This window comes from Kutzneria viridogrisea DSM 43870 (assembly GCF_000525635.1).
Lineage (GTDB): Bacteria > Actinomycetota > Actinomycetes > Mycobacteriales > Pseudonocardiaceae > Kutzneria > Kutzneria viridogrisea.
This window is the reverse complement of record NZ_CP007155.1, coordinates 5,546,093-5,603,763: the sequence shown is the minus strand read 5'-3', so window position 1 is coordinate 5,603,763 and position 57,671 is coordinate 5,546,093. Positions and strand designations below refer to the sequence as shown.

General features: G+C 71.1%; 39 protein-coding genes and 1 pseudogene (2 of these 40 running past the window's edge). 21 read left to right on the top strand and 19 right to left on the bottom strand.

The annotated features are described in order from the left end of the window. From KALB_RS24940 to KALB_RS24925, 4 genes are all read right to left on the bottom strand, one after another. Positions 1–155, bottom strand: partial view of a sensor histidine kinase gene (locus tag KALB_RS24940; protein WP_025358433.1) — the 5' end (the start) only. Its footprint begins 1,009 nt before the window's first position; only the first 155 of its 1,164 coding nucleotides appear in the window; its start codon is at positions 153–155; its stop codon lies off the left edge, out of view. Positions 156–172: 17 nt separating this feature from the next. Further along, positions 173–805 (bottom strand): DUF1453 family protein, encoded by a 633-nt coding sequence (locus KALB_RS24935; RefSeq protein WP_025358432.1) that lies wholly within the window; start codon positions 803–805, stop codon positions 173–175. Positions 806–936: 131 nt separating this feature from the next. Then, entirely contained in the window at positions 937–1,860 is a 924-nt protein-coding gene (locus KALB_RS24930) for a serine hydrolase (RefSeq protein ID WP_025358431.1), read from the bottom strand. Beyond that, positions 1,857–2,810, bottom strand: a complete 954-nt coding sequence (locus tag KALB_RS24925) for a LysR family transcriptional regulator (protein ID WP_025358430.1) — start codon at positions 2,808–2,810, stop codon at positions 1,857–1,859. Before KALB_RS24925 ends, KALB_RS24930 begins: the two co-directional genes overlap by 4 nt. 110 nt (positions 2,811–2,920) lie before the next feature. On the opposite strand from KALB_RS24925, the gene bla reads away from it, so the two are divergent. Beyond that, complete coding sequence (gene bla / locus KALB_RS24920) at positions 2,921–3,898, top strand: class A beta-lactamase (protein ID WP_042220775.1); 978 nt, start codon at positions 2,921–2,923, stop codon at positions 3,896–3,898. A gap of 73 nt (positions 3,899–3,971) precedes the next feature. Here the strand turns inward: bla and KALB_RS24915 are convergent, their stop codons facing one another. The 6 genes from KALB_RS24915 to KALB_RS24890 form a co-directional block, all read right to left on the bottom strand. Beyond that, positions 3,972–5,603, bottom strand: a complete 1,632-nt coding sequence (locus KALB_RS24915; protein ID WP_148309616.1) for a PLL family lectin — start codon at positions 5,601–5,603, stop codon at positions 3,972–3,974. Between the two features lie 45 nt (positions 5,604–5,648). Then, the gene (locus KALB_RS44215; RefSeq protein WP_025358427.1) at positions 5,649–7,214 is read right to left on the bottom strand and encodes a PLL family lectin; all 1,566 of its coding nucleotides are present in this window, start codon (positions 7,212–7,214) and stop codon (positions 5,649–5,651) included. A 105-nt stretch (positions 7,215–7,319) separates the two neighbouring features. Next, entirely contained in the window at positions 7,320–8,975 is a 1,656-nt protein-coding gene (locus KALB_RS24905; protein WP_025358426.1) for an FAD-binding dehydrogenase, read from the bottom strand. Next, positions 8,965–10,752 carry a cellulase family glycosylhydrolase gene (locus tag KALB_RS24900; protein ID WP_025358425.1) on the bottom strand — a complete coding sequence of 596 codons (1,788 nt, stop codon included), beginning with the start codon at positions 10,750–10,752 and terminating at the stop codon, positions 8,965–8,967. Before KALB_RS24900 ends, KALB_RS24905 begins: the two co-directional genes overlap by 11 nt. Before the next feature lie 72 nt (positions 10,753–10,824). Next, positions 10,825–12,051: a PucR-like N-terminal domain-containing protein gene (locus KALB_RS24895; RefSeq protein ID WP_042220772.1), complete on the bottom strand. Its 1,227-nt coding sequence runs from the start codon at positions 12,049–12,051 to the stop codon at positions 10,825–10,827. A gap of 262 nt (positions 12,052–12,313) precedes the next feature. Then, complete coding sequence (locus tag KALB_RS24890) at positions 12,314–14,254, bottom strand: putative Ig domain-containing protein (protein ID WP_042220770.1); 1,941 nt, start codon at positions 14,252–14,254, stop codon at positions 12,314–12,316. Between the two features lie 131 nt (positions 14,255–14,385). Here KALB_RS24890 and KALB_RS24885 point away from each other — a divergent pair, with 131 nt between their 5' ends. Further along, positions 14,386–15,366, top strand: coding sequence for a helix-turn-helix domain-containing protein (locus KALB_RS24885; protein ID WP_025358422.1), 981 nt, complete (start codon positions 14,386–14,388; stop codon positions 15,364–15,366). A 142-nt stretch (positions 15,367–15,508) separates the two neighbouring features. Here KALB_RS24885 and KALB_RS24880 read toward each other — a convergent pair whose 3' ends face one another. Further along, positions 15,509–16,927, bottom strand: coding sequence for an aminotransferase-like domain-containing protein (locus tag KALB_RS24880; protein ID WP_025358421.1), 1,419 nt, complete (start codon positions 16,925–16,927; stop codon positions 15,509–15,511). Positions 16,928–16,979: 52 nt separating this feature from the next. Here KALB_RS24880 and KALB_RS24875 point away from each other — a divergent pair, with 52 nt between their 5' ends. From KALB_RS24875 to KALB_RS24865, 3 genes are all read left to right on the top strand, one after another. Beyond that, positions 16,980–17,837 carry an SCO6745 family protein gene (locus tag KALB_RS24875; RefSeq protein WP_025358420.1) on the top strand — a complete coding sequence of 286 codons (858 nt, stop codon included), beginning with the start codon at positions 16,980–16,982 and terminating at the stop codon, positions 17,835–17,837. 19 nt (positions 17,838–17,856) lie between these two features. Further along, the gene (locus tag KALB_RS24870; RefSeq protein WP_025358419.1) at positions 17,857–18,312 is read left to right on the top strand and encodes an SRPBCC family protein; all 456 of its coding nucleotides are present in this window, start codon (positions 17,857–17,859) and stop codon (positions 18,310–18,312) included. A 91-nt stretch (positions 18,313–18,403) separates the two neighbouring features. Continuing rightward, the gene (locus KALB_RS24865; protein WP_025358418.1) at positions 18,404–19,129 is read left to right on the top strand and encodes a hypothetical protein; all 726 of its coding nucleotides are present in this window, start codon (positions 18,404–18,406) and stop codon (positions 19,127–19,129) included. A 99-nt stretch (positions 19,130–19,228) separates the two neighbouring features. Here KALB_RS24865 and KALB_RS24860 read toward each other — a convergent pair whose 3' ends face one another. Together KALB_RS24860 and recQ are read right to left on the bottom strand one after the other, a co-directional pair. After that, the gene (locus KALB_RS24860; RefSeq protein WP_025358417.1) at positions 19,229–20,551 is read right to left on the bottom strand and encodes a dicarboxylate/amino acid:cation symporter; all 1,323 of its coding nucleotides are present in this window, start codon (positions 20,549–20,551) and stop codon (positions 19,229–19,231) included. Between the two features lie 112 nt (positions 20,552–20,663). Beyond that, a complete protein-coding gene (gene recQ, locus KALB_RS24855; RefSeq protein WP_025358416.1) occupies positions 20,664–22,496 on the bottom strand; it encodes a DNA helicase RecQ in 1,833 nt (610 codons plus the stop codon). A 175-nt stretch (positions 22,497–22,671) separates the two neighbouring features. On the opposite strand from recQ, the gene KALB_RS24850 reads away from it, so the two are divergent. The 3 genes from KALB_RS24850 (at position 22,672) to KALB_RS24840 (ending at position 25,085) form a co-directional block, all read left to right on the top strand. Then, on the top strand, positions 22,672–23,475 hold the full coding sequence (locus KALB_RS24850) for a hypothetical protein (RefSeq protein WP_025358415.1): 804 nt from the start codon (positions 22,672–22,674) through the stop codon (positions 23,473–23,475). Between the two features lie 93 nt (positions 23,476–23,568). Continuing rightward, entirely contained in the window at positions 23,569–24,180 is a 612-nt protein-coding gene (locus KALB_RS24845) for an MSMEG_1061 family FMN-dependent PPOX-type flavoprotein (RefSeq protein ID WP_030107658.1), read from the top strand. Positions 24,181–24,191: 11 nt separating this feature from the next. Beyond that, positions 24,192–25,085 carry a PDR/VanB family oxidoreductase gene (locus tag KALB_RS24840; protein WP_025358413.1) on the top strand — a complete coding sequence of 298 codons (894 nt, stop codon included), beginning with the start codon at positions 24,192–24,194 and terminating at the stop codon, positions 25,083–25,085. A gap of 4 nt (positions 25,086–25,089) precedes the next feature. Here the strand turns inward: KALB_RS24840 and KALB_RS24835 are convergent, their stop codons facing one another. Then, complete coding sequence (locus KALB_RS24835) at positions 25,090–26,139, bottom strand: zinc-binding dehydrogenase (protein WP_025358412.1); 1,050 nt, start codon at positions 26,137–26,139, stop codon at positions 25,090–25,092. 218 nt (positions 26,140–26,357) lie between these two features. Between KALB_RS24835 and KALB_RS24830 the strand changes: the two genes are divergently transcribed. From KALB_RS24830 to KALB_RS24810, 5 genes and pseudogenes are all read left to right on the top strand, one after another. Next, the gene (locus KALB_RS24830) at positions 26,358–27,899 is read left to right on the top strand and encodes an MFS transporter (protein WP_025358411.1); all 1,542 of its coding nucleotides are present in this window, start codon (positions 26,358–26,360) and stop codon (positions 27,897–27,899) included. Between the two features lie 153 nt (positions 27,900–28,052). Then, on the top strand, positions 28,053–30,110 hold the full coding sequence (locus tag KALB_RS24825) for a DNA gyrase/topoisomerase IV subunit B (protein ID WP_025358410.1): 2,058 nt from the start codon (positions 28,053–28,055) through the stop codon (positions 30,108–30,110). 136 nt (positions 30,111–30,246) lie between these two features. Further along, positions 30,247–35,226 (top strand): annotated as a pseudogene (locus KALB_RS45605) (DNA gyrase subunit A); the annotation flags it as partial. A 58-nt stretch (positions 35,227–35,284) separates the two neighbouring features. Beyond that, on the top strand, positions 35,285–36,535 hold the full coding sequence (locus KALB_RS24815) for a chymotrypsin family serine protease (protein WP_201771805.1): 1,251 nt from the start codon (positions 35,285–35,287) through the stop codon (positions 36,533–36,535). A 1-nt stretch (position 36,536) separates the two neighbouring features. Continuing rightward, complete coding sequence (locus KALB_RS24810; protein ID WP_081789480.1) at positions 36,537–37,400, top strand: alpha/beta fold hydrolase; 864 nt, start codon at positions 36,537–36,539, stop codon at positions 37,398–37,400. Here the strand turns inward: KALB_RS24810 and KALB_RS24805 are convergent. The 5 genes from KALB_RS24805 to KALB_RS24785 form a co-directional block, all read right to left on the bottom strand. Next, complete coding sequence (locus tag KALB_RS24805; RefSeq protein ID WP_025358406.1) at positions 37,382–38,302, bottom strand: Leg1-related protein; 921 nt, start codon at positions 38,300–38,302, stop codon at positions 37,382–37,384. The two genes, KALB_RS24810 and KALB_RS24805, sit on opposite strands and share 19 nt — an antisense overlap. Continuing rightward, positions 38,299–38,676, bottom strand: a complete 378-nt coding sequence (locus KALB_RS24800) for a YchJ family protein (RefSeq protein ID WP_025358405.1) — start codon at positions 38,674–38,676, stop codon at positions 38,299–38,301. The genes KALB_RS24805 and KALB_RS24800 overlap by 4 nt, the downstream gene beginning before the upstream one ends. Before the next feature lie 14 nt (positions 38,677–38,690). Continuing rightward, complete coding sequence (locus KALB_RS24795; RefSeq protein WP_025358404.1) at positions 38,691–38,903, bottom strand: DUF2277 domain-containing protein; 213 nt, start codon at positions 38,901–38,903, stop codon at positions 38,691–38,693. A 471-nt stretch (positions 38,904–39,374) separates the two neighbouring features. Next, positions 39,375–39,827, bottom strand: a complete 453-nt coding sequence (locus KALB_RS24790; protein ID WP_025358403.1) for a MarR family winged helix-turn-helix transcriptional regulator — start codon at positions 39,825–39,827, stop codon at positions 39,375–39,377. Between the two features lie 551 nt (positions 39,828–40,378). Continuing rightward, positions 40,379–41,809 carry a carotenoid oxygenase family protein gene (locus KALB_RS24785; protein WP_025358402.1) on the bottom strand — a complete coding sequence of 477 codons (1,431 nt, stop codon included), beginning with the start codon at positions 41,807–41,809 and terminating at the stop codon, positions 40,379–40,381. 65 nt (positions 41,810–41,874) lie between these two features. Between KALB_RS24785 and KALB_RS24780 the strand changes: the two genes are divergently transcribed. From KALB_RS24780 to KALB_RS49340, 8 genes are all read left to right on the top strand, one after another. Next, complete coding sequence (locus KALB_RS24780) at positions 41,875–42,483, top strand: TetR/AcrR family transcriptional regulator (protein WP_025358401.1); 609 nt, start codon at positions 41,875–41,877, stop codon at positions 42,481–42,483. A 499-nt stretch (positions 42,484–42,982) separates the two neighbouring features. Then, positions 42,983–43,930 (top strand): DUF1996 domain-containing protein, encoded by a 948-nt coding sequence (locus tag KALB_RS24775; protein WP_051912839.1) that lies wholly within the window; start codon positions 42,983–42,985, stop codon positions 43,928–43,930. A 12-nt stretch (positions 43,931–43,942) separates the two neighbouring features. Further along, positions 43,943–45,232, top strand: coding sequence for an NAD(P)/FAD-dependent oxidoreductase (locus KALB_RS24770; RefSeq protein ID WP_030107651.1), 1,290 nt, complete (start codon positions 43,943–43,945; stop codon positions 45,230–45,232). 26 nt (positions 45,233–45,258) lie between these two features. Further along, positions 45,259–45,540, top strand: a complete 282-nt coding sequence (locus KALB_RS24765; RefSeq protein ID WP_025358400.1) for an acyl carrier protein — start codon at positions 45,259–45,261, stop codon at positions 45,538–45,540. Then, complete coding sequence (locus KALB_RS24760) at positions 45,537–46,388, top strand: thioesterase domain-containing protein (RefSeq protein ID WP_025358399.1); 852 nt, start codon at positions 45,537–45,539, stop codon at positions 46,386–46,388. The genes KALB_RS24765 and KALB_RS24760 overlap by 4 nt, the downstream gene beginning before the upstream one ends. Positions 46,389–46,400: 12 nt before the next feature. Further along, positions 46,401–49,877, top strand: coding sequence for a type I polyketide synthase (locus KALB_RS24755; RefSeq protein WP_025358398.1), 3,477 nt, complete (start codon positions 46,401–46,403; stop codon positions 49,875–49,877). A 47-nt stretch (positions 49,878–49,924) separates the two neighbouring features. Further along, positions 49,925–52,027 (top strand): SDR family NAD(P)-dependent oxidoreductase, encoded by a 2,103-nt coding sequence (locus tag KALB_RS24750; protein ID WP_236650003.1) that lies wholly within the window; start codon positions 49,925–49,927, stop codon positions 52,025–52,027. Continuing rightward, positions 52,024–57,671: the 5' portion of a beta-ketoacyl synthase N-terminal-like domain-containing protein gene (locus KALB_RS49340; protein ID WP_025358396.1), read on the top strand. 691 nt of this gene lie beyond the right edge of the window; only the first 5,648 of its 6,339 coding nucleotides appear in the window; it begins with the start codon at positions 52,024–52,026; the stop codon falls past the right edge of the window. The genes KALB_RS24750 and KALB_RS49340 overlap by 4 nt, the downstream gene beginning before the upstream one ends.

Below are 57,671 nucleotides of genomic sequence, written 5' to 3'. Positions count from 1 at the left end.
AACAGCGACAGTGCCAGGACCGGGGCGATGAGCTGTGCGCCCGGCAGTTCCACCGCGGTCACGATGATCACGGTGACGGTGGCGAAGGGGCGGATCAGCGCGTCGTGGAACCGGTCCAGCCGCGGTTGAGCCGGACTCGGTTCGCGCGAGGTCACGGTCCGGGCTCCTTCGCTCACCGACGGAACTGCTGCTGGGTACCGGTACTCGGGGTGGGCCCGGTGTCCGAACCGTACTCGGCGTGCGGCGTGCCCGCCGGTGCGGTCCGCCCGTTCCTGTTCTGTTGCAGGCTGTCCAGCCAGGGGGACAGCTGGTGCGGTGCGCCGTCCTTGCCCTTGGCCCACAGGATGCGGCCTTCGCCGCGCACTGCCTTGGCCAGGACCACGAGGCCCTCCACGAGCATGCCCGCGCCCAGGGTCAGCAGCAGGCTGTTGCCCAGCGCGGCGGCATCCTGCGGGTCGATGGCCCGCAGCACGAAGTTCGCCCCGAACTTGACCGCCAGGTTCGCCACCCACAGCGCCACGGTGACGCCGGTGTACTGGACGAACGCGAGACCGTCCCGTGCCGAGACGCGCACGCTCGCACCCCGCAGGGCCCCGATCACCACACTGATCCCGGCCGTCAGCACCAGGAACAGGATCGACAGCGGGGACTTGAGGTCGGCGGAGACCTGCGACAGGCCGATCGCCCCCAGCACGGCGGGCAGGACCAGCATCCGCTTGGCCTCTGCCGGTTCCCCCATCATCCGGCGGACCAGCACGTAACACACGGCGGCCAGCACCAGAACGATTTGGACGGGACTGCTCATCGCGTTGCCTCCTGGCTGTTCGGACTGCGCATCGCAGTGATCCGAACGCTAGGCACCGGCGGCCGGGAAGTCCTGGGACCAGCGCCGTATTCCCGGGTGGAGAAACGCCTCCACCCGGGACCGCGCGGGCCTCAGGCGCGCAGGGCCTCGAACGCGGACCTGGCCGCCGAGCCGATGGCCAGGTCGATGTCCTGGGCGACGGTGGCCCGGCGGGTGGACCTGGTGAGCGCGGCGATCGCGACCCGGTCGCCGGAGTCGGCCTCGACCACGCCGATCTCGTGGCGCAGGTGCAGGAACGTGCCGGTCTTGCCGCTGACCCGCACCGTGTCGGTGCGCAGGTCGCTGGCGAGCCGGTGGGTGAAGACCTGCAAGGACATCAGACGCCGCAGTTCCGCCGTCGCCGCGGGCTCGCTGATCCGGTCCAGCCAGACGCGGTGCAGCAGGTCGACCAGCGCCGCGGCGCTCGCGGAGTTGGCGTGCGCGGGGTCGAGCGTCTCGATCGTGTGCTGCCCGGAGCGGTCCGACTGGATCGCGAGCTCCAGTGCCAGCCCGAAGTCGTTGCCCGCCACCCCGGCCGCGCACTCGTACATCCGGTGCAGCCGGTGCCTGACGTGGATGTCCGCGCAGCCCCAGGCGCGCAGGCTGCCGGTGAGCCCGTCGATGCCGATCAGGTCGAGCAGCACGTCCGAGCTGGCGTTGTCGCTGACGGTCAGCATCATGTGCACCAGGTCGCCGACCGCCAGCGTCGCCGGGTACCGGAAGGCCGAGACCCCGGTGGAGCCCAGGCTGCTCGTCGCGGGATCGACGGTGATCTGGCGTGCCGGGTCGAGCGCCCCGGACGCCACGCGTTCCAGCACGGCCAGCGCGAGCGGTACCTTCACCACCGAGGCCAGTGGGATGGCAACGTCCACGTCGAACCCGAACTGCTCGCCGGTGTCGAGGTTGCGGGCGAGCAGGTGCCCGCGGACACCGGCCCGTGCCCACTGCTCGGCGATCGACTCCGCGAGCGGCAGCAGGTCGGGTGTGCTGGCGAGGTACGCCGGGTGGGCCGTCATCCGCGCATCGCCAGCCGGGCACGCGCGTCCGTGCCCTCAGGACGTGCGCCCAGCGCGCTGCCCACCGCCGCGCCGAGCAACGGCATCAGCCAACTGGCCGTCCCCGCCGCGCTCGCTTTGCCGGACCGTCCGGGGGCATGGCTGAGTTCGTAGCTCCTGCGGATCGCGGTGTCGGCCAGCGGGGCCCAGGACACCTGGTGCCGCCGTGCGAACTGCTCGGTGCACAGCAGCAGACCGTCACCGGCGAGGGTCTGGGCGAGCGCGGTGGACGCGGCCGAGGTGACGCGGATCCACGCCTCGGGCAGACCGGATCGGGCCGCCGCCTTGCGCAGGTGCTCGGTGAGGTGCGAGACATCGTCCTCGGGGGTGACCAGCAGGGTCGGCCAGGCGGTGCGGTCGGCGCCTCGCCGGGGCCGGAGGCTGTCCAGGTGCACCGGCCGCCCACCGCGGGCAACCTCGCCCGGTGCGGCCGAGGACAGCCCGAGCGGCACGTCGAGGGCGCCCGTGCCCGGTGGGACGCGCACCAGGGCGAAGGTGAGCGAGCCTTCGGCCAGCGCCGTCGCCCGTGCCCCGGCTGGCAGTTCGTGCACGTTGATCGCGATGCCGCGCTCGGCGGCGGTGCGGATGACCCGAGCCAGGGCCGGTGGGTCGCAGTCCGGCGGGACGCCGAGCGTGCGCACCGCGGAGGTCCGCGCGGACTGCGCCACGGCACGCAGCCGCTCCGTCCTGCGCAGCACGTCCTGGGCGTACGGCAACAGGACGGCGCCGAAGTCGGTGACCTCGATCTGGCGGCGGGACCGGTCGAACAGGTCGCCGCCCAGGTGGTCCTCCAGGGTCTTGATGCGGCGGCTCAGCAGCGGCTGCGCGATGGCGAGCTGCTCGGCGGCGCGGGAGAAGCTCAGCTCTTCGGCCGTGGCGACGAAGGTCTCGAGGTGCACGAGCAGGTCCACCACCGACTCATATCAGAAAGGCATGGGTCGTTCAACTTTGTCTCTTGGACATGTGATCAGGTGGGCTGGTTGGCTCGATGGCACAGCGACCCCGACCACTGGAGTGACAGATGCTGTGCACCAAGGCAGGCGCGCCCGTCCCGGCCTTGCGCGGTTCCCGCTGGAAGCGGCTCGGCGTGACCGTGCTGGCGGCCTCGGCGCTGCTGGCCTCGACGGCCTGCGGCACGGGAACGGCCTCGGCGGGCCAGGATCCTCCCCAGAGCAGCGGGACCCCAGCCGCGCCGAGCGGCCTGGAGCGGCAACTGAAGGAGCTGGAAGCCTCCTCCCACAAGCACATCGGCGCGTTCGCACTGGACACCGGTACGGGTAGGACCGTCGGTTACCGGACGGACGAACGCTTCCCGTCCCTGTCGACGTTCAAGGCGGTGGAGGCCGCCGCCATCCTGGACAAGGCACGCCGGTCCGACCCCGGACTGCTGGAGCGGACGCTGCACTGGACCCCGGACAAGGAGGTGCCGCTCGACGGCTCCACGGTCAACGGGCACGGTGCCGCGGGCATGACCGTGTCCGAGCTGGCCTCGGCGGCGGTGACCGCCAGCGACAACACCGCGGCCAACCTCCTGATCGAGCAGATCGGCGGCCCGGCGGGCCTGACCCGGTACTACCGCTCGCTCAACGACCCGGTCTCCCGGCTGGACCACACCGAGCCCGCGCTCAACCTCTGGCAGCCCGGGGAGGAGCAGGACACCACGACCCCCGCGGCCATGGGCCGCGACCTGAACCAGATCAGCCTGGGCAGCGCGCTGACCGCCCAGGACCGCGAGATCCTCAACGGCTGGCTGCGCTCCTCGAAGACCGGGGGCGAGCGCATCCGCGCGGGCCTGCCCAAGGACTGGGTGGTCGGCGACAAGACCGGCACCATCAACGCCTACGCGGGCGCCAACGACATCGCGGTCGCCTGGCCGCCCTCGCACGCCCCGCTGGTGTTCACGGTCTACACCTACGGGCAGCAGGGTTCGACCATCGACAACAAGGTCCTCGCGACCGTCGCCTCCGCGCTCGCGCGCGAACTGGGCGTCACCTCCTGACCGCGGCCTCCCACCGCTGACGCCAACACGTGCCGTCCGGGAGCAATCCCGGACGGCACGCGGGGTGCGGGGGTCAGCCGGCGAGCTTGCCGCCGAGGCTGGCCCACGCGGAGTAGTTGCCCTGGGCGTCGTTCTGCCAGCTGGCGACCACGTCGCCGTTCTTGCCGTGGGCGAACAGGACGCGGGCCCCGGCCGGGCCGGTGGCCGAGACGTTGCCGGTGATGTTGCCGCCCAGCGAAACCCACGGCGAGTAGTCGCCGAGCGCGGTGTTCTGCCAGCTCGTCACGACGTCGCCGCCGGTGCCCCGGGCGTACAGGATCCGCGCGCCGGGGTCGCCGAGCACGGTGACGTCACTGGTGATGTTGCCGCCCAAGGAGGTCCAGGGGGAGTAGTTTCCCTGGGCGTCGTTCTGCCAGCTGGCGACGACGTCCCCGTTGGTGCCTCGGGCGTAGAGCACGCGGGCGCCCGGGTCGCCGACGACCGTGACGTTGCCGGTGATCGAGCCGCCGAGGGAGGTCCAGGGGGTGTAGTCGCCGAGGTTGCCGGTCTGCCAGCTGGTGACGACATCGCCGCCTGCGCCCCGGGCGTAGAGCACCCGTGAGCCCGCGTCGCCGACGACCGTCACGTCACTGGTGATGTTGCCGCCCAAGGAGGTCCAGGGCGAGTAGTCGCCCAGCGCGGTGTTCTGCCAGCTGGCGACCACGTCACCGCCGGTGCCGCGAGCGAACAGGACGCGGCCACCGGGCGGGCCGGTGACGGTGATGTCACCGGTGATGTGCCCGCCGAGGGAGGTCCAGGGGGAGTAGTCGCCGAGTGCGGTGTTCTGCCAGCTGGTGACGACGTCCCCGTTGGCCCCGCGGGCGAACAGGATCCGCGAGCCGGGGTCGCCGACGACGGTGACGTCGCTGGTGATCGAGCCGCCGAGGCTGGTCCAGGGGGTGTAGTCGCCGAGGTTGCCGGTCTGCCAACTGGAGATGACGTCCCCGCCGGTGCCCCGGGCGAACAGGACACGTGAGCCACCCTCGCCCGCGACGGCCACCGGCACGTGCACGGTGGACGTGCCCGCGGCAGTGCCCTGGGCGAGGACCGCGTTGACGATGGTCTGCGCGTCCTCGGCGTTGGGCTGGTAGCGGTCGGGGTAGGCGGAGCGCTCCACGCCTTGGGCGACCTCGCCGACGGGCTTGGTCTGCCAGGTGTTGTTGGGGTAGGTGCGGGACATGGTGCTGAGGAACCAGCGGACTTCGTAGTTCACGTCGGTGCGCTGCGCGAAGGTCCCCTTGTCGGCGAGCATCTGGAACAGGCCGACGCTGGTGGCGTCGCCCCCGTTGAGGTTGAGGATGCTGGTCTCCACGATGGTCGCGGCGACCTCGATCACGGCGGCGTGGCTGTTGTACCCGGCGTTGAGCGTGTTGGTCACGATCGCTCTGGCGCAGGAGGCCTGTTCGGCGGACAGGCCGCCGGACATCTTGGCGTGCAGCCTGCCGCGCAACGAGTTGGCCAGCGCGCCGTCCTGGGCGGTCGGGCCGCCAGCGTGGCACGCGGTGTAGCCGATGTCGGCCAGGGCACGCTGGTGCTGGGCGTAGGCGCTGTCCTGGCTGGCTGCGCTGGGTGCGGCGGCGGCGACCCCGTTCAGGCCCACCACCCCGGCCAGGGCCAGACCGGCTGCCACGGCACCGCGGAACTTGGCATTTCCTTGCGTAGACACAGTTGTCCCCTCTGTGGAATTCGGAATTGCTTGCTGTGGAGCGGATCAGCCCGCGAGCTTGCCGCCGAGGCTGGTCCAGGGCGTGTAGTCGCCGAGCGCGCCGGTCTGCCAGCTGGCGACGGCATCGCCGTTGACCCCGCGGGCGTAGAGGATGCGAGAGCCCGCGTCGCCGACCACGGTCACGTCGCCGGTGATGTTGCCGCCCAAGGAGGTCCAGGGCGAGTAGTCGCCGAGCGCGGTGTTCTGCCAGCTGGCGACGACGTCGCCGTTCTTGCCGCGGGCGAACATCACGCGGGCTCCGGCCGGGCCGGTGACGGTGACGTTGCCGGTGATCGAGCCGCCGAGCGAGGTCCAGGGCGTGTAGTCGCCGAGGTTGCCGGTCTGCCAGCTCGTGACGACGTCGCCGCCTGCGCCCCGGGCGTAGAGAGTGCGGGAACCGCCCTCGCCGACCACGGTGACGTCACTGGTGATGTTGCCGCCCAAGGAGGTCCACGCGGAGTAGTTGCCCTGGGCATCGTTCTGCCAGCTGGCGACGACGTCGCCGTTCTTGCCGCGGGCGAACATCACGCGGGCTCCGGCCGGGCCGGTGACGGTGACGTTGCCGACGATGTTGCCGCCGAGCGAGGTCCACGGGGTGTAGTCACCGAGGTTGCCGGTCTGCCAGCTGGTCACCACATCGCCGTTGACCCCGCGGGCGTAGAGGATGCGCGAACCCGCCTCACCCACGACGGTGACGTCACTGGTGATGTTGCCGCCCAGGGAGGTCCACGCGGAGTAGTTGCCCTGGGCATCGTTCTGCCAGCTGGCGACGACGTCCCCGCCGGTGCCCCGGGCGAACAGGACGCGGGCTCCGGCCGGGCCGGTCACCGTGACCTGCCCGGCGATCTTGCCGCCGAGGCTGGCCCAGGGGGAGTAGTCGCCCAGTTCGGTGTTCTGCCAGCTGGCGACCACGTCCCCGCCGACCCCGCGCGCGAACATCGTCCGCGAGCCCGCGCCCCCGGTGACCGACACCGTGGAACGCGCGGTGGTCTGCTCGCGCTGTACCGGGTCGTCGACGATGCGGTTGTACCGCTTGGGGGCGAAGGAGTTCGCGTAGTTGGCCGCCCAGGTGCGCTGCTCGGCGTTGTGCCCGTAGTCGTACTCCTCCAGTACCACCGGCTGGGTGTGCGCGGAGTCGTTCCAGCGCAGGAACAGCGCCACGTGCTGCTGGGTGGAGTCGTGCCGGAACAGCACGTCCCCGGCCTTGAGGTCGGACCGGGCGACGTCGTGCATGACCTCACCGAGATTGCCGGTCCAACGGGAGGTTCCCAGGTGCCAGGCCATCGAGACGTAACCCGAACAGTCCTGGCGGTAGGTGCCGTACTGGTTGGTGTGCGAGTCGTTCTGGCTGTAGGGGACGTGCTCGTCGATCCAGGACTGGGCGCGGGTCAGCACCTCGCTCCTGGTGATCTGTCCGTCCACTGTGGAGTTCGCGACCGCCGGTCTGGCCGTGGCGGCCAGTGCCGGGCTCGCGGTGAGCACGCTCGTCGCGGCCAGCCCGGACAGGACCACCGCGGTGGCGGCCAGGGCGGTGACGGTGCGGACGAGGGTGCGGGCAGGTGTGGTGTGCACGGTGGTGCCCTTCGTGGGAGTGATCTCCGCTGACGGGCAAAGGCTGCGTGCCGGTCATCAAAGAAAACTCAAAACCCACGTCAGAGCACCCCCGTGCGGGGTGGCTCAGCCCACGGCCCTGGCCACCGCCCGGCCCGCGGTGCGGCCGGAGAACAGGCAGCCGCCGAGGAAGGTGCCCTCCAGGGCGCGGTAGCCGTGCACCCCGCCGCCGCCGAACCCGGAGACCTCGCCCGCGGCGTACACCCCGGCCAGCGGCTCGCCCCCGGCGCGCAGCACGCGGCCGGACAGGTCGGTCTCCAGCCCGCCGAGCGTCTTGCGGGTCAGGATCGACAGCCGCACGGCGATCATCGGCCCGGCCTTGGGGTCGGCCAGCCGGTGCGGCTTGACCGCGCGCATGACCCGGTCGGTGAAGAACCGGCGCGCCGAGTGGATCGCGTTGACCTGCATGTCCTTGCCCAGCCCGGTGCTGACCTCGCGGTCGCGCTCCACCACGGTGCGCTCCAGTTCGGCCACGTCCACCAGGTCCGAGCCGGTCAGCGCGTTCATGCCCTTGGCCAGTTCGGCCACGGTCCGGCCGGTGATGAACTCGGGCGAGCGCCGGGCGAACTGTTCCACGGGGCCGACCGCCCCGGGCAGCGCGCGCTTGAGCAGCAGCGGCACGTCCTTGCCGGTCAGGTCCGGGTTCTGCTCGGAGCCCGACAGCGCGAACTCCTGGCCGATGATGCGCTGGTTGAGCAGGAACCAGGAGTGGTCGTGGCCGCCCTTGACGATGTGCTCCAGCGCGCCGAGCGCGTCGAAGCCGGGGAACAGCGGGATGGGCAGCCGCCTGCCGGTGGCGTCCAGCCACAGCGGGGAGGGGCCGGACAGGATGCGGATGCCGTGTTTGCCCCAGATGGGCGCGAAGTTGTCGATGCCCTCCGGGTAGTGCCACATCCGGTCCTCGTTGATGACGTTGGCCCCGGCCGCCGCCGTGACGCCGATCATCTTGCCGTCCACGAAGTCCGGCACGCCCGCGAGCATGTGCTTGGGCGGGGTGCCCATGGACTTGGGCCAGTTGCGGCGGACCAGGTCGTGGTTGCCGCCGATGCCGCCACTGGTGACGATCACCGCCTGGGCACGCAGCTCGAAGTCCCCGACCACGGTGCGCGAGCTGGGCGCGGCGCGCTCCACGGTGCTGGGTTCGAGCACGTCCCCGCGTACCCCGTCCACCACCCCGCCGGACTGGGTGAGCTCGGTGACGCGGTGGCGGAACTTGAAGGTCACCAGCCCGCGCTCGGCGGCCTCGCGGACCTTGCGCACGAACGGGTCGATGATGCCCGGGCCGGTGCCCCAGGTGACGTGGAAGCGCGGCACCGAGTTGCCGTGCCCGTCGGCGAGGTAGCCGCCGCGCTCGGCCCACTGCACGAGCGGGAACCAGCGCACGCCCATCGCGTGCAGCCAGGCCCGCTTCTCCCCGCTGGCGAAGTCCACGTAGGCGTGCGCCCACTGCCTGGGCCAGTGGTCGCACTCGCGGTCGAAGGCGGCCGAACCGAGCCAGTCCTGCAGGGCCAGCTCGTGTGAGTCGCGCACGCCAAGACGGCGCTGCTCGGGGGAGTTGACCAGGAACAGCCCGCCGAAGGACCAGAACGCCTGCCCGCCCAGTGACGCCTCGGGTTCCTGGTCGAGCAGCAGCACTTTGCGCCCCGCGGCGGCGAGTTCTGCGGTGGCGACCAGTCCGGCGAGACCGGCGCCTACGACGATCACATCAGCGTCATGGGCCATGGGGCGATCCTAGTGCGCTGTCCTGCACCCGACGCGGTTCTTGGACACCGCACTGGGACTTTCCACTCAGGACGGAGGCCACCCAGCGGACCAACTCCGCCCGGGCCGCCCCGTCGGGTGCGGGGGAACGGTCGAGGACCAGCGCCCAGTGCGTGCCGGGGGAGGAGTCGAGCAGCAACTCGTCCCCGGCCTGGTGCCAGGGCACGTCGGACACGACCTGCGGGGCGAAACCCGCTGGTAGGTGCAGTGCGGTGGGGGCCGAACCGGTGCTGCCCCGCCAGAGCAGCACGCCGTACCGGCCCTCGCCGACCAGCGCCTTGGTCGCGGGCAGGGAGTCCGGCACGGGGGCGAAGGTCAGTGCCTGCTCGCCGTCACGTGACCGGTCCTCGTAGCTGAAGCCGAGCAGGTGCCCGGCCACCGCCTTCGGGTACAACCGGTCCAGCAGCCGCTGGTCCTGCCGCAGCAGCACCGTGCCGTCCTCCGCCGTGCGCACGGCGGAGAAGTCCTCACCATTCCACGCGTCGGCGGCGGTGATCACCTTGTCCGGGTTGTCGTTCATCAGCTCGTGGTGCCGCCCGCTGGCGGTGTCCCAGTGCCACTGGGTACCCGACAGCACGGCGCCCACGGGATGCGCCCACCAGTGGCTGCCCGCCGCCGTGGAGTCCAGGGCCTGGTACAGCGCCTTGTCCACGGTCGGCGCCTTGTCGGAGGTGAACCCGGTCAGCGGGTGGCCGAACTCGGTCAGCACGGCCGCGGTGCCCAGCGCCTCGGCCCGGCCGCGCACCGCGTTCAGGTCGGCGGTGTACTGCCCGTCCCCGGCCTTGCCGGGCATCAGCACCCCGGACTGCGCGCGCGTGTCGTAGAAGTGCGAGTTGAACACGTAGCGCGGGCCGGGCACCCCGGCGTCCAGCAGGCCGCCGGTCTGCCTGACCAGGCCGATGGTGGAGTTCCAGAACAGGTTCGGCTCCACGAACGCCGGTTTGTCCTGCCAGCCCGCCGCGTCCATGCGCGCCCGGAACCGCTGGTAGAACGGCCACAGCAGGTCGCGCTCCCAGGACCGGCTGTCCTGGCCCTGGTCGTAGCGCCCGGCGTAGGGCTCGTTCCACGGGTCCATGCCCACGATCCCGGCGAACTCGGCCGCCGACAGGTGCGTGCGCAGGTACTCCATGGTGCGGCCCGCCTGTGCCAGGAACTCCTCCCGCACCCCGTCGCGGTTGTGCCAGAAGTCGGCGTTGGCTTGCTGCACAACGGAGTTCTGGGTGATGTTCTGTCCCCAGTGGACGCAGATCCCGCAGGACTCGTGCGGGTGCGGGGCCAGCGCCCAGGCCGGTGCCCCGTCGCCGGTGTACCAGCTGTCCCTGGCGAACAGCGCCCGGGAGACCAGGTCCTGGTGCCAGTCGGTGATCACCGCGAAGCCCTGGTCCAGGAACGCCCTGAGCTGTTCGGTGAGCCGGGCGTGGTAGTCCGGGTCGCTCTGCCCGCGCACCGGTTCGGCGGCGGCCCAGTTCAGCAGGAACCGGACCGCGTTGGCCCCGGTGAGCCGCCGCATCTCGGTGGCCGCCTGGCGGGCCTGTTCGGCCTCGGCGAAGGGCAGGCCGCCGTGCTCGCCGAGCTTGACCCCGCCGGAGACGTTGAAGCCGCGCAGCACCACCTCACGGCCCGCGCCGTCCACGAAGGTGTTGCCGCGCACGGTGATCGCGCTGGTCGGCGGCGGTGGGTCGGCCGGTGCCGGGACCACGGCGAGGCTCGCCACCAGTACCGCTGCGACCGCCCGCATCCACGCCCCCAGGCTAGAACGTGAAAAAAATTCTTACCGGACGGTAGCCAGGGGGTGCCGCGGCGTCAAGGCTCAGCCCGCGCGCTCCTCGCCGGGCTCCTGGGGCGCGGTGGTCAGCGAGGCCGCGCGCAGCGCCACCTCCAGCTCGAACCGGCTGTCCGGGTCGCGCAGCTGGTCGCCGAACAGGCCCTCCACCTGGCGCATGCGGTAGCGCACGGTCTGCGGGTGCACGCGCAGCCGGGCCGCGATCTCCGGCGCCCCGCCGCGGGTCTCCAGCCAGGCCAGCAGGGTCTCACCCAGCCGCTTGTGCTGCTTGTCGGTCAGCGGCTGCAACGGGGCCAGGCGCTTGCGGATCAGCTGCTCGACCAGGAACTCGTCGGTGAGCAGCCACAGCGTGGACAGGTGGTCGGAGCAGTGCACCGGGGAGCTGGCCTCGATGGCGTTGCGCTGCACCAGTTCCCTGGCGACCTGGGCCTGCCGGTGCGACTTCGCCGCGTCCGAGGTGGGCACCACGGGGCCGATCACCAGCCGCCAGCCGGGCAGCGCGTGTTCGACCGGGGTCCACCAGTGCTGCCCGCTCGGCTCGGGCACGATCAGGCAGGGGTCCCCGCCCTCCAGGTCGATCAGCACCTCCTCGGGCAGGGCCGGGCTGATCGCGGGCTCCACCTCGGGCAGCCGGTCCAGCACGATCACGCAGACCTGCTCGGGCAGCGGCCAGCGGGCCGGTCCGGCCAGCTCGGCGATCTCCTGCCGGGAGGTGCCGGTGGGCGCCAGCAGCAGCCGCAGCAGCCTGCGCCGCCTGCGCTCCACCGTGCTGGCGGTGCGCGCCTGCATGTCGGCGTAGCCCTCCACCGACAGCGCCGCCAGCTCGTCGGCGTAGGCCAGCGCGGCCTCGCCCAGCGCCCACATCAGCTGGGTGGGCAGGCCGCTGCGCTGCCGGAAACGGATCATGTGCCGCCAGGCCACCCGGGTGCCGATCCGGTACGCGGCCTGCAACAGGTCCAGGCTGCGGCCCTCGCTGGCCTCCAGCCTGCCCAGCTGCCGGTACACCTCGGCCGAGGCGTCCCGCGGGGTGTTCGGGTCGGCGATGCGGTCCACGAACTGGGCGAGCGCCTGGTTGACGCCCAGCTTGATGGCCTGGCCGTAGCAGCCGTCCATCGGCCGGGCGTACTCCGGGATGGCGGCCCGGATGGTGTGGATGATGTCCTCGGCCAGCGCGGGCAGCTGCGGCCGGATCAGCGTAGCCAGCTCCTTGGGCAGTGCCTCGCCGAGAGGGCGGACCGTGCTCACTTGTCTCATCCCGGTGCTCCTTCCGGTGCGGACCCGCCCGGATCGACTGGCGGTTCGATCGACATCGGGCGACACCGTGCCCCCACAGGCGATGGGCCGTGCACGAAGCCGAATTCTGCCACAGTCCGCAAGAGGCCGAATCCGCTCAGTAACCATCGGCAACTCTCGGCACAGGTGACAACTGCCGGAACCGCCGTGCGCACGGCGGTGACAAAACGTGCGCAGGGGCGGGACGCCGGTCGGCGCCCCGCCCCTGCTGGTGTGCGTGCTGCTAGCTCAGGGTCAGCGCGGTGTCGTCGATCACGAACGAGGTCTGCAGCGAGGAGTCCTCCACCCCGCTGAAGGACACCGAAACCGTCTGCCCGGCAAGGGCGGACAGGTCGAAGCTCTTCTGCGCGTAGCCGGAGTTCTTGTCCAGGTTCGAGTAACTGGCCAAGGTGGTCGACCCGGCCTTGACGGTCAGCTTGTCGTAGGCCGTCGAGCTGCTCGTCTCGGCCGTGTCGATGTGCAGCCAGAACGACAGGGTTGTGTGGCAACCCGCGGGGATGCTCACCGACTGTGACAGCGAGTCCGTGTGAGCCGTGCCATAACCGTTGAGCCAGGCCAGGTAGGTGCCGCTGTGCGCTGCCTCACCGGAGGAGGAGTCACTCACCACCCCGGAGGATGCCGTCCACGGGGAGGTGCCGCTCTCGAAGCCGGGGTTGCCCAGTCGCTGGCCCGAGCAGCCACCGCCGGTGGGGTTGATCGTCCAGCCGAAGGTGGCGCTGCCGGTCTTGCCCGCGCTGTCGGTCACCGTGGCGGTCACCGAGTAGCTGCCCGCGGTGCCCGGCGTGCCGGACACCAGCCCGCCCGAGGAGATCGACAGCCCGGCGGGCAGGCCGCTGGCCGTCCAGGTGTACGGGCTCGTGCCGCCGGTCGCCGCCAGTTGCAGGCTCACCGCGGTGCCGACGGTGCCGGTCTGGCCGCCCGGGTTGGTGACCGAGGGCGAGCCGGGCGGCGGCGGGGTGCCGCCCGCGGTGAAGGCCGCCGTGCCGTTGGGGGTGCCCAGCCCGGTGGGGCCGTCCCAGCCGGTACCGGCGGTGCACTGCACGGTGGCCGAGCAGCTGCCGTTGGAGCCGGTGGTCACGTCGTAGAGGTTCGTGGCGTGCGAGTACGGGTAGGCCGCCGGGCGGTCCGCGGAACCCGGGGTGCCCGCCAGCGCGTAGACCGAGGCGATGATCGGCGAGGAGGCGCTGGTGCCGCCGTAGACCGCCCAGCCGCTGCCGCCGTAGGTCTGGTACACCGCCACGCCGGTCTGCGGGTCGGCCACGGCGGACACGTCCGCGTTGGCCCGGTTGGCGCAGCTGGTCGTCACGTTCTGGAACGAGGGCTTGGCCACCGAGGAGGAACAGCCGCTGCCCGCACCGCTCCAGGCGCTCTCCGACCAGCCGCGCGCGTTGCTCGCCCTGGACAGCGAGGTGCCGCCCACGGCCGTGACGTAGGCGGAGGAGGCCGGGTAGCTGATGCCGTAGCCGCTGTCCCCGGTGCTGGCCGTGATCGCGACCCCGGCGTGGTTGAAGTAGCTGGAGTCGGAGGTGTTCTCGGTGCCGTCCTCACTGCCGCCGTAGCTGTTGGACACGTACTTCGCGCCCATGCTCACGGCGGTGTTGACCGAGGTGCCCAGCGCGTCCATCGAGGCGGAACTGGCCTCCACCAACAGGATGTGGCAGCCGGGGCAGATCGCCGAGACCATGTCCAGGTCCAGGGAGATCTCACCGGCCCAGCCACTGTCCGCGGTGGGCAGCGGGCTGGCCTGCCCGTTCTGGTTGACCTTGCGGAAGCAGCCGTTGGCCGTGGTGCACGCGGGCAGCCCGTAGGTGGACCGGTAGCTGGCCAGGTCCGACTCGGCGTTGGGGTCGTCCTGGGCGTCCACGATGGCCACGGTGGCCGAGGAACTGCCCGAGGCGGTCAGGTTGTAGGCGCTGCGCAGGTCGGTCGGGCCCAGCCCGCTCGGCAGCGCGTTGGGCGCCAGGTGCTGCTGGGCGAGGTCGGTTCTTCTCAGTGCGAAGCAGGCGGCGTAACCGGGCTTCACCGCCTGGTCGCACACGTTGGTCGCGGCTGTGCTGGTCGCGGCAGGGGCGGCCGGTGCCGCGGTGGCCACCGCCGATCCCGCGGTGAGCGCCAATGCCGCCAAACCGGTGACGGCGGCGAGCCATCGTTGGGTACTGCGCACGGTTCCTCCAGGTGCAGGGCCGGGAAACAATCAGCAGTGCCGTGTTGTCTACCTCGCCGGACCAGTTGTTGGTGGCGCTGTGCTGACACTGGCACTAATGTGCCGATCCGCAGGCGGCGGAGGGTTTCACGATGGCTCTTGCGGAAATCGGTCACCTCGTCACTCTCGGACTCGGCAACGAAGCCGCGGAACTGTATTCGTCCTTGCTGGCGAACGGCTCGCGCACCGTGGCCCAACTGGCGGAACTGGCCGGGTGCTCGGAGGAGCAGACCTGCCGCCGGGTGGCCGAACTCGTCGAGGTCGGGCTCGTCGTCCGGGTCGGGGACGGCCGTGCGCTGGTCACCCCGGTACCGCCCAATCCAGCGCTGGAGCTGCTGTCCCGGCGGCGCGAGGCCGAACTGGCCCAGGCGCGGGTGGCCACCGCGAGCGCGTACCAGGCACTGCACCGAATGGTCGGTGACACCGGCGAGCACCTGCTGGAGGTCATCAGCGGCCCCGAGGTGGAGGACCGCATCACCCAATTGGAACGATCCGTGCGGGCCGAGGTCCGCGGACTTGATTCGCCGCCCTACTACGCCGTGGGCGTGGCGAATCAGGTGGAAATGGACAACCTGGCCAATGGTGTGAGGTATCGGGCGGTGTACGCGAAACCGGCGTTGGAGCGTTCCGAATACCTCGCCGAGAACGTCGTGCCCAGTGTCCGCGCGGGGGAGGAGGCCAGGACCCTGCCCGACGTCCCGGTGAAGCTGCTCATCCTCGACACCGACTGCGCCGTGGTCTCCCTGTCGGCGGCCGAGGCCGAGGTGGGCGGTACCGCCGTGCTGATCCGGCCCTCCAGCCTGCTCTCGGCGATGATCGGCCTGTTCGAGGTCTGCTGGCGGGCCGCGCTGCCGCTGAGCCTTGGCGAGCAGCGCACCGGGCCGTTCCTGCAGCCCAGCGAACGCCGCCTGCTCGCCCTGCTGGCGGCCGGGCTGGGCGACGAGCAGATCGCGCGCACCCTGGGCATCTCGCGCCGAACCCTGTTCCGCTACCTGGAGGTGCTGATGAGCCGCACCGGGGCGGCCAACCGGTTCCAGCTGGCCCTGCACGCCAAACGCAACGGCTGGATCTGAGCCGCCCGGGCGGAACCCGCGCGTGTCGGCGCTACCCGTACGGTGTGTCGGACGTTCCCGTACGGTGTGTTCGCCCAACACGGCGTACCGGCAGCGCCGACACGCGGCACCGGCAGCGCCGACACGCGCTGGGGTTGGCCGGTCAGGGGCTGGCCGCGAGCTGCTCCGCGTGGTGCTGCCAGGCGGCGGCCAGGCCGTCCACCGCGGACTGCAGGGTCTGCCGGGACGCCGCCAGCGACAGGCGAACCCCGTGCCGGTGCCCGCCGCAGGCACAACTCGTGCCACCCGGCGCCACGATCACCCCGTAGCGCGCGGCGAGATGCGCGTAGGTCTCCGCCTCGCGTACCGGCAACTCCGCCCACACCGACAGACCCGCCGCGGGCGGCGTCACCCGCCAGGCGGGCAGGTGCCGGGCCAGCAGGTCGACCACCAGCGAGCGCCTGTCCCGCAGCACGGCGAGCAGGTCGGCCAGCCACGCCCCGTCGACCGCGCGCAGCAACTGCACCGCCAGCAGCTGGGACGGCGCCGACGGGGCCAGGTCGTGCGCCGAGCGCAGCCGCAGCAGGTGACCGTGCAGGGCGGCGGGCGCACGGATCCAGCCGATCCGCAACCCCGCCCAGAACATCTTCGACAGCGAGCCCACCGCGATCACCGAATCATCCTGTGCCGCAAGGGGAATCGGCACCTCGCCGCTGTCAAGCGGCAGACCGGCCTGCGCCAGGTCCTCCACCAGCAGCGCGTCGTTGCGCCGGGCCACGTGCAGCAGCGCCTCGCCCCGTGCGCGGCTGAGCACCGCCCCGGTCGGGCTGCTCGCGGCGGAGTCCACGTAGATGATCGGCGCGGGTAGCTGGGCGGTGGCCCGTCGCACCGCGTTGACCTCCACACCCAGCGGGTCCACCGGCACACCGAGCAGCCGCCCGCCGCGCCCGGCCAGCGCGCCCGCCAGCCCGGCGTAGGTCGGGCAGCCGGTGAGCACGGCGCGACCCGGCGACACCACGGCCGCCGCCAGCACGGTCAGCGCGTGCTGGGCCCCCGAGGTGACGATCACCTGCTCGGCCGTCGTGGGCAGGGCGAGCCGGTGCGTCAGGTGCTCGGCCAGGGCCGCGCGCAGCTCCGGGGTGCCCGCCGGGTGCAGGCCGTGCCCGCGCAGTCCGCGCAGCCCCGGCAGGTCGGGCAGGTGCTCCAGCCCCGCGGGCACGGACAGGGACAGGTCGATCGCGTGCCCGTCCTCGGCGATCCGCCGCCGCAGCAGAGCCGAGGCCGCGCTCTCGCCGGGGGTCTGCGTCCACGCGGGCCGTCCGCGCACGAACGTGCCCGCGCCGACCCGCCGCGCCACGACACCGGCGGCGACGAGTTCCTCGTAGCAGCGCACCACCGTGCCCCGGCTCAGGCCCAGCGCCTCGGCCAGCGGCCGCTCGGCGGGCAGCCGCGCGCCGGGTGCGGCCAGCCCGGAGTCCACCGCCTCGGTCACCGCGGCGGCCAGCCGCCGGTAGCGCGGGCCGGGACGCTGCCGCCAACCGTCCACGGCGATGCGCACCCACCACGCCAGATCCTGGTCCACTCGTGCACATTGGCCCTGTTTTCCGCGAGCGGCAAGCTGGACGCTGCGGTGCATGACCAACCCCAGCCCCACGCTCGCCAGGCGCCTGTGGGAGGCCGTCGAGCCGATCCACGCGGTGGCCTACTTCGCCGCCGAGCCCGCCGCCGCGGCCAAGGCCATCGGCCTGCCCAGTTGGTGGATGGGCTACTTCACCGGCCGGGTCGCCCCGCTGGGCGCGCTCGGGCCCGCCGCGGCCACCGCCGTGGTGTTCGGTTTCGCGCCCGGCATGGTGGCCCGCTTCCTGCCCGCCGCCTGGACCTTCACCACCCCCGAGACCGCGCTCGACGCCCGCATCGACTCCGTGGGCGCGACACTGCGGCGCACCCTGCCACCCAGCACCGACCTGGACCGCCTGGCGGAGTTGCTGGACCGCGCGGTGCGGGGCTGCGGCTTCGCGGGCCGCCCGCTGGCCGCCGCCTGGTCGGCGGTCCGCCCGCCCGAGGACGCGCTGTCCCGGATCTGGCTCGCCGCCACCGTCCTGCGCGAGCACCGCGGCGACGGGCACGTGCTCGCCGCGGTGCACGCCGGGCTGGCCGGGATCGACGCCACGCTCACCCACGTCGCGACCGGGGCCGTGACCCGCGAGCTGTTGCAGATCAACCGCGGTTGGACCGATGAGGACTGGGAGCAGTCGCGGCGTGGGCTGGTCGCCCGTGGGCTGCTGGACCGCACGAACCGGCTCACCAAGACCGGTGGCGCGCTGCGCAGGCAGATCGAGGAGGACACCGACCGGCTCGCCGCGGGCCCCGTCGCCGCACTCGGCGAGTCCGGGGTGCACGAGGTCATCCAGCTGGCGACCCCGCTGAGTCGGCACCTCGTCGACAGCGGGGTGGTGCCGGTGCCCAACCCGATCGGCGCCCCCAGGCCCTGAACCCCGTACGGTGCGCGCGGTGAGCTGGTGGATCACCCGTGCGGAGCGCACGCTGACCGAGGAAGTGCCCGCGGACCCGTCGCGGGTGCGGGACTTCTACGTGGACCTGGACAACATCAAGCTGGTGCACCCGCTGGTGGTGGCGGTCCGCAGCACCGCGCGCACGGCCACGGCGGACGGGTACGTGCAGACCTACCGGGTGCGCGACCGGATCCCGCTGGGGCCGATCACGCTGCCGACCGGCTACTGGGCGCGGCTGTACGTGCCAGTCGCCGGTGACGTGCTCGCGCAGGCGCGGCAGTTCCCGCGGGTGCGGCTGCACACCGTGCTGCGCTTCGAGCCGATCGAGTCGGGCACCCGGGTGGTCGAGCGGATGCGGATCGAGGCGCCGCGTCCGCTGGCCGCCGTCACGGTGCGGGAGGCGGTCAAGGCGCACGCCGCCACGCTGGCGGGCATCCGGCTCCATTTCCAATGATCCACTATGACTTCAGTGACGACTAAAGTCGAATCGACGGAACGGGCCAGGTACCTTGCTCGGTGCAGAAACCGCACGGAGAGGACCCGAGGTGGACACGACCGGCCTGTTGGTGCAGTCACCGCCGCACCTGAGACAGGCGGAACGCCTGATCGACCACCTGGTGCCCGCCAACAACGTCTACAAGCGGCCCGAAGAGCGCAACGTGGTCAAGTGGGGCCGCGAGGGCCGCCCGGCCAGTTGGGTCAACCGCAGCCAGTGCGCGTCCTTCATCACGGCGGTGCTGCGCCGCTCCCACCCGTGGGCCCGGCGTTCCTTCTTCACCGCCCACTTCGACAGCACCAGCCCGTACGCCAAGGACTACCTGCGCGCCTTCAACCAGGGAGATGTCCCGCACTTCACGCAGGTCGAGCGGGTCACCGAGCTGCGACCCGGTGATCTGATCGCCATCGAGTACCCGGAGCAGCACGAGGTGCACACCGGGCACGTCGTGATGGTGCGCGAGCTGCTCGGCGAGTACGTGGCCGCCAACGAGGCGCTGAACCTGCCCGGCAGCACCCAGTACGCCGTGAGCATCGCCGACTGCACCGCGGAACCGCACGGCCAGTACGGGGTCGGCCAGTACGACGCGTACCCGGACAGCCGGATCGTGGACGCGGACACCCAGCACAGCGGGGCGGGCTACGGCCACATGATGTTCTACGCGGACAACGCCACCGGGCGGTTCTCGGGCTACCGGTGGAGCGTGAACAGCGCCGCCGCGACGATCCACCCGGTGACCGAGCGGCCCATCGCGGCGGCGCGTGTGCTGGATTGACCCCGCAGGGCGGGACTCGTGTGCCCCATGGCGGGACTCGCGGTCCTGTGACCGGGACTCGCGGTCCGCTGGGCGGGACTCGCGAGCCCCAGGCCGGGGTCAGGCGGGGGTGGCGACGAGGGGTGGGGCGCTGGGGGAGTGCAGCACCTCGTCGTCGAGCAGGCCCTCGCTGCGGGCCACGATGGTCGGCACCACGATCTGCCCGGCCACGTTGGTGGCGGTGCGCATCATGTCCATGATCGGGTTCACCGAGTAGATCAGCGCGATGCCCAGCGCGACCTGCTTGGCGTCCAGCCCGATGAACGCCGAGGTCAGGGTCAGCGCGGTGAGCCAGCCGGTGGTGCCCGCGGTGGCCAGGGCGCCGACCACGGCCACGAACACGATGCCCGCGTACTGCCACACGTTGAGCTGCACCCCGGACAGGTTGGCGATGAAGATGGCGCCGATCGCCGGGAACACGGCGGCACAGCCGTCCATCTTGGTGGCGCTGGCCAGCGGGGTGGCGAACGCGGCGTAACCGGGCTCCACACCGAGGTTGACCGCGGACTGCCGGGTCAGCGGCAGGGTGGCAGCCGAGGACTGGGACACGAAGGCGAACTGGATCGCGGTCCACGCCTTGCCGAAGAAGCGCGCCGGGCTGACCCTGGCCACGAACTGGAGCAGCACGGGGTAGACGACCAGCAGCACCAGCAGGCAGCCCACGTACACGGCGATGGTGGTGGACAGCAGCGGGCGGAACAGGGCGTCACCGTAGTTGGCGACCGCGGCACCGATCAGGCCCAGGATGCCCAGCGGGGCCAGCCGCACGATCCAGCCGAGGTAGCGCTGGATGATTTCGAACACCGAACTGGTGAAGTCCACGAAGGGCTTGGCCTTCTCACCCAGGCTGTAGACCGCCGCGCCGATCACCACGGCGAGGAACAGCACCTGGAGGGTCTCGCCCTCGGTGAAGGCGGCGAGGAAGTTCTTCGGGATCAGGCCGTCGATGAACGACTGCCAGGAACCCCAGTGGTCCACGCTCTTGACGGCCTTGTCGGTGTTCTTCGCGGTGGCCGCGACCCCGGCGCCCAGACCGCCGCTGCCCGGGTTGATCAGCAGGCCGACCGCGATGCCGATCAGCGAGGCGATGAAGGAGGTGATGGCGAACCAGAGCACGGTCTTGCCGCCCAGCCGCGCCGCGCGGCGACCGCCGCCGAGGCCGCGCAGGCTGTTGATGCCGACCACGATGGCGGTGAAGACCAGCGGGACCACCGCGATCTGCAACAGGGTGGTGAACACCGTGCCGATCCTGTCCAGCAGGGTGGTCAGCCAGCTCGCGCCGGTGGTCCTGGCGAGTACGCCAAGCAGGGCACCCAGGACCAGCGAGCCGAGCACGGCACTGGCGAAGACCCTGGGTCTGGTGTACGTCCGGATGAGGGACACGGTGCTGCTCCCGAGGTGAGGCTTGCTTGTCTGCGCGGTGGGTGACAACGCGCTCCGACCCCGCACTCTTCCTGATCACGCCCTGGTGCGAGGCAGCTCTCACCTGGTGGGATCAGCCGCTGAGCGTGTCCAGCACCTGTTGCCCGTACTTGGCCAGCTTGTTGTCGCCCACCCCGCTGATGCCGCGCAACTGCTCCAGGGTCGAGGGCACCTCGGTGGCGATCTGCCGCAGCGTGGCGTCGTTGAAGATGATGTAGGGCGGCTTGCCCTCCTCCTTGGCCTTGGCGGTGCGCCAGGCGCGCAGCTGCTCGAACACCGCGGCGGCGCCCTCGGGCAGGTCCACCGGGACGGCGGCCTTGCGCTCGGACCGGGCGGGACGCGCGGCCCGCTCGGGTTCGCGGCGCATCATGACCTGTCGCTGGCGGCCGAGCACCTCGGCGCTGGCCTCGGTCAGCGCCAGGGTGTTGTACTCGCCCTGCACGGTCAGCAGGCCCTGGGCCAGCAGTTGGCGCAGCACCCCGCGCCACTCGTTGTCCTTCAGGTCCTCGCCGATGCCGAAGGTGCTCAGGCTGTCGTGCCCGTGCTGGCTGATCTTCGGGGTCTGCTTGCCAAGCAGGATGTCGATGATGTGTCCCGCGCCGAAGCTCTGCCTGCGCTCGCGGTCCAGTCGCAGCACCGTGGACAGCACCTTCTGCGCGGGGATCGTGCCGTCCCAGGTCTGCGGCGGGGACAGGCAGGTGTCGCAGTTGCCGCAGGGCTGGGCCTGCTGGCCGAAGTAGTTGAGCAGCTGCACGCGGCGGCACTCCACCGTCTCGCACAGCGCGAGCATCGCGTCCAGGTGTGCGGAGAGCCTGCGCCGGTGCGCCTGGTCGCCCTCGCTCATGTCGATCAGCCGCCGCTGCTGGGCGACATCCTGCAACCCGTAGGCCATCCAGGCCGTGGAGGGCTGGCCGTCACGGCCAGCGCGGCCGGTCTCCTGGTAGTAGCCCTCCACCGACTTGGGCAGGTCCAGGTGCGCCACGAAGCGCACGTCGGGCTTGTCGATGCCCATGCCGAAGGCGATGGTGGCCACCACGACCAGCCCGTCCTCGCGCAGGAACCGGGACTGGTTGGTGGCGCGGGTGTCCTTGTCCAGGCCCGCGTGGTAGGGCAGGGCGGAGATCCCGTTGGCCACCAGGAACTCCGCGGTCTTGTCCACCGAGGCCTTGGACAGGCAGTAGACGATGCCCGCCTCGCCGGGGTGCTCGGTGCGCAGCAGGTCCAGCAGCTGGCGCTTGGGATCGTTCTTGGGCACGATCCGGTACTGGATGTTGGGCCGGTCGAAGCTGGCCACGAAGTGCCGGGCCTCGCCGAGGTCCAGCCGCCGGGCGATCTCCTCGTGGGTGGCGTGCGTGGCGGTGGCGGTCAGCGCGATGCGCGGCACGTCCGGCCAGCGCTCGTGCAGGGTGGACAGCGCCAGGTACTCCGGGCGGAAGTCGTGGCCCCACTGGGAGACGCAGTGCGCCTCGTCGATGGCGAACAGCGCGATCTCGGCCCGGTCGAACAGCCGCGCGGTGGACTCCATGCTGAGCCGTTCTGGGGCCAGGTAGAGCAGGTCCAGGTCCCCGGCCACGAAGGCGGTCTCGACCTGGTTGCGCTGTTCGATCGTCTGCGTGGAGTTGAGGAAACCCGCGCGCACGCCCAGCGCCGTCAGCGCGTCGACCTGGTCCTGCATCAGCGCGATCAGCGGGGAGACCACCACGCCGACACCCGGCCGCACCAGCGAGGGGATCTGGTAGCACAGGGACTTGCCGCCGCCGGTGGGCATCAGCACCAGCGCGTCGCCGCCGCCGACCACGTGCTCCACGATCTGCTGCTGGTCGCCGCGGAAGCTGTCGTAGCCGAAGACGGTGTTGAGTACCCGCAGGGCTTCGCTGAGGTCGGTTCCGGTTTCCGGGGACGCCATGCGGGCGAGTCTAGGGGGGAGGACCGACAGCGCCGGTGACGGACCTCGCATGGTAAAGACTTGCAAAATTGTGCAACTGCATAGGATGGTGATTGTCGAGAGGAGTCTCAATGACGATGTCAAGCCGCTTGCGTGACCGGCCGGAGGTGCTGGCCGTGGCCGAGGCGAACCGCCCATGACCGCCGAGGTCGCCGTGGTCAGCGACGGCAGCGCGATCCCGGGCGCCTCACCGCCCGCCACGTTGCCGCTGTTGCAGGACTACGCCGAACTGGTCCGGGAGCACGCCGGGCTGTCCGCGGTGCCGCTGGCCGTGGACTCGGCGCGGTTGGCGGCCGAGCTGTGCGCGCTGCCCAAGCGGTTCCGCGCGGTCTTCCTGACCCACACCGACCCGGAGCGGGCCTTCCAGGTCCAGCGCGCGGTGGCGAAGGCGGGCGGCCCGCTGGTGATCACCGACCAGGACACCACCGCGATCAGCCTGACCGCCTCGACGTTGACCACCCTGGCCCGGCGGGGCCGCTCGCCCTCCGACAGCCGCGTGGTCATCGCGGGCGCACGGCAGCTGCCCCGGCTGTGCGTGCTGCTGCTGGCCGCGGGCGTGGGCGACATCGTCAGCTGGAACGAGTGCGACGCCCCGGTGTTCCCGCTGCACCGGGTCTCCTGGGACGCCGACGCCCTGATCTGCCTGCTGGACACCACGACCGGCGCCGCCACGGCGATCGAGCCGCCGCGGCACGTCCTGGTCACCACCGCCGACCCGGCCTGCCACCTGCTCGCGCTGCCCGGACTGGTGCAGGCGGTGCTGCGCTCGCCGGTGACCAGCCTGGAGGTCGAGGTGCTGCGGGCCTGCGCAATGGCCCTGGCCGCGGCCACCCCGCCAGGGCGGCGGCTGCCCGAGCTCACCGAACCCGCCGTCACCCGTGCCGTGGCGTACGCGGCCACGTACGCCATCCACGCCCAGCACCATCCGCGCCGGTCCTGACCTCGTGGCGCGAGGTGCCCCGGCACCGAGGGCGACCCGGGTGTTGGGCACCATGCATTGCCGCGTGGGGGCGCGCTGATCAAGACTGGGGTCATGACACGTCCGAGGCGGTTGAGCCACGAGCAGGTGCGAGCAGTGCTCGGTGAACCCGGAGAAGTGATCAAGGCCAAGGTGCGGACCCGCATCGACAGCCACTTCCACCGCTTCATCGCACACTCGCCGTTCCTGTGCCTGGCCACCACCGACGCTGCCGGGTACGCGGACTGCTCCCCGCGCGGGGACTACCCCGGCTTCGTCAAGGTGCTCGACGAGCACACCCTGGCCATCCCCGACCGGCTGGGCAACAAGCTCGCCGACTCCTTCACCAACATCGCCGACAACCCCGGGGTGGGCCTGATCTTCCTGGTTCCCGGCCACCGGGAGACCCTGCGCGTCAACGGGACCGCCTACGCCACCGACGAACCCGACGTGCTGGCCCGCATGCAGGTCGAGGGCAAGCGGCCCGTGCTGGCCACCATCGTGGAGGTGCGCGAGGCGTTCATGCACTGCGGGCGCGCGGTGGTCCGCTCCCGGCTGTGGCACGCCGAGAGCCAGGCGCTGGCCGAGGAGGTGCCCTCGCTGGGCCAGATCGTCGCCGACCAGTTGGCGCTGGACGCCGCCGCGGTGGACGCCGACCTGGAAGCCGCCTACAAGGTCCTGTACTGAGCGAGGCCCCGATGTCACAGACCACGCTGCTGGAACGCGTCGAACCGGTGGCCCGGGACGTGCTCGCGCTGACCCTGCGCGGCAGGCACGGACCGCTGGCGCCCTGGCAGCCCGGCGCGCACATCGACCTGTCCCTGCCCAACTGGCTGCAACGCCAGTACTCCCTGTGCGGGGACCCGGCCGACCCCGACCGCTACCGCATCGCCGTGCGCCGCGAACCGCTGAGCCGGGGCGGCTCGGAGTACGTGCACCTGTTCCTGCGCGAAGGCCGCGAGCTCACCGTCTCCCTGCCACGCAACAACTTCCCGCTCGTGCCCGCCCCGAGCTACCTGTTCGTGGCCGGGGGCATCGGCATCACCCCGATCCTGCCCATGCTGCGCGCCGCCACCGCACTCGGTGCCGCCACCAGCCTGGTCTACACCGGGCGCGCCGCCGACACGATGCCCTTCGCCCAGGAACTGGCAAGCCGCCACGACACCCGGATCGGCGTGGGTCGCGCCGACCTCACCGCGCTGGCCGCCGACCTGGACCCCAGCACGCTCGTCTACTGCTGCGGGCCCGAAGCCATGCTCGCCGCCGCCGAGGACGCGTTCCCCACCGGGCAGCTGCACGTGGAGCGGTTCCGGCCCAGGACCCGGCAGTTCCCCGCCAACCGGCCGTTCGAGCTCGTGCTCGCCCGCAGCGGGCTGGCCCTGCCGGTGTCCCAGGACGAGCCGGCACTCGACGTGCTCGACCGCGCCGGGGCCGGTGTGCCCGCAGGCTGCCGCGAGGGCGTGTGCGGCACCTGCGAGGTCACGGTGCTCGAGGGCACTCCCGAGCACCGTGACGAGGTCGGCGGCGCGGCGGACCGGCTCTACCCGTGCGTGTCCCGGGCCCTCTCCGACCGGCTGGTCCTCGACCTCTGACAGGTCAGGGCACCAGCACCAGCCGGATCGGGTCGCCCACCTTGTCCGCGAGCTGCTGCACCGCGTCCGCGGCATCGGCCAGCTTGACGTGCCCGCTGATCGAACCGGAGAAGTCCAGCCGGTGGTGGCCCGCCAGCGCGATCAGCTCCTCCACGTGCTGCGGCAGCGAACCGTAGTGCCCCAGCATGCGTTGCCTGCGCGCGCTGAACCGCGTGCCGTCGGCCACCGACAGCGGCGCGTCGGTCAGGCCCACCAGCACCAGCGCCCCACCCAGCCCCAGCACCTTCGCCGCCTGCTCGCGCACCGCGGACACCCCGGCGAAGTCGAACGCGTAGTCCAGGCCACGGCCCTGCGTCGCGGCCCGCACCTGCTCGGCGAAGTCCTCGGCGGTCGGGTCCAGCGCCAGGTCCGCGCCGAAGCGCAGCGCCCGCTCGCGTGCCCCCGGCAACGGGTCGATCGCGATGATCGGGGCCGCACCGCAGAACCGCAGCACCTGCACCCCGTGCACACCCAGACCGCCCACACCCCACACGCCAACCGACTGCGCGGGCCGAACCTGCGCGGTCGCCACGATCGCCCCGTACGGCGTGGACACCGCGTCCGGGATGATCGCGGCCTGGTCGAAGGGCAGGTCGTCCGGGATCGGCACCAGCGTGTCCACCCGGGCCAGCGCGTACTCCGCCCAGCCCCCGTCGTAGTTCACCCCGCGGGTCCGCACGTCCAGGCAGGGCGGGCGCCGCCGCTGGCAGCTCGCGCAGCTCCCACAGGTCTGCCCGGCCTGCAAGGTCACCCGCTGGCCCTCGACCGCACCCTGTGACACGCCCGAGCCCAGCGCCACCACCGTGCCCGACACCTCGTGGCCCAGGGTCACCTTGCCGCCCCCACCGGGCAGCCGCAGCGTGCCGTCGATCAGGTGCAGGTCGGACAGGCACACCCCGGCCGCGGCGACCCGCACCAGCACCTCGTCGGCGGCGGGCTCAGGGATCGGCACCTCCTCCACGGCGAAGCTCAGGCTGTCCAGGTCCAGTCGTCCGGCGATCATGGTGTTCGACACCCGGCCACCGTAGCGCCGCACACCGTCAGTCGGCAGGCCCACTGGGACGGCAATTCGTGCACCTCGTGCAAGAGAATTCGTGCACTCAATCCAAGAATGCTATTCCGCACGGCAGTGCGACTGCCGGTGTGTGCGGTAATTAGCCGCCGTGTCGCCGGCTGAAATGTTCACGAAATATGTCGTTCATAAGGTCTGCTCGATCGATATAGGAGGTGGACATGACAGTGGTCGAAACGGCTCGGGAGTCCGCGGTCGCGCGCCCGGCCAGAGGTAGGTGGATCGAGGAATGGGAGCCCGAGGACCCGGAGTTCTGGGCGAGGACCGGACGCCGGGTGGCCCGCCGAAACCTGATCTGGTCGGTGTTCGCCGAGCACGTCGGGTTCTCCGTGTGGGTGCTCTGGTCGGTGGTCGTGCTCAACCTGGGCAACGCCGGGTTCGGTGGTGCGAGCCCGTTCACCCCGGGCGAGTTGTTCCTGTTCACGGCCGTGCCGAACCTGGTCGGCGCCCTGCTGCGCATTCCCTACACCTTCGCGGTGCCCCGGTTCGGCGGCAGGCTGTGGACCGCGGTCAGCGCCACGCTGCTGCTGGTGCCCACGGTGCTGCTCGCCGCGATGGTGCATTTCGACTGGCTGCGGCAGCAGTCCCACGACACCCAGGTCCTCGTGCTGCTGCTGATCGCGGCCACGGCCGGTGTCGGCGGCGGCAATTTCTCCTCGTCAATGGCCAACATCTCGTTCTTCTACCCGGAGAAGCGAAAGGGTTTCGCGCTCGGCCTCAACGCGGCGGGCGGCAATCTCGGCGTCACCGTCGTGCAGTTGCTCGGCCCGCTCGCGGTCATCCTCGGCGTGCCCTACGCGGTGGCCAGCAACCCGGTCCACCCGGTCCACCTGGCCTACGTGGGCATCATGTGGATGCCACTGATCGTGCTGGCCGCCGTGGGCGCCTGGCTGTTCATGGACAACCTCGCGATAGCCCGTTCGGACACCAAGTCCTACACGGCCTGCCTGCGCCAGGGGCACACCTGGGTGGTCGCCCTGCTCTACATCGGCACCTTCGGCTCGTTCATCGGCTTCTCCTTCGCCCTGCCCCTGGTGATCAAGCTGACCTTCCCCACCTTCCTGACCGAGAACCCGTTCATCGGCACCTACCTGGCCGGGCTCGGCTTCCTCGGCGCGCTCATCGGCTCGGTGACCCGGCCGCTGGGCGGCTGGCTGGCCGACCGGGTCGGCGGGGCGCGGATGACCGTGTGCGTGTTCCTCGCGATGGCCGTGGTCGCGGTGCTCGCGGCCATCGGCGTCAACCAGCACGGCTTCGAACTGTTCTTCACCTCGTACATGCTGCTGTTCGCGCTGTCCGGCGCGGGCAACGGCTCGATCTACCGGATGATCCCGGTGATCTTCGGTGAGCTCGGTCGCACCCGGGCGGCGGAGACCGGTGCGGATCCGGCGGCCACCGCGGTGCTGTTCAAGCGGCAGGCCGCGGCCGTGATCGGGGTCGCCGGTGCCATCGGTGCCTCCGGAGGCTTCCTTGTCCAACAGGTGTTCCGCATCGCCAGCCTGCCCGTCGGCGAGGCCGTCGCCTCGGCCAAGACCCTCGCCGCCAAGGAGGCCGCCGCACAGGCCAACGCGACCTGGTCCACCTCCGCGCTGGGGGTGTTCGTGCTGACCTACCTGGTGCTCGCCGCGCTGACCTGGTTCTGCTACCTGCGCCGCGCCGGCGCCGTCTCCCGCGTGCCCAGCCTCGCCCACGCCGGGGTCTGACCGCCGCACCGACGTGCCGCCGTGCCCACGGGCCGGCGGCACGTCCGCGCGGCTCGTGCATGATCACCTGCCCGGACCTGTCGGTGGGCTCGGATAGTCTCCAGTACGGTGTGTCCTCACCGCCCGCTCGCCTCGATCCGGGAGAACGAACCTTTGTCTGCCTCCGCTGAGCCCCTCTACGGGGCCGACGACCTCACGCACCTGGAGGGACTGGAAGCGGTCCGCAAGCGGCCCGGGATGTACATCGGGTCCACCGACAGCCGTGGCATCAACCACCTGTTCTCCGAGGTCGTGGACAACTCCACCGACGAGGGCGTGGCCGGTCACGCGGGGCGGATCGTGGTGACCCTGCACGCCGACGGCAGCGTCCAGGTCGACGACGACGGGCGCGGCATCCCCACCGGGGTGCACGCCAAGTCCGGTCTGTCCGGGGTCGAACTCGTGCTCACCCGGCTGCACGCGGGCGGCAAGTTCGGCGGCTCCGGCTACAAGACCTCCGGCGGCCTGCACGGAGTCGGCGCCTCCGCGGTCAACGCCCTCTCGCACCGCTTCGACGTCACCGTCAAGCGCGAGGGCAAGGTGCACGAGATGTCCTTCGCGCACGGCAAGCCCGGCACCTTCGACGCACCAGGCCCCAAGGCGCGGTTCACCCCGCAGTCCGGGCTGCGCGTGGTCGGCAAGATGAAGCGCGGCGAGTCCACCGGCACCTCCATCCGCTACTGGTACGACGCCCGCTACTTCGAGACCGGGGCCGCGCTGGACGTGGAGGCCGTGCGCGCCAAGCTGCGCAACACCGCCTTCCTCGTGCCCGGCGTCACCTACGTGCTGCGCCACGCCACCGAGGGCACCATCGGCGAGGAGACCTTCTCCTACCCCAACGGCCTGTCCGACATGGTCGAGTTCCTCTCGCCTTCCGGGGACAAGGCCGTCTCGGCCACCCTGCTGGTCAACGGCGAGGGCACGTACAAGGAGAACGCCGCCGACGAGAACGGCGTCATGAAGTCCAATGTGGAGCGCCGCGCCGAGGTGGAGATCGCCTTCCGCTGGGGCACCGGCTACGAGCGCACCGTGGAGTGCTTCACCAACACCATCCGCAACATGCACGGCGGCACCCACCGCAAGGGCTTCGAGCGGGCCGCGCTCAAGGCCGTGCAGGAGGCCATCTCGCGCAACCGCGGGCTGCTCAAGCCCAAGGAGGACATGCCAACCCTGGACGACGTCCTGGAGGGCATGACCGCGGTGGTGCACGTGCGCATCCCCGAGCCGCAGTTCACCTCGCAGACCAAGGACGAGCTGTCCACCGCGGGCATCACCAAGGTCGTGCAGGGCGTGGTGGAGCAGCACATCAAGGCCTGGGCCGAGGACAAGCGCAGCCGCACCGAGGCCAAGACGGTGCTACAGAAGATCGTCGACGCGGCCCGCGTGCGCCTGGTGCAGAAGCAGCAGAAGGAGGCCGCCCGGCGCAAGACCGCGCTGGAGGGCGCGGCGATGCCCGCCAAGCTGGTGGACTGCCGCTCCACCGGGGTCGCCCGCAGCGAGCTGTTCCTCGTGGAGGGTGACAGCGCGCTGGGCAGCGCGCGCATGGCCAGGGTCTCGGAGTACCAGGCCCTGCTCCCGCTGCGGGGCAAGATCCTCAACGTGCAGAAGGCCAGCCTGGGCGACACGCTGAAGAACGCCGAGATCGCCTCCATCGTGCAGGTGCTCGGCGCGGGCAGCGGGCGCACCTTCGACCTGTCCACGATGCGCTACGGCCGGGTCATCCTGATGGCCGACGCCGACGTGGACGGCTCGCACATCCGCACCCTGCTGATCACCCTGTTCGCCAAGTACATGCGGCCGGTCATCGAGGACGGCAGGCTGTACGCGGCGATGCCCCCACTGCACAAGATCACCACCAGGGGGCGCAACCCGCAGACGCTGTTCACCTTCACCGAGCGGGAGATGCAGACCACCGTGGCACGGCTGGAGAAGTCCGGCAAGCAGGTGGTCACCCCGGTGCCCCGGTTCAAGGGCCTCGGCGAGATGAACGCCGACGAACTGTGGGAGACCACCATGAACCCGGCCACCCGCTCGGTGCGCCGCATCACCCTGGACGACGCCGAGGCCGCCGAGCAGGCCCTCGAACTGCTCATGGGCGAGAAGGTCGAGCCGCGTCGCAACTGGCTGGTCGAGTCCGCGGCGCGGGTGGACCGCGACGCGCTCGACGCCTGAGATCCGTCCGCGAGAGGGAAGTACCGCAGAGATGGCACGCCGCAAGGACAGCACGCAGAACAGGGTCGACCACACCGCCTTCGACCAGGCGGGCGCCCAGGTCTTCGACAACTCGCTGAAGACCGAGATCGAGGACTCCTACCTGGAGTACGCCTACTCGGTCATCCACTCCCGCGCGCTTCCCGACGCCCGCGACGGGCTCAAGCCCGTGCACCGCCGGATCCTGTTCTCGATGAACGAGAACGGCTACCGCCCCACCCACGCGTACGTGAAGTCCTCGCGCGTGGTGGGGGACTGCTTCGTGCGCGGCGCCCTGGTATCCACCCCGGACGGGCTCCGGCCGATCGAGGACATCGAACTCGGCGAGCAGGTTCTCGACGCCCGCGGTGCCGCCGTGCCCGTCACCGCCGTGTACGAGAACCCCGTGTCCGAACTGGTCCGCGTCACCTGGTCCAACGGCCACACCATGCTGGTGACCCCCGGCCAGCGCTTCCGCACCGTGGGCGAGGACCTGTCCCTGGGCTGGACCGAGGCGCGGGCACTGACCGGGCATCGCACCGTGGGCTATGGACGCGCGCGCGGCGGTGTGGCCCCGGCCAACCGCGAGGACCTGTACAGCTACGTGCTCGGCCTGATCGTTGCCGAGGGCTTCGCCGTGGACCGGGCGCGGGAGGCTGACGGCCGGGTTCGCATCCACATGTGCGATGTGGAGCCGTTGGACCTGGCACACGGCTGGGCGATCGCCAACGGGGTCACCGTCTCGCGGGGCAAGCGGGTCGCGAAGAACCCGAAGCACCGCGACCAGCACATCCTGACCTTCGCGCGGCACGAGGGCTTGCTCGAGGTGGCCACCCCGCTCAGCGACCACAAGAGCGTGCCCGCGAGCGTGCTCGCCGACCGTTCGGCCTGGATCCCGTTCCTGGCAGGCCTGTTCGACGGTGACGGCTACGTGCGCGCCCGTAACCGCGAGGTCGTGTTCGTCAGCACCAGCCCGCGGTTGATCCGGCAGGTGTACTCGATGCTGGCCGACATGGGCTGGCACGGGCACCACTGGTCCCAGGCCAAGCCCAACGGTCACAAGACCCTGTACGGGCTGTCGCTGTCCGGGGTTGACGCCGCGGGGCTCGCCGGGCAGTTGCTGACCTGGAGCCGGATCGGCTACAAGCAGGACAACCTGCGCCAGCTCACCGAGATCTCCTACCGCTATGGCGGCAAGCAGGGCCACGACCGGCTGCCCTGTCGGGAGGTGATGGCGGAGTTCTCCGCCGCACACCTGGGCGGTGGCTGGTTCCGCGACACCGAGGGCGTGGCATTCAGGTCCTCGCTCTCCGGGGTGAGTGGCACACCGGTGCGCTACGGCAAGGACCGGCACGGCTCCGCCCTGGCAGACCCCGTGTTCTCCCTTGCGCGCGCCGAGCAGGACGGCTGGGTGGACAAGCTGCGCCGGATTGGCTCGCCCCTGGCGGACCGGCTCGACGCGCTGTCCGGGCTGTCCTTCCTCACCGTGGAATCGGTGGAGCCGGTGGAGCCGGACACCACCTTCGACATCCAAGTGGGTGCGGAGGAACACACCTTCGTGGTCGAGGGATTTGCCGTGCACAACTGCATGGGCAAGTACCACCCGCACGGCGACACCGCCATCTACGACGCCATGGTGCGGCTCGCCCAGGACTTCTCCATGAACGTGCCGCTCATCGACGGGCACGGAAATTTTGGGAGCCCGGACGATGGACCGGCGGCGTCGCGGTACTGCGTTGTCGGCGACACCAGGATCCGGCTCGCGGATGGTTCCAGCGCGCGCATCGGGGACCTGGTGAACCTGCCCGCCGATTCCGAGGCGGACGCCGACTTCGAAGTACTGGACAAGGACGGCAAGGCTGTCCGGGTCAACAAGGTGTTCAACTCGGGTGTGCACCCCACGCTTCGGGTCACCACCAAGTCTGGATTCTCCTTGCGGGGCAGCGAGAACCACCTGGTGCTCTGCCTGGAGGCACCGATGGGTGTGCCGCTGTTCCAGTGGCGCAGGCTTGACGAGTTGAAGCCGGGCGCGGTGGTCTGCATCGCCAGGAACTCCTGGGCGCAGGTCGTTCCCACCGCTCGTGAGTACATGCTCGGGGTGCTGGCCGGCGCCTGGGCGTCCGAGGGCTTCGCCAGTGAGAATCGCGCGGGCTTCAACAATTCTGACGAGCACTTCTTCAACGAGGTGCTGCACGCCTACGACCAGGTTGTCGGCGGTCGTCGTTACGTCGCCAACCGGCAGACCCGGGTCGACCGCAAGCGCATCTGGGAACTGGACGTCCAGGACTACGCCGGAGGTATGGATGCCTTCAGGGCGAGCCCGCTTGCTGAGTTCATCGGCCACCAGGCCCGAGACAAGTTCGTCCCCGAATTCGTCTGGAACGGCGGTTGGGGCGTCAAGCGGGCGTTCCTGATGGCCGCGTTCGAGGGTGACGGGGGAGTGCGGGTCGCCCTGGACGGTTTCACGGTGCAGTACTCGACCTACAGCGACCGCCTCGCGCGGGAGGTCCAAGAGCTGCTTGCCGAGTTCGGCGTGATCGCCAGGCACTGCCAGTACGTGCGCAAGAGCGGCTCCGTGGAGCATCGGCTGGTGGTGTCCGGCCTGCGCAACGTGAAGGCCTACGCCGAGCGGGTGGGCTTCCTCAAGACCAAGCAGGCCAAGCTCGACCAGTTGCTGCGGCGCTCGCCGCTGCGCACGCACCGGCTCAGCCAGGACAGCGTGCCGTTCGTCGCGGACTACGTGCGCGGTGCGCTGGACTTCGACCGCCGTGGCAGCGGGCGCAAGTGGTTGACGCGGCACAACTTCGACCGGGTCGAGCGCTGGGAGACCGAGCGTCTGCGCATCATCGACCGGATCAAGGACACCGAGGTCCTCGCCACGATCCTGCCGATCATGGACTCCGGGTACCGGTTCGAGGCCGTGACAGAGGTGGAGAGCTGTGCACCGGCTGAGGTCTACTCGGTCCGGGTGGACTCGGCGGATCACTCGTTCCTCGCTGGCGGCTTCGTCAACCACAACACCGAGGCCCGCATGTCCGCCGAGGCGATGCAGCTGGTCGGGGAGTTGGGCGAGGACACCGTCGACTTCCGGCCGAACTACGACGGCTCGCTGCTGGAGCCCTCGGTGCTGCCCGCGGCCTTCCCGAACCTGTTGGTGAACGGCACCTCGGGCATCGCGGTGGGCATGGCCACGAACATGATCCCGCACAACATGGGCGAGGTCATCGCGGCGGCCCGGTGGATGATCAGCCACCCGGACGCCACGCTGGACAAGCTGATGGAGTTCGTGCCCGGCCCCGACCTGCCCACCGGTGGGTCCCTGCTGGGGCTGGACGAGGTGCGCAAGGCCTACGAGACCGGTCGCGGCGTGGTGCGGATGCGCGCCAAGGTGGAGATCGGCCCGCTGGAGGGCAGTCGCGGGCGGCAGGCCATCACGGTGACCGAGCTGCCCTACGGGGTCGGCCCGGAGCGGATCATCGAGAAGATCACCGACGAGGTCACCAAGTCGAAGCGGCTCTCGGGCATCGCCGACGTCAAGGACCTGACCGACCGGGAGAACGGCACCCGGCTGGTGATCGAGTGCAAGGTGGGGGTGAACCCGCAGGCGCTGCTGGCGGACCTGTACCGGCTGACCCCGATGGAACAGTCCTTCGGCATCAACAACCTGGTGCTGGTGGACGGCCAGCCGAGGACCCTGGGGCTCAAGGCGCTGCTGGAGGTGTTCCTGGCCCACCGCTACGAGGTGGTGACCCGGCGCACCCGGTACCGGCGGCGCAAGCGCGAGGAACGGCTGCACCTGGTCGAGGGCCTGCTCAAGGCCCTGCTCAACATCGACAAGGTGATCAAGCTGATCCGGGACAGCGAGAACGCCCAGGCCGCCAAGGACGGTCTGATGAGCCGGTTCGGGCTCTCGGAGATCCAGGCCACCTACATCCTGGACACCCCGCTGCGCAGGCTCACCAAGTACGACCGGCTGGAGCTGGAGGCCGAGCAGGACAAGCTGCGCGGGGAGATCGCGGAGCTGACCAAGATCCTTGAGGACGAGTCGGTGCTCAAGAAGCTGGTGTCCAGCGAACTGGCCAAGGTGGCCAAGGAGTTCCCCACCGAGCGGCGCACCATCCTGATGGACGGTGACCTCAAGGAGGTGCTGGCGGCCTCCAAGCCCGCGGGCCCGCTGGAGGTGGCCGACGACCCGTGCCAGGTGATCCTGTCGGCGACGGGCCTGGTGGCGCGCACGGCGGCGGAGTCCGAGGAGGTCTCGGAGGGGCGTCGGCGCAGCGGCCGGGCCAAGCACGACGCGGTGTCGGCGATGGTGCACTCCACGGCGCGCGGCCGGGTGCTGCTGGTGACCAACCTCGGCAGGGCGTTCAAGACCGAGGTGCTGCCGCTGCCCGTGCTGCCCGAGCAGGTCGGCACGGTCTCGCTCAGCGGGGGCATGGCGGCCAGTGAGCTGGTGCCGCTGGAGAAGGGCGAGCGGGTCATCGGCCTGGCGCCGCTGAGCGAGGACAACGGTGGTTCGCCCGGCCTCGCGCTGGGCACGCGGCAGGGCGTGGTCAAGGTGTGTGCGCCCGAGTGGCCGGTGCGCTCGGAGGAGTTCGAGGTCATCGGGCTGCGTGAGGGCGACGAGGTGGTCGGCGCGACCTGGCTGACCGACGGGTCGGAGTCGCTGGTGTTCGTCTCCTCGGACGCCTCGCTGCTGCGTTACGCCGCGTCCCTGGTGCGGCCGCAGGGCCTCAAGGGCGGTGGCATGGCGGGCATCAACCTGGCCCTGGACGCGGAGACGGTGTTCTTCGGCGCGGTGCGCACCGAGGACACCGGGCACGGTGAGCCGATGGTGGTGACCTCCACCGGTGTCGGGGTGAAGGTGACCCCGTTCAGCGAGTACCCGAGCAAGGGCCGGGCCACCGGCGGGGTGCGGGCACAGCGCTTCCTCAAGGGGGAGAGCAGGCTGGACGTGGCCTGGGTGGGTCCGCGACCGGCGGCTGCCAAGGCGAACGGGTCCTCGGTGGAGCTGCCCGAGGTGGACCAGCGGCGGGACGGTTCCGGTACGCCGAGTGCGGCCCCGGAAGTGGTGGGGCACCTCATCGAGCGCGGCTGAGGCTTGACGGGGCGGGCACAATCCCCTTCGGGAGTTGATCTCACGGAGGGGATTTGTCATGGGGGGAAAGTCACGCTGGGCTGGCGTGTGCCTGGCCGCGGTCGGGCTGCTGTGCACGGTCTCGGCGCCCGCGCAGGCGCGGGTGCTCAGCGACGAGCAGATCGCCGCGATGAGCCCGCAGCAGCAGGCCGTGCTGCTCGACCCGTTGCGCGCGACCGCTTCGGCACTGGGCGCCGCGGGGCGGGGTGAGCTCGCCGATGTGTACGGCAACCTGGCGATCGACGCCAACCACGGGGTGGTGCGGCTCTACCTGACCGACACCGCGCAGACCGGCCGCGCCCTCGCCGCGGCGCGCGCGGTGGACCCGGGCCTGGACACGAGCCGGGTGCAGGTGGTCAAGGCCGCCTACACGCACCGCGAGCTGGACGCGGCCAGCCAGCACCTGCTGGACCTGGCCGAGGCGAACCGCCTGCCGTACCAGGTGTACCTGGCCGGTCCGGCACCCGACGCCTCGGGGCTGGAGGTCACGGTGGGCGCCAGCAAGCCGGTCGCCGCGCAGGCGAGCCTGGAGCTGCCGGTGAACCTCGTGCCCGGACGCCCGCTGGTGCCCAAGGCGTGGGCGGACGTGAAGTGGAACGACACGGCCCCGTTCATCGGTGGGGACGCGATCACCAGCAGCGGCAGCGGGGTGGGCTGCACGGCTGGGCTGCCCGCGGTGCGCAAGTCCGACAACCACCCGATCATGGTCACGGCGGCGCACTGCTTCGGTGTGGGCACGCAGGTCTACACGCGGGCGGGGCGTGCCGGGGACTACAACAACGGTCAGCGCGGCAACTCCGTGGGCAAGGTGACCGCCCGCTACGAGCAGTTCGACTCCGAGACGATCGACGGGGCCGACAACAACGCCGACGAGTCCGACACCGACGGCTGGAAGCCGCTGAGCAGTTACGCCTACTCCTACAACGGGGACTACGTCTGCCACGCCGGGCAGCGGTCCTTCTTCATGGGGCACCCCACGCCGTGCAACATCAAGGTGACCAACCAGGACAAGTGGTGCAGTGCCACCGAGGGCTGCCCCGGGCTGGGCTACCGGGTGCGTGGTGTGTGGGGTGACGCCGTGAACCGGGGCTGGGGCGCGGCCGGTGGCGACTCGGGCGCGACGATCTTCGCGGTGCAGGCCGGGGACAAGCGGCAGGCGCGTGGGGTGCTGTCCGACGGGGACGCCGGTGACGGCGCGCCGGGTGTGTTCTGGACCGAGGCCACCGACGTGTTCGACCACTTCGGGCTCACCCTGAACCCGAGGACCTGAGGTGCAACCCCACGAGTCCCGCTCTGGGGTGGGTGAGTCCCGCCCTGGGGCCCGTGAGTCCCGCCGAGTAGAGCGCGAGTCCCGCTCTGAGGCGCGCGAGTCCCGCTCTAGGGCCCGCGAGTCCCGCCCGCAGGAGCCCGAGTCCCGCCGACCCGGCCGCCGCGTTCCGGTTCTCGCCCTGCACGGCACGTTCGGTACGGCGCAGAGTTTCGCGCCGGTCGAGGGACTGCGGTTGATCGCGCACGACCAGCGCGGGCACGGTGCCGCCTCGCAGCGCGGGCCCTTCGACCGGGAGGCGTTCGTGGCCGACGCCGCCGCGCAGATCCGTGCGGCGGGCGTCGGCCCGTGCGTGGTGCTGGGCCACTCGATGGGTGGGCTCACCGCCTACCAGTTGGCGGCCCGGCACCCGGAACTGGTCAGCGCACTGGTCGTGGTCGACGAGGGCGCGGTGGTCCCACCGTCCATTTTGGACGTCACGGGCTGGCCGGTGCACCTGGGCAGCCGTGCGCTGTGGCAGGAGTTCTTCGTGGACAGTCCGGCGCCGGAGTACTTCCTGCGCAGCGTGGTCCGCGACGAGCACGGTTGGCGGCTTGCCTTCGACTACGCGGACATGATGGAGGTGCAACGGCACTGCGTCGGCGATTGGTGGGATGACTGGCTCGGGTCGACGTGTCCCGCGTTGTTGCTGCGGGCCGAGCACAGCATGTTGCTGACCGGGGAGCACGCAGCCGAGATGGCCGCGCGTCGTCCGAACACCGAGCTGGTGGAGTTCGCCGGCTGCGGGCACTGGCTGCACGAGCAGCAGCCGCAGGCCTTCGCCGACACCGTGCTGTCGTTCCTGGACCGTCACGGCCTGAGCAGGTAGCCGATCAGTCGCCTGCGGGCGGCCTTGGTGCCCGTACTGGGCTGGAACACGGCTTCGAGCATCGCGAGCACCTCGTCGCGCGCCTGCCGGGTGCGCATCACGCGCCGCCACAGCAGCAGGTTCAGCGCGTAGCGCCAGTCTGGTGTGCGGGCCAGCCGCAGGACGTTGCGCACGTTGCGGCGTGCCCTGGTCGGCAGCGCGGCGAGGTCGGACTCCGCCCGCAACGGGTGTTCGGGCAGCACGTCCAGGCCGTACTCGACCATGAAGTCGAAGTCGGTGCGCCAGGCCGCGGCCCACAGGTAGTCGACCATACGGCACCACCCGCGCAGGAACAGCAGTTCGGTGGGCGAGTACGGGTCCGGCTCGGTGGTGGCGATCTGCCCGGCCACCACGTCCAGGCAACTCTTGTGCGCCTTCCACAGCGCGAGCCGCAGCGGTTCGAGGTCGCTGCCCGGTCGTGTCGCGCGGACCAGTTCGAAGTAGCGGCGCCAGTCGGCCAGCCCGGTGTCGAACTGCTCCGGCCCGTAACGGAACCGAGTCGGCCCAGGTGGTTCGAGCAGTTCCGCCGGGGGCACGACCCCCGCGGCCTCGGCGCCCAGCCACGGGATCACGCAGAGCGCGTAGTTGCCGAAGCCCCAGCCCGCGTCCGGGTCGATCCGGTCACCGAGACCGAGCCGCCCCGTGCGGTGCTGCCACTGGTGCTGGAACATCAGTCCCCACAACGGGTTGTCCCGGTTGTCCGCGCCGAACAGCCCGTTGTGGTTGGTGGCCTGGATCAGCGCGCGGTAGGCGGCCATGCGCTGCGGGAAGCTGAACGGGTCGAACCGGTCACCCAGTGGCGGGGCCCCGGTCCACACCTCGTGCAGGTCCAGTCCGGTCAGTTCGGCGGGGTGCCCGCTCACTGCGGTCCCAGGTAGACCCAGTTGCCCGCGTCCCGCACGAACAGGCTGCGCTCCTGCATCGCGCCGCGCTGGCCGCCCTCGCGGTAGTGCGCGCGAAACTCCACCGTGCCCTCGGTGGCGAACATGCCGCCCTCGACGCGGTCCAGGATCTCCAGCCGCACCCAGCGCAGGCCGGGGTCGAACTCCACGCCCGGCGGGCGGGTGCTGCTGTGCCAGGTGCGCAGCAGGTACGCCTCGTCCCGCACGGCGAACGCGCTGAACCGCGAGCGCATCAGCAGCTCGGCGGTGGCGGCGCTGGCCCGCCCCTGGTGCAGCCTGCCGCAACACTGCTCGTAGGGATCTCCGAGCCCGCACGGGCACTGCTTGGTCGCCACGCGCTGATTCTGGCCTATGCGGTGGGCTTGACGTGCAGGTGGTCCAGCAGGTGCTGCGTTGCGGCGGCGATCTGGTCCACGGCGTGCTCGAACGCCTCGGCGTTGGCCCTGCTGGGCGCGCGGAACCCGCTGATCTTGCGCACGTACTGGAGTGCGGCGGCGCGCACGTCCTCACCGGTGGCGTCCTCGACGTACGGCGGTCGCAGCGTTTTGATGCTTCGGCACATGCCCACGACGGTAGGCCGTCGCAGGGGATTTGGCTGCCGAACACGCGTGTTGCGCCGGAATTCGCCGGAACCGGGCTGCCACGGGGTGTGCCGGTGCGGGGCGTGGCATGATCACCACGATCTACTTCGGTGCCCTACCGGCAACGGCCGGTCGACCGTGTCCGCCGGGCAGCTCACCGAGATCGCCAGGATGGCGGTGCGGCCGACCGTGCGGGCGTGCCTGCCGCACCCGACCCGCGGGCGGATCCGCGACCTGGCCGCCGTGGCGCAGGCCAGCGACGGAGGCAGGCTCCACCCGATGTTCCAGCCTTGGCAGGCGCACCGGGGGAAAACCTTCTCACCCCGCGGAAGGCCGTGTCCGTGCGGCTGCTGGGGCGGGTTCGGTCGAACCAGGCAAGCCCGCCGACCTCGCCGTGCTGGATCGAGACATCCTCAGCTGCGAGGTGGACGCGATCCGCGAGACCCGGGTGTTCAGCGCGGCCGGTTGAGCTCCGCGCAGTCCTTCAGCTTGTGCGCGATCCGCAACATGCTGCGCCGTTCGTGTGCATTGAGCCGGTTGGTCAGGTGCTCGCGGACCAGTGCGGCGTGGCGGGCCAGTGCTTGGTCGAGCACCTCGCGGCCAGCGTCGGTGAGCACCACGAACGCCGCCCTGCGGTCCTCCGGGTCGGGGGTACGCCGCACCAGTCCGGCCTGCTCGATGCGGTCGGCCAGTCGGGTGAAACCGCCTGAGCTGAACGAGATCGCGGTCGCCAGCTCGGTCACCCGCAGCGCGTGCTCCGGCGCGCGTCCCAGGCAGAGCAACACCTCGAACCAGGTCTCCGGCACGCCGAGGTCCTGGTGGGTGAGATCCCTCAGTCTGGTCAACGCGTCGGTGAGCATGCCGAAGACGGTCACGGTCTCGTCGTCGATCAGGTCCTGCGCCACCTAGGAAGTGTGTCACAACTCGCGCTTCCCGCGACCCCACGTCTTCACCAGATCTCCAGCAATGCGGTATGGGACTGAAGGTCAACCCGCACACCTGGGACGAAGTGGCCCGCGGAGGAGGCCGGGTTCGACGGACTGTTGACTGGGGACAACCTGTGCAACTCCCGCGACGCCGCGGTTGCCGTGCACGACGGGCCCACCCTGCTGGCCGCCTGGTCGGTTCCGGTCTGTGGCCAGCTGATCACGCGATGGCTCGCTGCTCGCCGGGGATACCGGTGCCGCGCAGGAAGCGCAGTTCCTGGCGGCAACTGCCGATCGCAGCCCCACCCCGGACCGGATCCTGTTGTGGCCTACGGCGCGTGTCGGCGCTTCGCGTACGGCGTGTCGGCGCCTGCGGTACGGCGTGTTCGCGCTTTCCGCACGGCGTGTTCGCCGTTCCGATGCGGTGTGTCGGCGCTTGCCGGGCGGGACTCGTGCCCGGCTGGGCGGGACTCGTCTGCTGGAGAGCGGGACTCGCGGGCACCTGGGCGGGACTCGCGGGGTGGGTGGGGTCAGCTCGGCATCCAGTTGCCGTGGAAGCCGTAGGGGACGCGGGTGGGGAGGTGGATCCGCGCGGCCGTGTCGAGGGTCTGGGCGTCGAGCAGGACCAGGTCGCTGCGGTCCTCGCTGGCGTCGTACACCATGCCCATGAGCACGCCCGCGTCCTCCTCCGCACCGGTGGGCACGAAGACGAACTCGCCGGCGCCGTGCCCCTTCCCGAACGAGTGCACACGGGTGTCGCCGGTGAGCAGGTCGTGCTTGCACAGGGAGTTCAGCTCCAGTCCGGGCACGCCGCCGTCGGAGCCGATCGTGTAGCCGTAGCGGTGCCTGCTGCCGAGTAGCCGCTCGTCCACGCGTGGGAACTCCTGGTGCACCTCGCTGAACCGGTCCTCGCGGAGCTTGCCCGCGGACAGGTCGATCGTCCACCGGTCCAACGTGGTGCCGCCCTCGTTGGGGGTGAGCCTGTCGGTGGCGAACATCTGCGGGTGCCGCACCACGTCCAGCACCAGCTCCTCGCCCTGTTCGTAGGCGTTGAGCGCGTGGAAGACGTAGCACGCCTCGACCTCGAACCAGTGCAGGTCCGCGACGGAGCCGTTGCGGGGCAGGACGCCGACGCGCGCGGGGTGGTCGGGGTTCCAGGCGTAGGGCAGCGCACCGCCGCCCTTGCGGTTGACGCGCTCGGCGATGCGCCCCGGCACGGGCCTGCGCCCGATGAACTGGGACAGCAGGAATTCCACCGGCTTGCGCAGCAGCTTGGGCGCGGCCTTGGCGGCCAGTTCGAAGTCGAAGGTCACCGGGAGGTCGTAGAGCACCACGTAGTTCTCGGTCAGCGAGAAGTCGTGCATCATCGGGCTGCCGCCGACGGGGATGTCCACAGTGCGCCGCACACGCCCGTCCAGCCCGACCACCGTGTACTGGACGGTGCTGCCCGCCGCCCAGTAGTAGGAGACCGCGTGCAGCTCGCCGGTCCTGGGATCGATCTTGGGGTGGGCCGTGTAGCCGCCGCGCAGGGTGCCGCCGAAGTCGCAGGCGCCCACGGTGTCCAGTTCCTCGGTCAGCTCGTAGGGCAGGCTGCCGCCCTCGACCAGCGCCAGCGTGCGCCCGGCGTGCCCGAGCACGTTGGTGTTGGCGGAGAAGTCGGTCCCGGCGTGCCGTGGCCCGGCGGGCCGCTGCTCGCCCAGCGCGCTGGCCACGAAGCCGTCGCGCACGAACCGGTTGCGGTACCACTCGGCGCGGCCCCCGCGGATGCGCACCCCGTGCACCATGCCGCTGCCCAGGAACCAGTTGTACGTGCGGGGGTTGGGCGGCAGCACCGGGTTGGGGCCGTTGCGCAGGTAGCGCCCGTCCAACTGCTCGGGGATGTGTCCGGTGACCGGGAGCTCGGTGACGGTCAGTTCGCTGGCTACCGGGCCGAAGTTGCCCTGGAGAACTGTGCTGGTCATGTGCGCCTCGCAACCCAGAGGTTCTGTGACGCAGTTATAAAACGCTGTTGCGATACGCTTGTCAAGTGGCCCGACCCAAGACCCACGACGACGCCCTGCGCACCCGGCTGCTGGACCGCGCCGGTGAACTGATCTCCGGCGAGGGCCCGGACGCGCTGAGCCTGCGCAGGCTCGCCGCCGACGCGGGCACCTCGACCACGGCGGTGTACTCGCTGTTCGGCGGCAAGGCCGCGCTGATCCGCGAGGTCTACGTGGAGGCGTTCCGGCGCTTCAACGCGCGGCTGGCCCAGGTGCGTCCCGGCCCCGACGCGGAGGCTGACCTGGTGCGGCTGGGCCTGCTGTACCGGGAGAGCGCGCTGGCCGACCGCCACCTCTACGCGATCATGTTCACCGCCGTGATCCCCGGCTTCGAGCCCGACGCGCAGGCACGTGAACAGGCCGAGGGCACCTTCGCCCCGCTGCTGGCCGCCGTGCGCCGCGCGGTGGACGAGGGCGTGCTGGTGGACGAACCCGCCGAGGGCATCGCGATCGCCTGCTGGGCCCTGGTGCACGGCATGGTCTCGCTGGAACTGCGGGCGGATCTGCCCGGGGAGGTGGACGCGGCGGCCACTTATGAGCGGGCGATCCGCGCTGGCTTGCGCGGCTGGCGCCGGGACGGGGTGCCGGTGGTGTGAAGGTGGCTTTCACTGCACTGGGTGCAGTGAAAGCCACCTTCGCGGCGCGGGGTGGGGGGAGGCGCGGGCGTGCGTCATGAAGGTGCCGTTTGAGGCGTTGGGCGTCATGAAGGGCACCTTTGGGACATTGGGGCGGCGCGCGGGCCCGTGCCGTGACGGCGGCCTTCGTGGCAGGCTGAGTGGTGGGGTGCCGGGGCCAGGTTGTCACGGCGTGGACAACGGCGCAGCCCCGATCGCTCAGCCGGGTGAGTTTACGAATTGTGCGGGTAAATGGTTCAGGTGAGTCTTGTCACTGACCGTCCAGGGTGATTTACCCACGTTTAACCACGTGCAATGTTGCGGCTAGGCGGGTCATCTCTACGCTGAGTGGCGGGTCAATTAATTCCCGGCCCACGACAGCGAGAGGTTTTGTCGCATGTTCAACCACTTAGGTGCTTACCTCACACCAGCGAGGCGTCGCTGGCTAGCCCTGGGGCTGACGTTTGTCACCGTGGCGACAATGGGTGGCGCCATTGCGCTCACCGCGCGGTCAAGTGACGCGGCCCCGGCGGTTCCCGGCCTGTGGGCAGGCAGGACCGACGCCTCGTTCCAGGCGATTTGCACCTGGAGTCACCGCAACGACGACGACCCGATCGTCTTTCCTGGTGAACGGGGCAAATCGCACACCCACGACTTCTACGGAAACAGGCAGACCGACGCGTTCTCCACCGCGGACACCCTGCGCGGCGGCGGGACCACCTGCAACAACCCGTTCGACAAGGCGGGCTACTGGGTGGCCAACCTGCGCAAGGACGGCCAGCCGCTGACCGCGCGCACCATGATCACCACCTACCAGGCCCGGTTCAAGCGCAGGGTCCAGCCGTTCCCGCCCGGGCTGAAGATCCTCTCCGGCAACGCCAACACGCGCGGCCCGCAGGCACTGTCCACTGTGGAGTGGTCCTGCAACGACGACCTCAGCCACGCCTCGGCCAGCGTCATCCCGGACTGCCCCGAGGACGGGCACCCGCTGACCATGACCGTGTGGTTCCCGGACTGCTGGAACGGCAGCGACCTGGACAGCCCCAACCACATCAGCCACATGGCCTTCAGCAGGGACGGCCGGTGCCCCGCGGACCACCCCGTCCCGGTGCCCGGTCTGAAGGAGACCGTGTTCTGGCCGGACCAGAAGTCCGGCCGGGGCCTGAGCCTGGCCAGCGGCGGCACGATGACCGGGCACGCCGACTTCGTCAACTCCTGGGACCAGGCGGGCCACGCGGCCTTCGTGACCCAGTTCCTCGACGTGCTCAACCCGGGCAACCCGCTGGGCACTGTGCTCGACGGGCCGCTGCGCAACGCCATCGGCAGGACCGCGGGCCCGGCCAACCGGCCGCGCTCCACCGAGGCCGAGGACCAGGCCGCCCTGTCCATGCAGCCCATGTCCATGCCCGGCATGGCGATGGGGAACTGAGGGCCGGTGAGCATGCGCGTCGCGGTGATCGGGGCGGGTGTCGCTGGGCTGTCGGCGGCCTACCGGCTGCGGGCGGAGGCCGAGGTGACCCTGTTCGACTCGGCGCACACCGCGGGCGGTCACGCCTGCACGGTGGAGGTCGAGGACAACGGCCGGGTGCTGGGCCTGGACACGGCATTCGTCGTGTACAACGAACCGCACTACCCCTCGATCGCGGCATTCTTCGCGGAGCTCGGCGTGGCGACCAAAGCGCACGCGGGACGATTCTGCTTCTTCGACGCGGAATCGGATGCAACCTACGTCTCGGAGGATCTGGAACTAGGTGAGGAGGAAGTCGCCCAGCGCTGTCCCGCCGATTTCCAGTTGCTGTGGCACGAGGCCGCCAGGTTCCAGCGTGAAGCGCCGAAGGACTTCATCCGCGGGCGTGCCGATATGTCGTTGGGCGATTACCTCGACGGAAACGGTTACAGCAAGGCTTTTCGGTACGGGTTCGTCGTGCTCATCTCCACGGCGGCCTGGTCGGTGCCCGCGGACAAGATCTGGCAGATGCCCGCGAGCACGGTCATCGCGTTTTTCTACGCCCACGGAGCGGAGGGCCTCGGGGGCAGGACCGTGCCGTGGCGAACCGTCGATGGCGGGAGCATCAGCTACGTCCGCGCCGCCCTGGGGCGGTTGCGCGCGGCGGGCGGGCTGATCCGCCTGGCCATCCCGGTGCACCGGGTGGTCGAGCACCAGGACTCCGTCGAGGTGCACAGCCTGGACGGCACCGAGTGGTTCGACCACGTGGTGCTGGCCACCCACGCCGACGAGGCCCTGGCCGTGCTGGACCGGCCCACCACGAGCCAGCGGCGGCTGTCGGCCATCGCGTACCACCCGACCCGCGCGGTGCTGCACACCGATCCCACCGTGCTGCCCGCCGACCGCGACACCTGGCGCAGTTGGAACTACGGCCGCCTCGGGGAGCGGCACAGCTGGGTCGTCTACTACCTCAACCGATTGCAGGACCTCACCGCGAGCCGTGACTACTTCCTGACCCTGGACTGCCCGCTGCCGATCCGCCCCGAGGCGGTGCTGGCGGAGAAGTCCTTCCGGCACCCGGTGTTCACCGCCGAGGTCCGCCGGATGCAGCCCACGCTGCACGCGGTCAACGAGGGCTCGCGGGTGAAGTTCGCCGGTTCCTACTTCCACGCGAGGCGGCTGGGCCCCGACATCGTCGGCTCGCACGAGTCCGCCTTCGACTCCGGCCTCGCCGCCGCCGAGTCGGTCCTGCGCGACCGCAGCCTCGCGGCCCGCCCCGCCTGATCCGCCCCGCCAGGAGGAGACAGCCCATGTCCGAACAGGTCGTGACCCAGCGCCCGCCGACCGAGCCCGAGGTGCGGCAGTGGCTGGTGGACAAGATCGCCCACCGGCTCGGCGTGCCCGCGCAGCAGGTGGACGTGCACCGCTACTTCGACGAGTTCGACCTGGACTCCACCGAGGCGCTGGTGCTCTCCGGCGAGCTGGAGTCCTGGCTGGGCTTTGAACTGGAGACCACCGCGCTCTGGTACCACCCCACGATCGCCGAGCTCTCCGCGCACATCGTGGCCAAGCGGGACGGGGGCGGGCTGTGATCAGGACACTGGCGGAGTGCCCGAGTGCGCCACGGGTCGTGCTGGTGCACCCCGGGGCGCTGCCCGCCACCGTGCACCAGGACCTGGCCGCCGCGCTGGGCACCCTGCACGTGGTGGACCTGGAGCAGTTGCCCGCCTACCGCCGGATGATGGTCACCGGCGAACAGGACGGCTTGTCGGTCGCCGGTCTGGCCGAGAGCGCCGCCGAGCAGCTGCGCGCCGCCGGACTGCTGCACGGCCCGTGGCTGCTGGCGGGCTGGTCGGTCGGCGGGGTCGTGGGCTACGCGCTCACCGAGTTGCTGGCCGAGCACCAGTTGCCCGCCCACCTCGTGCTGCTGGACAGCATCGCGCCCGCACGGGGGTACCGGCGTTCCCGCGAGGACTTCACCGCCGAGGTGCTGCTGCCCTGGTTCGTGACCTACCTCGCGGCCAAGCGCGGCGGGCGGCTTTCCTTGCCAGGCAAGCGGTTCCGGGGCATGGACGCCGAGACCGGGCTGCGCCTGGTGCTGGCGGCGGGCATCGACAGCGGCCTGCTCTGGCCGGACACGACCCTGGCCGGGCTGTGCAAGGTGTACGAGGTCTACCTGCACGGGCTGTTCCGCAACGTCGGGCTGACCAGCGCCCACCGGGCCGGGGCCGCGCGCGTGCCGATCACCCTGGTGCGCCCCGAGAACGGCCTGATCGACACCGCGGACCCGTTGGGCTGGCAGCGGTTGGCCACCGACCTGCGGGTGCTGCGCTGCCCGGGCGACCACTACTCCATGCTGCGCGACCCGGTGACCGTGGCCCTGGTCGCCCGGCTGACCAGGCAACTGCTGCCCACCCCGATGACCGCCCGCTCCGCGTGAGGACCCGACACCATGGACCACCACGACACCGCCATCGCCATCGTCGGCCTCGGGGCGCTGTACCCCAAGGCCGGTGACCTCGGTGAGTTCTGGGCCAACGTGGTGCAGGCCCGGGACTGCATCGAGGAGGTGCCCGAGAGCCACTGGCGGGTCGAGGACCACTACGACCCGGACCCGGCCGCCCCGGACAAGACCTACTGCAAGCGCGGTGGGTTCCTGCCCGAGGTGCCCTTCGACCCGCTGGAGTTCGGCCTGCCGCCGAACACCCTGGACGTCACCGACGTGCTCCAGCTGTTGAGCCTGGTCGTGGCCAAGCAGACGCTGGCCGACGCCGGGAGCTACGACCCCGCGCGCACGGGTGTGGTGCTCGGCGTGACCGGGGCGAACTCGCTGACCCAGCCGCTGGCCACCCGGTTGCAGACCCCGGTGCTCAAGGAGGTCGTGCGGTCCTGCGGGCTCAGCGAGCGCGACGCGGAGGCGATCGCCGCCAAGTTCGTCTCCGCGTTCGCGCCCTGGGAGGAGAACTCCTTCCCCGGCATGCTCGGCAACGTGGTCGCCGGGCGGATCGCGAACCGGTTCGACCTGGGCGGCACCAACTGCACCGTGGACGCCGCCTGCGCCAGTTCGCTGGCCGCCGTGCACGTGGCCGCCGCCGAGCTGCTGTCCGGCCGCGCCGACCTGATGCTCACCGGTGGCTGTGACGCCGAGAACACGATCCTGATGTACCTGTGCTTCTCCAAGACCCCGGCCTTCTCCCGCGCGGGCGTGATCCGGCCCTTCGACGAGTCCAGCGACGGCACGCTGATCGGCGAGGGAATCGGCATGCTCGCGCTCAAGCGGCTGGCCGACGCGGAGCGGGACGAGGACCGGATCTACGCGGTGCTGCGGGGGATCGGCAGTTCCAGCGACGGCCGGTACAAGAGCATCTACGCCCCGCGCAAGGAGGGCCAGGTGCTCGCACTGCGACGGGCCTACCAGCACGCCGGGTTCGGGCCCGAACAGATCGGGCTGGTCGAGTGCCACGGCACCGGCACCTCGGTCGGCGACCTCACCGAGCTGACCGCGCTGCGCGAGGTGTACGGCGCGGCCAGTTCGCAGCGGCAGTTCGCCGCGGTGGGCAGCGTGAAGTCCCAGATCGGGCACACCAAGGCGGCCGCGGGCGCCGCGAGCATGATCAAGCTCGCGCTGGCCCTGCACCACCGGGTGCTGCCGCCCACGATCAACGTGCGGCGCCCGCGCGCGGCCGTGGACTTCGCCACCTCTCCGTTCTACGTCAACACGATCGCGCGGCCGTGGATCACCGACCCGGTGCGGCCCACCCGCCGCGCCGCCCTGTCCTCCTTCGGCTTCGGCGGCACGAACTTCCACTGCGTGCTGGAGGAGCACGACGAGTCGGCCACGGCGGGGCACCCGGTGAGCCGGGTGCACGTGTGGAGCGCGCCCACCCCGCAGCAGCTGATCGAGGTGTTGGCCTCCGGTGTGGACGGTTCGGGGCCGGAGTGGCCGGTGCCCGCCGAACACGCGCGGCTCGCTGTGGTAGCAGGCGATCAGTCCGAACTGGACGCGGCACGAGCCGAGGCGCTGCAACGGCTTCAGGCCGAACCCGGCGCCACGTCCTTCGAGCTCGCCAGCGCGTACTACCGGCGGGTGGCGATGGTCCGCGACGGCTGGGCGGGCAAGGTCGGCGCCCTGTTCGCCGGGCAGGGCAGCCAGTACGTGGGCATGGGCACCGGCACCGCGCTGGCCCTGCCGCCGGTCCGCGCGGCCTTCGACCGTGCGTCGGCGGCCTTCGGCGGTCCGGAGTCGTTGGGGCGCGTGGTGTTCCCGCCGCCCGCGTTCGACGAGGCCACCCGCGCCGAGCAGGACGCGGCGCTGCGGCGCACCGAGTTCGCGCAGCCCGCGATCGGCGCGCTGGCTGTCGGTCAGTACCGGTACCTGGGCGATTCCGGGTTCGTGCCCGACGGTGTGCTCGGTCACAGCTTCGGTGAGCTGGTTGCCTTGTGGGCGGCCGAAAGCCTGACCGAGGAGGAGTTCACCGCGCTGGCCAGGGCCCGCGGTGCGGCCATGGCCCGCCGCCCCGAGGACCAGGCTGATCCGGGCACGATGGTGGCCGTGCGGCTGGGTGCGTCCCAGGTCGAGGAGCTGCTCGCGGGGCGGGCCGATGTGTTCGTCTGCAACGTGAACTCGCTCGACCAGGTGGTCGTCGGTGGGGGAACGCAGGCGGTTCGCGAGTTCGTGGCGCAGTGCCGTGCGTCCGGTGTCGGCGCGCAGGAACTGCCTGTGGCAGCGGCGTTCCACACCAAGTACGTGGCCCATGCGGTCCAGGGCTTCGGGCAGGCAGTGTCCGAAGTGGAGGTCCGCGAACCCAAGATCGCGGTCTATTCGAACCTCGCCGACGGCCGCTACGGCTCGGATGTCGAGGCGAACTGCGGACTGTTGGTTCGGCAACTCGGTGAACCAGTGCAGTTCGCCGCTCGTGTACAGGACATGTACGCCGACGGCTTCCGGGTGTTCGTGGAGTTCGGGCCTCGCGGCGTGCTGTCCGGCCTGGTGCGGCGGATCCTTGCCGACCGGCCCGAGGTGGTGGTGCTGACCGCGGACGGCGGCCCCGGCACCGACGGGGACCGGGCGCTCAAGCAGGTGGCCGCGAGGCTGCTCGTGCTGGGGCTGCCGCTGAGCGGGCTCAACCGCCACGCCGCCCCCGCACCGCCGAGGAAGGCCAAGCACACCAAGGGAATGAGGATCGCGTTGAACGGGGTGAACCACGTGTCAGACGATCGCCGCCGCGCCTACCAGCAGGCATTGGACAACGGGTACCGCATCGAGGGCACCGCGCCCGCGGCGCACTCCGCGGCCGCCGAGCACCTGGCCATGCACCGGGACTACCTGGACAACCAGTTGCGCATCGCGGAACGCCTCAGCGGGGTGCTGGAGCGCGAGGCCGCGCAGGGCCCCCGCGAGGGCGTGTTGTCCGGAATAAACTCCATCGTGCAGCACAGTGTCGCGATCGGACAGACGCACGTCCACGCCACGGAGGTGCTGCGCAGCGTCGCGCAGCTGGACACGGGCACGCGTCCCGCACCGATCACCTACCAGTACGCCGTTCCCGCCGCCCCGGTCGCTGCCAGGCCCGCGTTGCCCGAGGCCGGGCCGCAGCCGCTCGTGCCGGACCCCTCGCCGAGGCCGGTGCCGACCCCGCCGCCCCCGCCCAAGCCCGCCGTGGCGCAGGCGCCGACCGTGCGTGCCGCCCTACTGGAGGTCGTGTCCGAGAAGACCGGGTACCCCACGGACATGCTGGATCCGGCCATGGACGTGGAGGCGGACCTGGGCATCGACTCGATCAAGCGCGTGGAGATCATGGGCGTGCTGCGCGAGCGGTTCCCCGGCACGGCCAGCGCGGGCCCGGAGAAACTGGCCGAGCTGCGCACCCTGGACGACATCGTGACCTTCCTGGCCGAGGGCGAGGTGGCGGCAGGCCCAAAAGCCTGATCGGTCGGCTGTCGGCACGCCTGAGCCGACTGCCCGCGCCGGACCGGGTGCAGGGCTGCTTCGCCGCAGACCCGGTGGCGCTGCTGGCCGGTGAACGCGGGCCGCTGGCCGACCTGCTCGCCGAGCGGCTGCGCGCCGAGGGCTGGACCGTCCACACCGGACCGGGCGCGGAACGGCTGGACCTGGTGCTGTGGCTGGGCGGCGACCACCTGGCCGATGCCCTGCTCACCGCCAGGGACACGCTGCCGGTACTGAACTCGCGGCGGCGCACCGCGCTGGTCACCGTCGCACGCCGTGCTGAGGGCAGTGGACTGTCTGGCCTGGTCAAGACGGCCGTGATCGAGACATCTGAATTGTTCGGCCGTGCCGTGGACCTGCACCCGGAGCTGGCGGTGGACCGTTGTGCCGACTTGGTCCTGGCCGAACTGCACGACTCGCAGGCCGCGCTGACCCACGTCAGCTACGACGAGGCCGGTCAGCGCTGGCACACCACTGTGGACGGTTCGCCGCGTGCCACCGGTACCGCCGCGCTCACCCCGCAGGACGTGGTCCTCGTGACGGGCGGGGCGCGCGGCATCACCGCCGACTGCGTGCTCGGACTCGCCAAGCGGTACCGGCCCGCGTTGGTCCTGTTAGGACGGACCAGGCTCGCAGAGGAGCCCGTTTGGGCACAGGGCGTACCGGAAGACAAGATCAAGCCGGTGATCGCCGCGCGACTGGAGCGGCCCACACCGCGCGAGGTGGAGCCCATCTACCGCGATCTGCTGGCCCAGCGGCAGATCCGCGCCACGCTGGCGTCGATCCGTGCTGCTGGGGCGCAAGCCGACTACCTGGCCGTGGACATCACCGACGCCGACGCCGTGGCCGCCGCACTCGCACCGTACCGTGAGCGGATCACTGGCCTGGTGCACGGCGCGGGCGTGCTCGCCGATCAGCTGATCACCGACAAGACCCGTGCGGAGATCGAGCGCGTGCTCGCCCCGAAGATCGGCGGGCTGCGTGCCGTGCTCGGTGCGCTGGACGCCGACCGGCTGCGCCACGTGGTGCTGTTCTCCTCGGTGGCCGGGTTCTTCGGCAACCGCGGCCAGTCCGACTACGCCATGGCCAACGAGCAGCTCAACGCGGAGGCACGCGTGTTCAAGCGAGAGCACCCGGCCGCCTCGGTCGTGTCGATCAACTGGGGCGCGTGGGCCGGTGGCATGGTCACCCCCGCGCTGCAAAGGATGTTCGCCGAACGCGGGGTCACGCTGATCCCCGTGCAGGAGGGTGTGCGGCACTTCGTGGAGCAGTTCGCACCCGAACGTCCTGACGACGTGGTGTGCGTGATCGGCCCGAGCACCCCGCTGTCCAGTCCCGCGCCGAGAAGTGCCGGGGTCACCGTGGTCCGCGACCTGGCCGAGTTGGCCGCGAGCCCGGTGATCACCGACCACGCCATCGGTGGGCTACCCGTGCTGCCCGTGACCGTCGCGATCGGCGCCATGCTCAACGCGGTGGCCCGCATCCGTCGGGAACCCTGTGAGCTGGCGGCCTTTTCCGTGCTCAAGGGCGTGGTCTTCACCGAGCGGAACGAGCGGTTGCGGCTGCGGATCACCGGCAACCACGTGACGGCCCTGGACGAGCGGGACCGCCCGCGCTACCGCGCCGAACTGTCCGCGCCGACCCAGTGCTGGGCCCCGCCGCTGGCCGAGCTTGGCGCGGGCGAGCCGCTGCCCGTCTACGGTGACGGCACGCTGTTCCACGGCCCCACCCTGCGAGGCCTGCGGACCCTGCACGAGGACGGCGACCGGCTGGTGATCGGCTGCCAGCTCGCTGACGTGCCGCTCGCCGACGGCGCCTACGCCGCCCCGAACTATTCCCCGGTGCTGGCCGACCTGTTGTTGCAGGCGGCACTGGTGTGGGTGCGCCGCAGCCGGGGACAGGCCAGCCTGCCGGTGGCCGTCGGGCGGGTCCAGTCCTACGGGGCGCTGCCGGACGGCGAGCCCTTCGTGATGATCGTCGAGCCGGGACCGCAAGGCGAGTCGCGGGCGCGGTGCACGGTGACGGCCCGCACCCCGCAGGGCGAGGTGCTGCTGCGCTTCGCCGGGGTGGACCTGGTGTGCAGCACCGCGTTGGGCGAGAAGTTCACCCTGGCCGGGGCAGGTGTGCGATGAAGATCGCCATCGTCGGGCTGGGCTGCCTGCTGCCGGGTGCCGACAACCCCGAGCAGTTCTGGGCCAACCTGGTGGCAGGCGCCGACCTCCGCACGGACGGCGGCCCGGACCAGTTCGGCACCAGCCCGGAAGTACCCGGCGGCTGGGGTGATGCCGAGCACCGGATCACCGCAGTACGAGGCGGTTTCGTGCGCGACCCCGAGCAGGACCCGGCTGTGGCAGGGCTGGGGCGAGTCGCCCAGTGGCCGCTGTACGTGGCCCGTCAGGCGCTGGCCGACGCCGGGATCACCGAGCTGGACCGTACCGGAATCGTGCTGGGCAATTACGCTTTCCCCACCGAGCAGTCGTGCAAGATCGCGGTGCCGCTGCTGCACGGCGCGGTGGCGGAAGGCTTGCGCCGAGCGGGAATCCCCGCCGGAGAGTCGCAAAAGTCCGAAGTGGACAAGCGAAACCTGAGACCGTTCGGGCTGCCGGTGCAGGTGGTCGGCGACGCGCTGGGGCTGGGCGGTCCGCGCCTGGCGCTGGAGGCCGCGTGCTCCTCGGCCCTGTACAGCCTGGCTCTGGCCCGGGACTACCTGGCCACCGGCCTGGCCGAGGTGATGATCGCGGGCGCCGTGTGCGCCCCGGACCCGCTGCTGATCCACCTGTCCTTCTCCGACCTGCACGCCTATCCCGCCAACGGGATCAGCCAGCCCTTCGACCGGCGCTCCACCGGGATCGTCACCGGCCAGGGCGCGGGCGTGTTCGTGGTCAAGCGGCTGGCCGACGCGGTGCGGGACGGGGACCGGATCCACGCCGTGATCGAGTCGATCGGCCTGAGCAACGACGGCGCGGGCCGACACCTGTTGGCGCCCAACGCCTCCGGCCAGGTCGACACCTACCGGCGGGCCTACGCCCACAGCGCGCCCGTGGACTACATCGAATGCCATGCGACCGGTACGCCGCTGGGCGACGCCGTGGAACTGCGCGGGCTCACCGAGTTCTTCGGCGCGGACCTGCCGCTGCTCGGCTCGGTCAAGGGCAACCTGGGCCACCTGCTCACCGTCGCCGGGTTCACCAGCATGCTCAAGGTGATCCTCGCCATGCGCCACGGGGTGCTGCCCGCCACGCCCTGCGTCGGCGAGCCGATCACCGACCGCGTGCTGCGCGCCGAACGGCCCTGGCACGGGCCACGTCGTGCCGGGGTGTCGGCGTTCGGCTTCGGCGGCACCAACGCGCACGCCGTGCTCGCCGCCTCCGCCTCACCGCAGGCCGAGGAACAGCCAGTACTCCTCAAGTTGGCGGTCGCCGGGGTCGGCGCGAAGCTGTGTGCGGACGACCTGGGACAGGCCGTGCGCACGGCCACGCCCGCGCTGCGCTCGCGCCCGGAGGGTCGGTGGTACGGGCTGCCCGGTCCCGAGCACGGCCCCGCCGGGTACCTGACCGATGCCGAGGTGGACCTCGCGGCGTACCGGATCCCGCCCGCGGAGTTCGCGCAGCTCAACCCGCAGCACGCCGTCCTGTTCGAGGCGGCCGAGACCGCGCTGACCGAGGCCGGGTACCCGCCGCCCGCCCCGGGCAGCCGCACGGAGGACCTCCAGCCCGCACGGGTGGCCGTGGTCGTGGTGATGGAGATGGAACCTCGGACGCACACGCACCGGGCCCGGTTCGACATCGGGGCGTACGTGCGGGCCGAGTGCGCGCGGACCGGCACCCACCTCGGTGACGAGGCGCTGGACCGCCTGGAGGCCGGGGTCCGGGGAGCCGTGCACGAGCCGTTGGGGGCGAACGAGGTGCTGTCCCACATCGGCAACGTGGTGGCGAGCCGGATCTCGGCCTCCCGCAACCTCACCGGACCGGCGTTCACCATCGCCTCGGCGGACCACGCGCTGGAGGTGGCCGGGCTGCTGCTGCTCGACCCGAGCGTGGAAGCCGTGCTCCTCGGTGCCGTGGACCTGGCCTGCGGGGTGGAGAACGTGCTGACCAGCACCGCGCCCGGACCGCTGGGCGACGGGGCGGCGGCGGTCGTCCTCACACGCGAGGGCGGCGTCACGATCGACGCCATCGCCAGTACCGCTGCGGAGGCGCTCGCCCGCGCCGGTGTGCGGCCCGAGGACGTGGACTACCTGGAGGTCGGTGGCGAGCTGCCCGTGTCGGCGTACCAGTCCGAAGTGGACGAACCGACCTGTGTCGTGGGCAGCTTGTTCCCGATCGTCGGCGACACGCGGTTGTGCGGCCCACTCGCCGCTCTGGTCAAGGTGGTCCAGTGCCTGCGCGCTGCCGAACTGCCGCCCACTCCGGCCGGTCTGGACCTGGCTGGCACGACCGGAACCCCGTGGTGCCGCCTGGAAGCGCCCCAGCCCTGGCTGCGCCGTGCCGATCGCCCACGACGGGTTGCCGCCATCAGTTGTGGAGCCTCCCACCTCGTGCTGTCCGCCGACTACGTGGCGGCCAAGCCCGAGCCAGTGGGGTTGATCCTCACGCTGTCCGGCGACACCGGCGCCGAGTTGGCCGCTGCCGCCGCAGGTGCTGTGTCCGAACTGGACAGTGGACGTGAGCCGCTTGCGCTCTGCCGGTCGGCCACGCGTGGCAAGCGGTTCACAGCCGTGCTGGTCGCCGCGAGCGGTGCTCGTCTGCGCGAGGAGTTGGTTCTCGCGCAACGGGACCTGCCCGAGGTGATCGCCAGCGCGGGCGAGTGGAGCACCCCGTCAGGCAGCTACTGCACGGGCCGCCCGCTGGGGTCCGAGGGCCGGGTCGCCTTCGTGTACCCCGGTGCGTTCACGAGCTATCCCGGTGCGGGACGTGACCTGTTCCGGCTGTTCCCAGAACTGCTCACGCCGGAACTTGACACCGACCGGTTCAAGCACGCCGCCCTGTACCCGCGCTCCCGTGACGGCATGGACCGCCGCGCCCTGCTCAGGCACGAAGCCCAGTTGCAGGAACAGATCCCGGTGATGCTGGCGGCAGGCACGAACTTCGCCGTGCTGCACACCCGACTGCTGCGCGACGTGCTCGGCGTGCGGCCAAACGGCGGATTCGGTTACAGCCTAGGCGAGAGCACGATGTTGTTCGCGCTGGGACTGTGGGACGACTCGGCCCGTGACGACAGCGACCTGGTGGCGACCCGCCTGTTCCGCGACCAGCTCACCGGCCGCAAGGAAATGGTCCGCAAGGCGTGGGGCATCGCCGACTCGGTGCCCGACAACGAGGTGTGGGCCACCCATGTGCTGCTGACCAGCGCGGACGCCGTGCACACCGCCGCTGAGGACCTGGACAGGGTGTACCTGACGCACATCAACACGCCGACCGAGGTGGTCGTGTCCGGGGACCCGGCGCAGTGCCGCGAGCTGATCAGCCGTATCGGCTGCCAGGCCGCCAAGGCCCCGGCGAACCACGTGATGCACTGCCCGATCGTCGGACCCGCGCTGGCCGAACTCGCCGAGCTGAACACGTTCCCGTTGACCGGCAAGCCTGTCGAGGCCGAACTTCTGTCCACTTTCGACTACGAGCGGATCGAGGCCGCGGACTCCGCTGAGCTGGCCGAGAACATCGCCTGGACCCTGCGCAGCCCGATCGACTTCGTGCGACTGGTGAGGACCGCCCACGAGCGCGGGTTCCGCTACTTCGTGGAGGTCGGACCGGGCGCCACCTGCACGCGCTGGATCACCGAGACCCTGGCTGGCGGCGAGTTCGCCGCGGTGTCGGTGGACCGGCGCGGGGCCAGTACCGGGACCACGCTGGCACCGGCCCTGGCCCGGCTGATCAGCCACGGAGTCCCGGTGGACCTGCGTCGGCTGCTCGGCGAGCCGCGACCGCGGCGGATCACCCACTGCGTCCAGGTCGGCGGGGAGTCGCTGGTCGACCGCGTGCACCGGGCCGCGAGTGGCCTCACTCCCACCGGCGCGAACTCGATCGCCAGCACCCTCGCGCAGGCACACCGGGCCGCACTGCGGGCGCACGCCGCGGTGCAGTTCGAGGCGCTGGACAGGTTGGAGCGGCGCGCGATCTGGGAGGAGGCGGACCTGCTGGAGTTCGCCCGCGGCGAGGTCGGCAAGGTGTTCGGCCCGGACTACGCGGTGATCGACACCTACCAGAGCCGGGTCCGGCTGCCCGAACCGCCCTACCTGTTCGTCAGCAGGGTCACCGAGTTGCGCGGCAGGACCGGCCACTTCGAGCCGTCCGCGATTACCACCGAGTACGACCTCCCACACGATGCCTGGTACACAGTGGACGGTCTGGTTCCGTGCGCGGTGACGATTGAGGCGGGTCAGTGCGACCTGCTGCTGATCAGCTATCTGGGCATCGACTTCCGCAACCGGGGCGAGCGTTTCTACCGGCTGTTGGACAGCAGGCTGGTCTTCCGCGGCGGGCTGCCGCGCGCCGGGCAGACCCTGCGCTACGAGATCACGATCGACCGCTTCGTCTGGAGCGGGGATACCATGCTGTTCTTCTTCAGCTACCAGTGTTTCGCCGACGGTGAGCTGATCCTGGAGCTACTCGACGCCTGCGCCGGGTTCTTCACCACCGCGGAGCTGGAGAACTCCGTGGGCGTGGTGCCCAGCGCCGCCGACCGCGGTCGACGCGCGGCGATGACCCGTGCCTGGTTCACCCCGCTGGCCAGGACCGGGCGTACCGAGCTGTCCGCCGAGGACCTCGCGCTGCTGGCCGAGGGCAGGCTGGGGGAGGTGTTCGGGCCGCGGTGGGACCAGCGCGAGGACGGCTGCAACAGCTCGATCCGGCTGCCCGGCCAGATGCTGCGCATGATCGACGAGGTCACCTCGATCGACCGGCTCGGCGGCCCGCGCGGTCTGGGCGAGCTGTCCGCCGTCACGAAGCTGGACCCGCAGGGCTGGTACTTCCGTTGCCACTTCGCCGGGGACCCGGTGCTGGCGGGGTCGCTGGTCGCCGAGGGCGGGGTGCAGCTGCTCCAGGTGTACGCGATGTACCTCGGGATGCACCTGGTGCTGCCCGACGCGGAGTTCCAGTCCGTGCCGGGGCTGGAGACCGAGGTCAAGGTGCGCGGGCAGATCACCCCGGCCACCCGGCGCATCCGCTACCAGGTGGAGATCACCGGGCTGAGCATGCTGCCCCGGCCCACGGTGATCGCCGACATCGCCGTGTACGACGGGGAGCGAGCGGTGATCAGCATGCGCGAGTTCGGCGTGCAGGTCAGGGAGAAGCCGGGCACCCCGTACCGGCCCGGCCCGGGCGGGGTGCCGCCGTTCCTGGGCAGGCGCAACCACCGAGGCGAGCCCGCGCTGATCAACGAACTGCACCTGGCGCACGCCGCCAAGGGCGATCTCGGCACCGCCATGGGCCCCGAGTTCGACGTGTACCGGCACCGCCGCGCCCCGTACATCCCGAACGGGGACTTCCGCTTCGTGGACCGGATCATGCTACTGGACGGGGTGCGCGGCAGGCTCACCACCGGCGCGCGCATGCACACCGAGTACGACTGCCCGCCGGAGGCCTGGTACTTCGCGGACAACTCCGCGCCGGAGCTGCCCAACTGCGTGCACATGGAGACCTCTTTGCAGGCCGCGATCCTGCTGGGCTACTACCTCGGGGCCACTGTGGACAGTCCCGAGCAGGAGTACCGCATCCGCAACCTGGACGGGCAGGCCGAACTGGTCAAGCGGATCGACCTGAGGGGCAGGACGATCCG

Excerpts from the sequence above, each read along its gene's own strand:
- recQ (WP_025358416.1), bottom strand. The coding sequence starts at position 22,496 with ATGGCGTCCCCGGAAACCGGAACCGACCTCAGCGAAGCCCTGCGGGTA.
- KALB_RS24905 (WP_025358426.1), bottom strand. The coding sequence starts at position 8,975 with ATGGCCCATGACGCTGATGTGATCGTCGTAGGCGCCGGTCTCGCCGGA.
- KALB_RS24785 (WP_025358402.1), bottom strand. The coding sequence starts at position 41,809 with ATGACCAGCACAGTTCTCCAGGGCAACTTCGGCCCGGTAGCCAGCGAA.
- KALB_RS24765 (WP_025358400.1), top strand. The coding sequence starts at position 45,259 with ATGTCCGAACAGGTCGTGACCCAGCGCCCGCCGACCGAGCCCGAGGTG.
- KALB_RS24850 (WP_025358415.1), top strand. The coding sequence starts at position 22,672 with ATGACCGCCGAGGTCGCCGTGGTCAGCGACGGCAGCGCGATCCCGGGC.
- KALB_RS24885 (WP_025358422.1), top strand. The coding sequence starts at position 14,386 with ATGGCTCTTGCGGAAATCGGTCACCTCGTCACTCTCGGACTCGGCAAC.
- KALB_RS24830 (WP_025358411.1), top strand. The coding sequence starts at position 26,358 with ATGACAGTGGTCGAAACGGCTCGGGAGTCCGCGGTCGCGCGCCCGGCC.
- KALB_RS24930 (WP_025358431.1), bottom strand. The coding sequence starts at position 1,860 with ATGACGGCCCACCCGGCGTACCTCGCCAGCACACCCGACCTGCTGCCG.
- KALB_RS24935 (WP_025358432.1), bottom strand. The coding sequence starts at position 805 with ATGAGCAGTCCCGTCCAAATCGTTCTGGTGCTGGCCGCCGTGTGTTAC.
- KALB_RS24755 (WP_025358398.1), top strand. The coding sequence starts at position 46,401 with ATGGACCACCACGACACCGCCATCGCCATCGTCGGCCTCGGGGCGCTG.
- KALB_RS24845 (WP_030107658.1), top strand. The coding sequence starts at position 23,569 with ATGACACGTCCGAGGCGGTTGAGCCACGAGCAGGTGCGAGCAGTGCTC.
- KALB_RS24900 (WP_025358425.1), bottom strand. The coding sequence starts at position 10,752 with ATGCGGGCGGTCGCAGCGGTACTGGTGGCGAGCCTCGCCGTGGTCCCG.
- KALB_RS24770 (WP_030107651.1), top strand. The coding sequence starts at position 43,943 with ATGCGCGTCGCGGTGATCGGGGCGGGTGTCGCTGGGCTGTCGGCGGCC.
- KALB_RS24895 (WP_042220772.1), bottom strand. The coding sequence starts at position 12,051 with ATGAGACAAGTGAGCACGGTCCGCCCTCTCGGCGAGGCACTGCCCAAG.
- KALB_RS24775 (WP_051912839.1), top strand. The coding sequence starts at position 42,983 with ATGGGTGGCGCCATTGCGCTCACCGCGCGGTCAAGTGACGCGGCCCCG.
- KALB_RS24795 (WP_025358404.1), bottom strand. The coding sequence starts at position 38,903 with ATGTGCCGAAGCATCAAAACGCTGCGACCGCCGTACGTCGAGGACGCC.
- KALB_RS24815 (WP_201771805.1), top strand. The coding sequence starts at position 35,285 with ATGGGGGGAAAGTCACGCTGGGCTGGCGTGTGCCTGGCCGCGGTCGGG.
- KALB_RS24875 (WP_025358420.1), top strand. The coding sequence starts at position 16,980 with ATGACCAACCCCAGCCCCACGCTCGCCAGGCGCCTGTGGGAGGCCGTC.
- bla (WP_042220775.1), top strand. The coding sequence starts at position 2,921 with ATGCTGTGCACCAAGGCAGGCGCGCCCGTCCCGGCCTTGCGCGGTTCC.
- KALB_RS24840 (WP_025358413.1), top strand. The coding sequence starts at position 24,192 with ATGTCACAGACCACGCTGCTGGAACGCGTCGAACCGGTGGCCCGGGAC.